Consider the following 57,302-nt stretch of genomic DNA (forward strand, 5'->3'; position numbering starts at 1 on the left):
GCGACTTCACGGGTCACGGCTTGTACTACTGGGACGCCCGCAAGCACGTGAAGTGGGACGCATCCGGCAACCGGGTGACTCTGATCAACGTGGGCGACTTCGAGGGGAACGCGGGCCCGTGAGCGGGGAGCCGGGTCCGGTGACGGGCCGAGGAGGCCGCTCTCCTTCGCGGCCGGGATCTGAAGGCCCTCCTCGACCGGCACGTCCCCCTCGGCCCGGACCAAGCCGCCCGGCAAACTGCACGGCAAGGACTCCGCCACGCCGGACCAGCAGGCCCGGGCGCTCGGTGCGGTGCGCCGTCCGGTCGTCGACGAGGCCGGCGTGGCCCGGGTCCGGAAGCGCGTCGGGGCCCTCTCGGGCGCGTACCAGATGGCGCCGTAACGGCGGTCCGCCGGGCCGGGGCCGGGGAACTTCCCGGGCCCGGCCCCGCGTGCGTGCGGGCACCCGGTCAGGCGGCGGGCTTGCCGGGCTGGTCGTACACAAGGAGAAGGCCGAAAGTGTCGGTGACGATGTTCCGCTTCCTGCCGACGACCTTCTTCCCTGCGTCGATGCCCTGGCCGGCGGCGGGGACGCTGGGGGAGGTCTTGACGCTCTGCGCGTCGATCACGCAGGCCGACGGCCCGCCGTCCCGTCCTTCCTTCTTCCGCAGCAATTTTCGGAGAAGGCCGTTGAGCTGGGCAAACATCGGGTACGGACGTCGATGCGCCATGCCTCCGGCCTACCGCCACGAACCGAATGCGCCCAGGCGCACGACAACGACGACGAAAGCACACGACCACAAACGCCCGACATCCTGGGATGAGACAGAAAGGCGTCGCCTTCCGCACCATCCGCAACCCGTATGCCCCGTAGGCATCAACCGTCTCCACAGCATCGCCTACACCACAGTCCCGCACCCCCGAGAACCGGCTTACACAAGGTCATTCCAGAGGAAAGCGACCTCTAAGTGGACGCGAACGCACCCGCTTCTGTAGCGGGAAGGGAATCCGCTGGGGCGGGCGTGCATGCGTGAGCTTCGAAATCGGTATGTGGACCTACCAAGACCGATCGTGCAGCTTAGGAGGATGGTCGGGTACAAACCGCACCATCTTCGTAGCCGGGTCCTCCAACGGCTCCGAGAATCGTGCCGGCCAGAGCTCCACCGGCCCGAGGTACTTACCCAACTTCCGTACCGCCCGCGCCCGGTCAAGTGCCACTGTTTCGGCGCTCCCCCGGCACGTCACGGAGAACACTTCCCCCGTGGCCGGCTCACAGGTATCCACGACCAGTGCCATGCGCGGATCTTCGGCGATGTCCCGCTCCAGCCGGGAGTAAGCGCCAGTAAGCCACCAGAATGCCCCCTCCTCCCAGATGAACCACACCGGACGGACGGCGGGGCCCGCGGTGGCCACACGGGCGACCAGGGGGCGGTCCAAGAATTCGTTGATGTCCATCCCGGTAATGTAGCGGCGCACCGCCGGCCGTGGTCGGGGCCTGCGGCCTCTGCAGATGCCCCCGCCGGGGTAAATCCGGTCCTCGCGTTCGTGTACGCGGTGCGCACTGTCCATCTCCAACTGCCGGTGAAAATCGAGTACGTGACAAGTTCTTCGGCATATCGCCATCCTCCGGCCACGGGTCGGTGGTCGGGCCGGGCGATGTGCGATTGGGGTGCGATTCATGGCGCGTTCGGTGCGTGAGGTCTACGACGAGTACGCGGCTGCGGGCCGGTTGCGGGTGCCGTTGGCGGCCTGGCGGTGGGCTACCGGCTGCGGTCTGGTCCCGTCGGCGGACGCCGGCCGCGGCTTGTGGTCGCGGGAGGTGGTGGAGGCCGCCGACGCAGAGCAGGTGCGGGCGGCGCTGCGGGGCCCGATGGGTGTAGGGGTGGCGACGGAGAAGCTGACGAGGCGTTGGGGGTGCCGCTGCCGATTCTGTGGCCGACGGCCTCGGCGGTCGACCGCCTCGTGAAGGCCGGTCTCCCGGTCTACCTCGGTGGCGACGTCGAGTTCCCCGACGCCGACCCGGACCATGTGGCCGCCCTGGTGCGCCGCCGCGACCTGCCGGCTCTCCTGGCGGCACGTGCCGCGCGGCCCGGACCCGGCCGCGGTACACCTCGGCATCCGTCGGGTCGACTTCGACCAGGTGGTGCGCCTGGATTGGGTGTCCCCGGTCGCCTCGGTGGACGTCGACTACAAACGGCAGAGCGGCGTGACCAGCATCCCCCTTTATCACGCTCGGGAGATCTCGCTCTTGGAGGTGGTGCGGCCCTCGGTGGACCGGCGGGCGGTGCGCACCGTGGCACCGAGCCGGCGTTCCCCGCTCGCCGCCCTTGAGCCGGTCTCCCCGGCCGGTGATCGGGTGCTCTTGGCGCAGGTGGCGCGGATCGACCGGGTAGGCCGGGCGGCGGTGGTGAACTGGCGCCGCCGGCACCCGGTTTCCCCGCACCGACCGGCGGCACGGACGTGCACCCGCAGTTCGACCGCCACGCCGTGGTCGCCTGGCTCCTCGCCCAGGACAAGATCGAAATCCCCACGGGGCCCACGGTCGCCTTACTGGTACTGGCCGGTGCCGAGGGCGCCGCGCACCGTTTCCGGTCGCCGCCTTCTCATGGCATCCAAGCATTTGCGGGCCAGACCAGGCTCAGGCCGCCATGAAGCGGCCCAGCTCGCGTGACTTGTACTGAAGGGCGGCTACCCGAGCCTCCTCAGAGGAAACCGGGGCCGCCGGCACCTGAACGTCCTCAAGGCCGCCGTCCTCGGCGAAGCCGCCTGACTGCCAGTCCACCTCGATGCCTGCCCTCTCCGCCAGGACCAGCGTCGTGGCAACGAAGCCCTCGGACAGTGCAGCCATGACTGCGTGACCCGTTCTGCGGTGCCACGCGAGCAGGGCGTCGACGAACTCTTTGAACACGATGGGGTCGATCTGGCACTCGTCAGCCTGCATGGGTCCGATGCCGGACGGCAGCCCCAGTTCGGCTTGGTAGACGCTCATCTGGCTCATGAACAGCCGGGAGGCCCCGTTGGACGGGTTCCACAGAGTCTCGTCGCCCATGTCGTAGTACTGGCTCATCGCAGCCCCTCCCTGCTGGTCATACCGGCCAGCCTCGCGAGCACATGACATTACGTTCAGTTAGCCCTCCACGGAAAGTGAGCCAGAACCCGGTCTCGTGGGCATCACCCCCGGACCGATCCGGACGCCTCCCGAGACGGTGAACAACTGCCTTCACTACTCGGTTCTGGCACAGGTCTCGGGGCGGCATCATGAAAAGTGATCGCGATGTTCGAAGACACGGGAGGCTTTGAGCCTCGGCTCCGTGCCCAGTGTTCTGTCCCGCCGAGCACTGACAGTGATCAGGCGTTGGTGGTATACCGTGCGTGCACCCGTGTTGGGTCAAGGTGGAGTTCGTACGCGGTGTTGCACTCGCTGATCTCTGTTCCGACCGGAGCGCCACACGGGCACAGTCGATTCAGCCCACCCCGGCCATGCAACCCGCAGCAGCCTACGTGGTCCCCTTCAAGGTGGGGCAGCAAGTCTGGCGCGTCCTTGGGATGGAGAACAATCGTGTCTCGGGGACCTGCGGAAGTGAGGAACCCGTCTCCGTCAGGATCGCCGACAGCCGGCCCGCCGGGAAACACTGCGACGCATTCGTCCGTGGGAAGAAAAGGGGCGCCCCATGGCTCAGGCTCCAGGGCATAGAACCCCTCATTCATGCTTGCCGGGGCCCGGCGATACCCGTCGGGTCCGATCCGCCCGTCGAGCTCGGGCCTGACCAGTGTCTCGGAGATCTGCACAGACCTGGTCAGAGGTTGGGCACAGGCGGCACACACAAAAATGATCACAAGACGTTCTAGGCCGTCGAACCCGTATCAGCAAACGACTATTGCGGCCTACTGCAGCAGGATCGTCTTGCGGAGCAGGTGAAGGCGAGCTCCGCCGTAGAGCTGCCGTTTGATCTTCCTGATGCGGTTCACGGCGCCTTCGATGCTGCCGGAGCTCCAGTCCGGGGTGAGCCCGGCTGTCACGGCCTCGCGGTCCCTGAGCAGGTGATGTGCGAAGCCGGTGAGCCCGGGCAGCCGACTGGCATCGACCGCGTCGATCCGGGCAGGGAGCATGGCACCGAGGCGGCCCGTGAGCATCTCACCGAAGGCGCGGACATGCCTGGCGGCCGTGTCCAGTTCGGGACAACGGGCCGGGACATCCTTGAGACAGTCGCGGTGGGCGGCGACGCAGGTCTCCACGGTCCGGCCGAGGCCCTGCCACAGATGGAACCGGTCGGCGACGTGTAGAGCGTCGGGGGCACCGCGGCGGGCACCCTCGGCGCAGGCGCCCGCCCAGTCCCGGCAGGCAGCTGGCCCACAGCACCGGCGAACAGATCTGGGGTCTCCTGGTGCCGTGACCGGATAGGTTCACCGAGGTCGCGTGGCCTGCGGGTGCGTGAGGAACCACCGCTCCCAGGTTCCGACTGGTCGCAGGGCTGAACGACCTTGTTTGCGTAGTTTTAATCAACTTGCTGCCCGCCCCGTCGGGCGGGCAGGGTCTGAATCATGCTTGAACTACGCACCTTGGAAGCAGACGACTGGCCCCTTTGGCGGGAGTTGCGACTGGCCGCGCTTGCTGAGGCGCCCTACGCGTTCGGATCCACGCTGGCCCAGTGGCAAGGCTCTGGCGACCGAGAGGAACGCTGGCGCGCCCGTCTGTCGATTCCTGGCGCGCACGATCTCATCGCGCTCCTCGACGGCCTCCCAGTGGGCCTGGCCAGCGGGGTGCCGGGCGAGGGAGCACCGAACGTGGAGTTGATCTCGATGTGGGTCAATCCCATGGCTCGAGGCAAGGGCGTGGGTGACTACCTGATCCAGGCGGTCGCGCGGTGGGCGGCGGAGCGCGGTGCCACGGGGTTGAGGTTGTCCGTCATGCCGGACAACCTCAAGGCGACCGCGCTCTATGAGCGGCACGGTTTCACGGACACGGGTAAGCCCGGCGATCTTCTGCCCGATGGCGTGGGCAGGGAGCGGGTCATGGCGAAGAGCCTGGCCGCTGTCTGATCTCCACATCCGGGCACGGCGGGATCCCCCATGTGCTCAGGCTGCGGCGGCAAGGGAGCGTCCGCCCCAGGGAATGCCCTTCTCGCTGCGGACGTGAGCGCGTCCCCGGCGTTGTGCGGCGAGTACGTCGGGGTGGCGGGCGTTGGCATTGCGTCAGCGCGGGTAGGTGCAGCGCCCGGAAGGAACCTGTGGTCGGCCTGATGCCCAGGGGCCCGAACTCGTCGAATGCGAAGACCCGGTCCGGGAGGTGCTCCAGCACGTGCTCGATGCGGTCGAGCTTGGCGTCGCGCTCGGGGTCGGTGCGAGTACAGCTCAATGGGCGTATGTGGCCTATCCGACAACGCGGCGAGGTGCCGTAGTCGGCGCCGCGCGCCCGCCGGGGGATACGGGGCAGCCCTTACGTCGGGGTCCCACGGGCGTGCCGGAGGGCTCGCTGGGCATGGTCGGTGCCGGGCCACGACGTGCGCGCAGCTTTCATGGTGAGCGGCGTTGGCGCGTGCCCCTGCTACAAGGGGCCGGCGTCCATGACGCCGGCCCCTTGTCTTGCACGCCGCGGACCACCAGTTGCCGCCTGCGGCCGTTGATCTTTATGCCCGAACTGGGCTTCACCGTCGAAGCATCGGGAACTATTCGTCCACGGGAACGAGGTGCGGGCCGTGGTCGATCACCGTGCCATGGCTCTTGGCCTGCTGTCGTTGTGCCGGTGTGACGCACAGGGTGTCGCCATCGAAGCTGTCACGCCAGACGTAGCCGGGCTTGCACGTGCTCGGCCCGTAGGCTCCGCCACCGGGCTGCCGGTGGGGATTCTGGTCGTGCACCTGCTGTCGTTGTGCCGGTGTGACGCACAGGGTGTCGCCATCAAAACTGTCACGCCAGACGTAGCCGGGCATGCACGTGTCCGGCCCGTAGGCTCCGCCACCGGGCTGCCGGTGGGGGTTACTGCCGTCGGATGGGAGACTCTTGACAGAGGCCTGGGTCTGGGGCGCGATCGCCGCTGTGGCCGGCAGCGCGATGCCTCCGCTGATGAAAGCGGCCGAGGCGAAGACCATCATGGAGCGCGAGATCCGGCGCTTTGACTGTGCGGTGGTCGGGCTGGGGCGGTCGTACGACATGAGTGCTCCTTGCGGATAGAGGCCGCCGGAAAACGGCCGGGCAAGCTGCGCCCGAGCGACCGGCGGCTGGTTGATACGGGGCCACTGGAAGGCCGCCGTACTCCTGGCTGGTCTCGCTGTCTTTGCGGCGTGACCACACTTCAAGTAGGCGCGCTGGTGGTAGCCACCGTCATGCCCCTGAAGACCGTGTCTTGACGGGAGGGTGTAGATCTGAGCGGCTCGGTGCCGGCCCCGTACATCCGGGCGTCACGTTCGCCGCGACACGGAGGCAGAGAGACGTCCTGGACGTGGGCCTGGTCCGTCCCGGCGTCTACAAGTCGGGTTCGGCGTGGAGCTGGAGCAGGCGGGCGAGTGCGAACTCGACCTGTGCCACATCAGTCTTGACCAGGTGGTCGCCGGGGTCGCCGATCACGTATTGGGCGTCGATGTCGATGGTGCGGATCTGATCGGTGAGCGTGAAGGTTTCGCGACGGGCGATGTGCAGGCGGGGGGGGCGGGGTGGAAGATCGCTTCCTGCACCCGGGTGGAGGTCCACCACGTGCGCACGGCCGCGCACCGGCGTTCGCGTGCGGGTGGCGGACGCCGGGCTTTAGGGTGCTGCGGGTTCGACGGCGACGTCGACACCGCAAACAGGGCGCACGCCGGCCTCCGTCGCGGCCTTCGCGAAGCGGACGGCGCCGGTGACGGTGCCGCGATCGGTCAGCGCGAGCGTGTCGACGTCGCGCTCGGCCGCACGTCGTACCAGGTCGTGGAGGTGGGAGGCACCGTAGGGGCGGAGTAGCCGGAGGTGACATGGAGGTGGATCGCACAGCCCATGGCACACCTCCACTATCCGGGTGATTTCAGCCGGTATAGCTGGTTTGCCCCTCCCAAGGTATCGAACGAAAATCGAACAAAGTGAATCCGTTACTGCACCGTAGGGATGCGATCCCCTGGTGGCTGAGCGCTTCCCTTGGCGGATGAGCGCGCTATTTGGCGGGGCTGAGTAGCGTAGATGGCAAACGACTCGGCGCAGGCCAGCGCCGCTACGGAGCACGCAGGGGGAGCCGGCCCTCGGTCGCGGGCCGTTCCCCTAGCCAGAGGCCCGGGTTGTCGGTGTCGAGCCAGGTGACGTGCTTGTGCACTCGTTGTGCTGGTCGTCGTCGATCACGCACTCGACTTAGGGTCTGGTCCTTGAAGCGGCTCTCCAGGGCGCTGTGCGTGGACGCGGCGCACGTGCTTCACCGTCACCGCCGCCGGGAGACCGGCCAGGAAGAGGGACAGCCCCACCGGGAGCACCCCCGCCCACACCGATGGTGAGACGTACGCGGTGCCGGACGTACCGTCCACCAGCCACGCACGGACCGGTTGCGAATCGATGTCGCCCTCGACGGGGACGTCGAACGACGAGCCGCCGTTGTCCGGGGCGAAGGCGCCCGAGCAGGACGTCGACGTTCCCGCATTGGCCACGGTGTTGTCGTACGTCCGGCAGCCGGCTTCGGTCACGGTCCCGGGCTCGCCCCACAGCGCCGCCCGCAGCTCTGCGGTGAAGTTCGTCAGCACGACGTAGGCCAGAAGCAGCCCGGCCAGACAGGCCAGTGCCAGCCACGGCGCGGGTCCGACCTGCTCCGGTTGCCCGTCCAGAACGTCCCCACCCTCGCTCATCCCCACCTCGGATCGCCGACGGACCTCCATGGTGACTGATCCGAAGCACCCTCGGAAGCCCTTCATGGCGTGCTGGTGGGCTCGCACGAGCGTCGAGTCGACCGACACCAGCCAGTCGACGTCGCCGGCAGCGTCCTTTCCCGCCCGGACCGCCCACGGCATCCGCGAGAACGTGGCCGTCGGGACGATTTTGGCAACGCGGCGAGGTGCCGCGCCAGACGCCGCGGCCCCGGCCATGATCCGCCGGACAAGTCCCAGGTGCGAACTCGCATCACCACTGGTCACAGATCCGCTTGTGGTGAGCGCCGTGCGTGGCGGTCCCGCCAGCTGAAGCGCCCAGTCACACCCTGCGGCCAAGGGGCCTTGCCGGACCCCCTTGACCAGCGCCCCACTCGGCCCTGGCTCCCCGCGCGGTCCCCCTTGACCAAGTCGACCGCACGGCCGCGAACGCTGCATCGCCCCTTGACCTGCCCTGCGCACCGCGCAAAGGCTGCTAGCCGGAGCACGCCGGCACGCTCATCACACGATCCCTTCTGGTACCGGCGCTGGTGGACGACATCGGCCCGCGCAGTCGGCGGCCGGGCGCCAGGCCGGCGGACGACGGCTTGCTCCGGCGCATTCCGACCCCCCCCCGGCACGCCGTAGCGCCGAATGTGTCGCCGGACTTGAACGGGCTGTCGTGGCCGGGCACGATCAGGTCGGCCTCGGCCGGCACCCTCATCAAGCCGGATTCTGCAAGAAGCGACTGGGGCTCGCTGCGCGCACCCTGAGGCATCTGGATGAGGGGCGCGGAGAAAGCAGGAGGCTACGGGGCAGGCGCCATGGTCGTGATCAACCGCTACGGGATCGCGCCCTCTGTCTTCGCAAGGGTGCAGTTCACTGGCGTCGCCCGAGCGAGCGGCCGCCACCAGCGCGGGGGCGGCAGCCGTTTCGTGTGGTGTGGGTGCGGTCGGTTCTGTCCCGTAGTGGGCTACGCGCTGGCCGACGGCACCCGGCCAGGGGCGACACGAGCTCACCTGAGTGCGGTGCCGTAAGCAGCGGCTGAAGGCACCCTCGCCCGACGCGGCCGGACTCGGACAGGCGAGTCGGCGGGGAAACCTTTCGTCATATGCCGAAGCGATGAGGCATCCTTGGAGGCATGACCGAATTGCATGCCGACACGCTGAACCCTGGAACGCCGAGTCCCGGATCCACGGGCGACGGGACACCTGCGGAAGGCGTCGCCCCGGCCGCACGCCTCGCGGCTTTGGCCGCGGCCCTGGCCGACGAGACCCGGGCCGCCATCTGCATGACGCTTCTGGAGGGGCGGGCCTGGACCGCGGGGGAGCTGGCCCGTATCGCCTCGGTCGCGCCGTCCACCGTGAGCGGGCACCTGGCCCGGCTGACCGAGGCGGGCCTCTGCGTAACCGAGCGGCAAGGGCGGCACAGCTACGTGCGCGTCGCCGACGCCGCGACGGCCCGCCTGCTCGACGAACTCGCCTCGTATGCGATTCCGGACCGGGACGCGGCGCACGCCGTGCCCGTTGTCGCGGCGCCCGACCCGCTGGCTCGTGCCCGGACCTGCTACGACCACTTCGCGGGTCGCCTGGGGATGGCGGTGACGGACGCGATGGAGCGTCGCGGGCTGCTTCGCACGGAGGGCGTCTTCGAGTTGACGGAGGCCGGTCGGCGATGGTGCGCCGACGCGGGTGTGGATCTCCTCGCCGCGGGCCGCCGCCCCACGGCGAGTTCCTGCCTGGACTGGACGGAGCGCCGCCGGCACCTGGGCGGCGTCGCCGGGGCTCGACTGTGTGCGCGGGCGTTGGACCGCGGATGGGTGGTGCGACCGGCCGGTGGCGGACGGGCCCTGGAGGTGACTGCCGTCGGCGAGCGCGCGCTGCGCGACCTACTCGGAATCGCTCCTGACGACTGGAGCTGAACGCACGGTGAGCGGGAGGGTGGGCAGCCAGTTCATTATTTCGGTGAATACCGAAGTGTTCTGCTGTAGGGTGAACTCATGACCACGACCTTCCCGCGTCCGAGCCGGATATCGCCCAGCGTCCTCACGGCGGGCGCCGTCACCTTCACGGTCTTCGCCTGGGCGTCCGCCTTCGTCTCCATCCGCAGCGCGGGCGCCGCCTACTCGCCTGGTGCCCTGGCCCTCGGCCGTCTGCTCGCCGGTTCGGGGGTGCTCGCAGTCCTGTTGTTGATCCGCCGCCAGGGCTTGCCGCCGCGCGGGGCGTGGCGGGGCGTGCTGATCTCCGGGGTGGTGTGGTTCTGCGGCTACACGGTCGCCCTCAACTGGGGGGAACGACTGGTCGACGCCGGTACGGCCGCCCTGCTCGTGAACACCGGTCCAATCCTGATGGCCCTGCTCGCCGCCCGTCTCCTGGGGGAGGCGCTGCCGCCGCGCCTGTTGTCCGGCATGGCCGTCTCGTTCATCGGAGCGGTCGTCGTGGGCCTGTCCATGTCCTCCGGCGGCGGTGCGTCGACCTCGGTGCTCGGCGTGGTCCTGTGCCTGCTGGCAGCCGTGGCCTACGCGACCGGCGTCGTCTCGCAGAAGCCTGCACTGTCCTTCGGTACGCCCCTGCAGATCACCGCCTACAGCTGCATGACGGGAGCGGTGGCCTGCCTGCCCTTCGCCGGGCAGCTGGCCACGGAACTGCCGAAAGCACCGATCTCCGCGACGCTGAACATGGTCTACCTGGGTGTGGTTCCGACCGCCCTCGCGTTCATCACCTGGACCTACGCCTTGGCGCGCACCCCCGCCGGCAAGCTGGGAGCGACGACCTACGCCGTGCCCGCCATCGTGGTCCTGCTGAGCTGGGCCCTGCTGGGCGAGGTGCCCGGCTGGCTGACCTTGCTCGGCGGGGTGCTCTGCCTGGCCGGGGTCGCGGTCTCCCGCTACCGGCCCCGCAAGACCACCCTGTCGGAACCGGCCGCCCCCGCACCGTCCGGGCCCGACACGGGCGCCAGTACCACCGGCAGTCCCTGCACCCGTTCCTGACCACTCCCCGGCACTCCGGGCCGGACGCAGGTGACGGCAATCGGGAGGCGCGGCCCGCGTTTCCGCACCCATGGGCGAAACCGACCAGGTCGCGCCTGTGCGTCGTTCACGTTGAGCACCGATGCCTCGGAGGCCAGACGGCCGTCCCGGGAACAGCCGGTACGGCCGCACCATTGCATCGTCCGAGGGGCGGGCGCCCGCACGGGGAACACGGAGACCATAGGGTCCCTCGGTCACGGTCTGGCAGTGCTCCATCCGGCCGCCGCAACGTTTCGCAGGCCGGCCGCATGGTTCACGGAGCACCCTGGATGGCCGCCCGGTTGGGTCGTAACGCTCCGCAGTGCACACCGGCCATGCTTCGTCTCCGGGCCACAGCGGAGGCCCCAGACAGAGCGGTCCCCATGCGACGCAGATCCGGGTCGCGGGAGAAGACCGACGCACTCACGGCGGATGGGAAGCGGCCTCCACGGGGCGAGCCGGATGCGAGCGGCTTTGCAAGGTGAAGTAGTAACGGTCTTCGCCCAGTTGAGGTGGATCGGCGCCCTCAGCGATTTCTGCTGTGCGTGCGACACGTCTTGACGCCGCGTCAGTGCGTGGCGATAGTGAGTGCCACTTGGCGTGGGCAGCCGCGCACCTCCCTAGAAATTCAGGTCTGCCATCGCTCGCAACCAAAATTGTTAGCGCTAACAAAGCCCTCCTCCCACCCGACGTGCAGGAGCTCTTTATGGCCTTCCATCAGTTGATCAGCCGTGCGCGGCGCACCCTTCTCGCTGCCGGAGCGACGGTCGCACTCACCGCCGGTGTCATAACCGGTACAGCTGCCACCTCGCAGGCGGCCACGCAAGGGCCGTGCGACATCTACGCTGCGGGCGGTACCCCGTGTGTGGCGGCGCACAGCACCACGCGATCGCTGTACGGTTCGTACGGTGGCGCGCTCTACCAGGTCAAGCGCGCTACGGACGGCGCCCTCAAGGACATCGGCGTGCTCAGCCCCGGTGGCTACGCCAACGCCGCCGCACAGGACGCCTTCTGCGCCGGCACCAGCTGCGTCATCACCGTCCTCTACGACCAGTCCGGCAAGGGCAACCACCTCACCCAGGCACCCGCAGGCGGGGCGGCCGGTGGGCCGGACAACCTGGCCAACGCGGCCGAGGCTCCGGTCACGGTGGGCGGCCACAGGGCGTACGGCGTCTACGTCGCACCCGGAACCGGCTACCGCAACAACCACACCAACGGCATCGCCGTCGGCGACCAGCCCGAAGGCATGTACGCGGTCCTGGACGGAACCCACTACAACGGCGGGTGCTGCTTCGACTACGGCAACGCCGAGACCAGCAACAATGACACAGGCAACGGCCACATGGAGGCGATCTACTTCGGCAACATCAAGGTCTGGGGGTACGGCTCCGGCGCCGGGCCGTGGGTGATGGCGGACCTGGAGAACGGCCTGTTCTCCGGGGTCAACACCCGGTACAACGAGAATGACCCGAGCGTCAGCCACCGCTTCCTTACGGCGATCGTCAAGGGCGCGCCGAATCAGTGGGCGATCCGAGCGGGCAACGCCCAGGCGGGCGGCCTGTCCACGTACTACAGCGGGCCGCGCCCCAATGCCGCGGGCTACAACCCGATGCACAAGGAGGGCGCGATCATCCTCGGCATCGGCGGCGACAACAGCAAGGGCTCGGCGGGCACCTTCTACGAGGGCGTCATGACCTCCGGCTACCCCTCGGACACTACCGAGAATGCCGTCCAGGCCAACATCGCCGCCACCGGATACAGCAGCGCCGCCACCGAAACCGGCACCCTTTCACCCGGTTCACGCGTGTCGCTGCGAGCCACGACGACGTGCTGCAACCGCGACTTCCTCACCCATGCCGACGCGGACGACAAAGTCACGATCTCGCCCGTGGATTCCGCAAGCCCGCCCGCCCTCAAGGCTGATGCGACATGGATCGTCCGCGCCGGCCTGGCCAACAGCTCCTGCCTCACCTTCGAGTCGCTCGACAAGCCCGGCCGGTTCCTCCGGCACTACAACTTCGAGCTCCGCCTCGGCGCGGACGACGGCGGAACTCCTTTCGCCCAGGACGCCACCTTCTGCCCCACCGCCGGCAACAGCGGGACGGGCTATTCCTTCCAGTCGGTGAACTACCCAACGAAGTACCTGCGCCACTACAACTACTCGGTCTTCGTCGCCGGCAACGGAGGATCGAACAGCTGGGACAGCACCACCAACTGGGGCGCGGATACCAGCTGGATGGTCGCCCAGCCCTGGAGCTGAGCCGCCCTGCTCGGCGGCCGGGGGCGGGGGGCGGGAACCGGCCGGTTCCCGCCCCCCGCCATCGCACCCATAGGGCGTGCGCCTGCTCTGCCCCGGACTTCGCAGGTCGCCCGGTCGTGAAGACCGACAGAAGCTCAGAGCACCTTGAGGCACAACGTCACGGTGCCGTGGAGGGCTTGGATCGAGCTCGAGTTGCACTGGTCGCGCTTGTTGGGGCCGAGGATCTGCGAGATCTGCACGAGGTAGTCGGCGCCGGAGGGGATGTGGGAGTCGGCGCAGTTCCAGCCGTCCAGCAAGTGGATGGTGTCCAGCTTGCCGTTGCCGTTGCCGAGGACGCAGTCGCCGACGCGGAATTGGCGGTCGATGCACACGGTGATGTCGGGGGAGCCGCCGTGGTGGACCCATTCTGCACTGCCTCCGTTGGGAGGACCTGGGCACTCAGTGCCGGTGGGCACCACCTTGGTGACTCGGTAGTACGCGTTCCACGCGTCGCAGGGCACCATGTCCGGCTTGAAGGTGTCGTTCGGCTGGCTGATGGAGAAGTCACCCGGCGCTCCGTCTCCTACGTGGAAGCAGTCGCCCTCCCGTACCGCCGCGAAGGCCCGGCTGACGGCGTCCAGGGTGGGGCTGGGCTTGGGCGTCGCGCTGGGGCTGGGGCTCGGGCTCGGGGTGGGGCTGGGGCTCGGGGTGGGAGTGGCGGTGGGGCTGAGGGTGGGTGTCGAGCCTGACGTGGCGGCGGCGTGCCGGTGGGAGAAAAAGGAGGGCAGGCCGGCGAAGGCGACGGCGATGAGCAGGCCGAGGACGAGGACAGCGCACGCGACGCCGATCCACGGGAAGTGGGGGCCGAACCGCCTCCGTTGTGGAGACGATTCGTCGGGACGACCGTCGCCGGCACCGCTCGGCGTCCTCCGCTCGCGGGGACCGGCATCAGAAGGAAGGGACGGTAACGGGGCCGACAGAGTCTGCACTTGGCGTTCGGCGATCATCGTCGCGACCGGCGCGGGGAGCCATTCGAAGGGCGCCTGGGGGGCGTTGGTGAGTTCCCTGAGTATGTCGGCCACCCCGGGGCGGTCCCCGGGGCCCTTGGCCAGGCAGCGGTGCACCAGGTCCGCCAGGTAGGCGGGCAGGCCGGTCAGGTCGGGTACGTCGTGGACGATGCGGTAGACGATCGCTTCGGCCGAGCCGGTACCGAACGGGCTGCGGCCGGTGGCGGCGAACGCCAGCACGAGTCCGAGGGAGAACACGTCGCTGGGTGGGCCTATCTCGTGGCCACGTGCCTGTTCCGGGGACATGAACGACGGGGTGCCGACCACGGCGTGGGGGAGGGTGGGGGACGTGGCGTCCAGTGCGCGGGTGATGCCGAAGTCGATGACGCGGGGTCCGTCGGCCGCGAGGATCACGTTGGAGGGTTTGAGGTCGCGGTGCACCAGGTTGCAAGCGTGGATCGCACGGAGCCCCTCGGCCAGTCCCGCTCCCAGTATGGCGATCCCCTCCGCGGGCAGCGGGCCGTGCATCTCGACGGCCTGGTGCAGGGACGGGCCGGGTATGTAGGCGGTGACCAGCCACGGCGGGTCGGCTTCGGGGTCAGCCTCGACCACCTGGGCGGTGTAGAACCCGCCGACCCGGCGGGCTGCCTCGACCTCTATGGCGAACCGGCGTCGAAACCCGGGATCGCCGGCCAATTCCGGCCGCACCAGCTTGACCGCGACCGGGCGGCCGCCAGGGGAGCGCCCCAGGAACACCTGCCCCATCCCGCCACCGCCCAGCCGCCCCTCCAGCCGAAAATCGCCTACCGCGTGCGGATCACCCTGGCGTAACGGCTTCGGCCAGACCGGGGAGTTCATCGCACCCCGGCATTCATGTCCGGGGCGCGTTCCGGCATGCGGTGCACCGTCGCCCGGCTGGAGTAGATGCGGCCCTTGGAGCCGAGGCCGAGAAGGATGCTGCGCTGGCCGGTGCGGTTTTGGGTGTCGGGCGAACACTTGGCGTAGCCGATGGATTCGTTCACGCCGCGAGTGTACGAATAGCCCCCGTTCACCGTACAGATGGCGGCACTTGACACGGGCGGCCGATCTGATGCGACCCACCTGGAGGCCCTTGTCCTCCGCGCTGGAGCCCCGGCCAGGAGGCCCCCCCGGGGTGCGGATGGACGATTCGTATGGTGTGACCGGTCCGGGCGAGTGCTGGGCCGGCCATGTGGCGTTGGGCGGTGTATGTCGATGACTCCCCGGTCTCCGCGACCTCGCTCTCAGCGTCAGCGCCCTGATGTGCTGGTGACGTCCGTGGTGGAGAAGCGTCTGTGCGCTCTGACTGTCGCTGCCGAGTTTCTGCGCCGGATCGTGCCGATCACAGCCGAGATGATCCGTCATGTCCAAGTACCCGGTGCTCAAGCCGAAGAACGCCGTCAGCGGGGGGACCCGTCCGCTGGCACCGGCCGACGACACATCGCGGGACCTGCTGCGTTCGTACGGGTGCCGCTGAGGGCAGCGTCTGCGATCGTCACAGGAAGAGAACCGCGCGACCTGCGGTGTCAGTGGCGGCTGCCAGGATGACGCTTATGACGATCAAGGACGTAGCCCGGCACGAAGTGAGTGATCCGCTGATCGAACAGGCGCTGGGGAACATCTGGCTGCGGGCCCGCCACCGCTGGTACACGATGCAATACGACTGCTACGCCGATGAGGAGTTGCAGGGAATGCGCGACGAGCTCCTTGACCACATGGCCGCCCGCACGGTGGCCGGCACCGAGCCTGGCAGCGTCCCGTCACACGTCGTCCTGCGGACCGCGGCCGAGTGCGCCCTGGGACTCCTGAGCTTGGGCTGCTGCCCCAACGGTGACCAAGAGATCTCCTTCACCCTCATTGACGAGAAGCTCAGCAGCGAAGACAAAGACTTCGAGGCTGTGGTGGAGCTGGCGGCCACCGCGAGGACCTGGCTGGACGCCTTTGCTTTGTCCGTGATCAGCGGCATGGTCTGGGAACGGGACCTGGTCATCGGGCTATTGCTGCGCGGCGACTACGCGCCTGCCATCCATAACGGTCTGCCCCACTCGAAGCTCGAATCGAAGTCCGACCCGGGCGAGCTGGCGGAGATGGACGCTTTGTGCGGCTACCTCACCCAGGCCGAGGGGTATCTGCCCCGGCACTGGCCGTCGGTAACGCTGTGCAAGCCGAATGCCGGCGAGCGCACCGATGCAATGCGGCAGCTGGATACCCTCGATGCGCTGACGCCAGACCAGCGCCTCCTGCGCGTACTTCTGGAGGATGACCAGTTGGCCTTCGAACAGGCCCTGGAGCACCGTCTTGTCGAGCACCGGGAGAGCGCACCCTCCGATGCGGCGCCCCGCAGCCTCCTGCCGCACAAGACCATCGCCCTGGCCTCCCTGGCCGTCCAAACCCACGGCTGGGACTTGCGTGTGCAATCCGCCTACCTGCCGCAGGCCATGCTGAGTGCCCCTGAACGAACCGCCGCCCTCGGGGCACCTGTCACGAGAGGATGACCTGCGCTGCAGTCGAGAGCCATGGCCCACGGCCCGCGCTGAGGTCGTCCCCCCCCGCATTCATCGCGCGGGTCGTGTTACCGGCCGCGCGGCCCCACAGGCCGCGTCGGCGGCCACCGTGCTCGGTCTCGGCCGCCTGCAGTGCGGCCACGATCCCGGCGGCCGGCGGCGGCTCCCCGGCGTCCTTGTCCAACCAGGGGCGTACCGCCTCGGCGACGGCTTCCACGCACGGGGCGGCCCCGGGAACATCAGGCCGCGAGGGTGAGCCAGCGCCCAAGCTGCTTGCTGATCTTGTCGGCACCGGCGACCGCGTGCCGAGCCCGGCGTTCCTGGTCTCCACGGCGACGGACGTAGGAATGGGTCGTCGCTGGATCGTCGTGTCCGGCGAATTCTTGGATTTCCTCCAGGGGAGTCTTGTCGTCGTGCATGTGGGCCAGGCGGCTGACCCACAGCACGTGGGGAGTCAGGTCACGGCTGGTGAGGACTCCGGCCCGCTTCCCGAGCCGAGTCAGGATGCGGTCGACGTCGTGGCGGTCGAGCCGTCGGCCCTGGGAGTCCAGCAGCAGCGCCCCGTCGGTGCGGCCGTCGATGAGGCGGACCAGGAGCTCGGCGAGCATGTGCGGAACCTCCCACTGCCTGCCCTTGCCCCCTTGCGGGTCAGGTTGATCGGCGTGTGCCGGTCGGGCCCTCCTCGCTGTTCGGGTGTCGGCTTGCGCAGGTCCGGTCCGTCAGACGGTCACCGGGATGCCGAGCATCACGGAAGCCTGTTGGAGCGGGCTGAGGACACGCGTCGGCGTGGCGGCCCGGGGAAGGCTGCGGCAGGTGAACCCGAGTTGGGTCATGGCCCGGAGGACTTCGCCGGCGCTGAAGTCGCGGCGGTCCTGGCGGGTGATGACCTGACCGACCTGCTTGACGGGGTAGGTACGGCGGCCGATGATCACGGACTCGCCGATGACCTGCTCGGGCTTGATGCCCTTCATCGATTCGAGGACGCCGCTTTTGGTCAGGTCGAACGGGAACCGGGCGATGACGCAGCGCATGTTGCCTCACAGGAAGTAGAAGGGGGACGGTCGTGCTGCCGTGAAGCGGTTCAGCGGGCAAGGGCGAGGACGCCCAGAGCGCTGCCCTGCTCGTCGACGACCGGCAGGGCATCGAGCCGGCGGCAGCGCATCGCGTGTTCGGCTTCGACCATAGTGGTCACGGGCGAGGTGAGCGGCCCGCGGTCACCGAGGACGTCGCGGAGACGAACCTGGTCCGAGTACGCGGCACTGTTCCGGATGGCGGCGAGCCCGGCCTGGGTGACCAGCCCGGTGCACAGGCCGTCCTCGTCGCAGACGAGCAGATGACCCGTGCGGGCGCTGGCCATGACGGCCAGGGCCACCTCGACCGTCATGTCGTCACAGACCTGGGGACCGGCCGCCTCCATCGCGTCGCCCACCGTCCGGTGCACGGGGTTGGCGTTCGCCGGGCGGGGCTGCATCTGGACCAGCGTCAAAAGGTGCCTCCTGCAGAGATGGGTCAGTTTCCTGATCACGTGGATCTCAGGCGGCCGCATCGAATGCGGACTGCCGCACGCTCACGCGCCGGGCCGTCGAAGCGGGCCGCCGCCTGCCGCGGGAGGCCGCGATGCGCTTGCCGCGTTCGACGGCCGGCGCGGTGACGGTGACGGGGATGCCGGAGGGTGCCTGGGCGCCGGTGATCCGGTTCAGGGCCTCTTCGCCCGGGCGGACCTGGGTGGCCTGCGGGGTGATGCCGGCGGCCTGCATGAGGCGGGTCATGTCGCGGCGCTGGTTGGGGGTGACGAGGGTGACGACGCTGCCGGACTCGCCGGCCCGGGCGGTGCGTCCGCCGCGGTGGAGGTAGTCCTTGGGGTCGGTCGGCGGGTCGACGTTGACGACGAGGTCGAGGTTGTCGACGTGGATGCCGCGCGCTGCCACGTTGGTGGCGACCAGGACGGTGACGTGCCCGGTCTTGAACTGCGCGAGGGTGCGGGTGCGCTGCGGCTGCGACTTCCCGCCGTGCAGGGCGGCGGCCCTGACACCACTGTTCAGCAGGTCCTGGGTCAGCCGGTCGACGGCGTGCTTGGTGTCCAGGAACATCATCACCCGGCCCTCGCGCGCCGCGATCTCCGTGGTTGTCCGGTGCTTGTCGCTGCCGTGGACGTGCAGCACGTGGTGCTCCATCGTCGTGACCGCGCCGGCCGAGGGATCCACCGAGTGCACGACCGGGTCGGTCAGGTAGCGGCGGACCAGCAGGTCGACGTTGCGGTCCAGGGTGGCGGAGAACAGCATCCGCTGACCCTCGGGGCGCACCTGGTCCAGGAGCGCGGTGACCTGCGGCATGAAGCCCATGTCGGCCATCTGGTCGGCCTCGTCGAGGACGGTGATCGCGACCTGGTTCAGCCGGCAGTCACCTCGGTCGATGAGGTCCTTCAATCGGCCGGGCGTGGCTACGACGATCTCCGTGCCTCCGCGCAGCGCTGCGGCCTGCTTGCCGATCGACATGCCGCCGACGACGGTGGTCAGGCGCAGCTTCACGGCGCGGGCGTAGGGAGTGAGGGCGTCGGTCACCTGCTGGGCCAGCTCGCGGGTAGGAACGAGGACCAGAGCCAGCGGCTGGCGCGGCTCGGCGCGCAGTCCTGCGGTACGGGCCAGCAGCGCGAGGCCGAACGCGAGGGTCTTGCCGGAGCCGGTGCGCCCGCGGCCGAGCACGTCACGGCCCGCAAGGGTGTTGGGCAGGGTGGCGCCCTGGATCGGGAAGGGCACGGCCACACCCTGCGCGCCGAGAGCGGCCAACAGCGCGGCCGGCATGGCCAGGTCGGCGAAGACCTCGACGGCGGGCAGCGCCGCAGTGATGGTCTTCGGCAGGGCGAACTCGCCCTGTACCGCGGCGGGCCGGCGGCCGTAGCCGCCGGAGCGGATCGGACTCCCCGAACGGCTCGGGGTCGACGATCCGAAGCGGCTGCCCCGTTCCGAACCGGCGGCAGCGCCGAAAGCGGGGCCGCCGGTTCGGCTGCGGGTGCGGGAGGAACGGTCGTTCGTACGTGTGCGGTTCATTCAGAACCTTCCTTGATACGGCACGTATCAAGGAATTCCCGCAGCGGAAACGCGGCGCAGGGAATCACAAGAACGGGCCGAATGGAATGCGAAAGCGACTCTGGACTGCAGGGATTCTGTGCGGTCGCAGGCGCTGAGACGGGGTGACGTCATGTGGACGCGAAACCAAGAAAAATCGAGGGGTGAAGCGCAGAGCAGGCTGTCACCCTGAATACTGCGTCACGTAGGTGACACCACTGCGGGAAATGCGTGCAGCTGGGGCCCGCACCCCGAGGGATGCGGGCCCCAGCTACGAAATGCGCGTCAGCGTCAGGAGGGAACGATGTTCTCGGCCGTCGGGCCCTTCTGGCCCTGCGCGATGTCGAAGGTGACCTTCTGGCCTTCCAGCAGCTCGCGGAAGCCCTGGGCGGCGATGTTCGAGAAGTGGGCGAAGATGTCGTCGCCGCCACCGTCCTGCTCGATGAAGCCGAAGCCCTTGGCTGCGTTGAACCACTTCACGGTGCCAGATGCCATGTCATATCTCCTTTGGGGCAGTACACCAGCATCCGCACTGTACGGACACCGTGTCGCCGCGATGATGCCCCGCCGGAAAATGACCCGGAAATGTAAAGCACTCGAATGAGACGCGGAGGTCGACTGGAGCGCTTGAAGTTTTTGGGTACCAAAACTGCAACCGAGATCGACAGTAGCACGCTGCAGCGGTTTGTGTGCGTTACATATCTCCATCGTGTGCGGCGTGGAAAAATCCTCCCGGCGGGGTCCATTAAACTCTCCGACCGCGGGGATAGATATTGATTCCCCCCGAGTGCAGCGGTTCGTGCGCAAGGGCGTCCGCTTGCTGCGACGTGCGGTCCATGAGAGATGAGCCTGCGGGGTGTGGCCTGCAGCGCCCTCCGAAGGGATCAGCAGCTCGCTAGTGCTTCATGGCGGTCTCGGGGGCGTCCAGGGGCAAGGCGGCGCGGCCAGCCCCGCCCCTCGCTATACGTCGGTTCCGCAGCGCCTGACCGTCACTGCGGTCAGGCGCGAGGCTGCTCTCGCAGGTGGAGCAGAACCTCGGTGTCGGCGACGTCCACCAAGGCTTGCCAACAGGATCCGGATGCGAACGTCATCGCCATGGTGCACAGCCCGCACGATGGCCTCGACGGTGGCGGCCGCCTCAGCGGGAAGACCGACGAAGGGCGGCACTGTCACCGCTGATAGCGGCCCGGCCCTACCCGCAGCCGGACCTGGGAGACGAGGGATCATGACCGACCGTCGACCGCTCTCGCTGCCCGCCTCCTCAGATTCCGCTTCCGACGCTCCCGTACCCGCCCAGGCGGGTGGGCGCCGACTTCCGCCGGCCGCTGGGCGAGCCCGAGCCCGAGCCCGAGCCCGCACCCACCCCGGCCCGGCCCGATGTCCGCTCGCCGCCGGCGGCCTCACCCTCTCAGACCCGGACCGCCATGTCTGAGCGCGACCACCACGGGTTGCGCCATGTCCAGGACCAGCTCACCACCTCGCCCCACCGCCCGGTGTGCCAGCGCCTCCACCTGGACAGTGGTCGTAGCCGGCCCGGCTCCCGCCTCGGATACCGTGTTCCTCTACGGGGCGCCATAACGGATGTGACGCCCCCCAGCGGAGGTAGTCAGCGTATGAGTTCAAAGCGCAGCAAGAATCCAGCCCTGCCCGTACTTGACGACGCATTCCGACTCGCGTCGGTCAAGGACGCTGAAGAGTCCACCCGTGACTTGGCCGCGCGGCTGGCCACCACCGAGCTGCGCCGCGTTTCCCACCCGGGCCGGGTCACCTGGGAGCCCACCGATCAGGCCGAGCCCGTACCGATCCCGCCGACTGTGGTCGACGGCGACGGGGACCTGTGGCTGCGGGACCGGGGCACTGGCACCTGGACCATGCCCGAGTTCAACCCGAAGGAGTTCCCGGCCCGCTGTGGCGAGGTTCTGACGTGGAACGAGCTTGCCCGCGAGTTCGGCCCGCTGACCGCACTGGCCGACGACCGCCGCATCGGCGGCGGCCGTCGCTGACGGCGCAGCCTTCTGGGACGACCGCGCCCCTGAATCGCCCCTTACGGGTAGCTGCGAGCTCCAGCTCGCCGCCGAGCTCGACGATGGCGGCGAGCAGGTGAGCGCGGTGGTGGCGTCCGACGGCCGCGAGCAGCGTGGTGCGGGCCTGGCGCCACCCGATGTCCTCGGTGCGGCCGGCGTCGGTGGACCAGCCGGGTAGCGGTCGGCCTTCAGTTGCCGTGGTGAGCGCGCGGCCCTGCTCGCCGATCGGCTGCTGCCGGTCGGCCGACTGCCTGAGCAGGCCGCGCACCAGCTCGTCGACGGCGCCGCCGGGCCGGCGCCGAAGGCCCGCGCGTCGGCGGCGGCCTCGGCGAGGAGGCCTTCGTCCAGGCCTTCGAGGGCCTCGCTTGCTGATGTTCTGGCGCTGGGTGGCGAGCCAGCGGCCGACGTCCTCGCCGTGCAGGGTTGACCCCGGGCACGACGTCGGCGAGCAGGGCGCCGCCCGCGAGGAGCTGGGCGATGTCGGCGTAGTGCCGCTGCCAGTCGACCGTCCAGCCGCTCTCGCGCGGGTTCCCGTCCGGATCGACGGCCGTGGGCTTCTCCGCCCGCCGCCCGGCGCGGTCGGGGTCCTTCCCGAGGCCGCCGGGGCGCCGGGTGTTCGTCAGCCACTGTCCCACGGACTTGTCCGGGGTGGTCGCGTGCCGTGGGCGGCCATGGTCCCGTGCAGCTCGAAGTAGGCCCGGGCGGCGGCGAGGTTGTCGGTGAACCCCTGGTGTGAATGGGTGTGGTGGTGGCACTGGCTGGGCGTCAGCAAGGACGGGAGGGCCGTCCCTGCTCATGCTGCACAGCGGTAGTGATCATGGCGGTCATGAGGTGACCGAGCTGCTGTCGTCAGGCACCGATCGGGAGGATGGCCGGCTGTCATGGGCGTGCCTGTTCACACCTGCCGTTGGATCGCGGTACGCCATGCCACCGACCGCATCCACATCTTCGCCACGTTGGCCCGGCAGGACGGCCGCCACTCCCGGCCGCGCGGAGACATCCTCGCCAGCACACCGCCGCCCGCGCCTTCGAGGCCAGCTGGGGCCTCACCTCGATGTCACCCCTGGACCGCACCGCACGACGCCGCCCCTTCACCGGCGAAGCGGAGAAGGCCGCCCGCCGCGACTTGGCCGAGACCGCCCGCGACTCCCTGCAGCGCACCGTCCGGACCGCGGCCGCGCGCGTCGACGGTGACACGGATTTCCTGGAGCGGCTTCGTGACGCCGGACTGCGCGTACGCGAGCGCCGCGGTGATGACGGCGCCCTGGTCGGGTACGCGGTCGCACTGCCCGGCGACCGCACCGCGCGGACGGCGGCTCCCGCCCGGTGTGGTTCACCGGTTCGGCCCTCGCCCTCTGTGGACGGTCCAGCCCAGCCAGGGGCGGGGGTACAAGATCGCCAAGCTCCTCAAGCCCATCTACACCGCGCCGGCCGAAGAGCCAGCCCTGGAACGGTTCGCCGAGTTCGCCGAGGCCCGGGCCCGAAAGTATCCGGCGATCGTGAGGCTGGGGGAGCACCACCAACGCGATCGAGTCCGTGAACGCCAGGATCCGGCGGGCGGTCAAGGCACGCGGGCACTTCCCGAACGGCCGCCCTGAGGCGCGTCTACATGGCGATCATGTCGCTCGACCCCAGGGGCAAGGGCCAGGCCCGCTGGACCATGCGCTGGAAGACCGCGCTGAACGCCTTCGACAGCACCTTCGACATCACCTTCGACGGCCGGCTCTCCGCAGCCCGTCAGTAGCCCCAACCACCCCCGATAGACCGTTCGATTGACAAACCTCCGAAAGCAGTCCGGCTCGTGGGGGAGTTTCGTCACGCCGGTGGCGGGTTTCGTGACGGTTGGGTGGTGTCGGCCTGCTGGAGTGCCTCGCGCGGGGATTTTCGTGTGCGGTAGGCGCGGGAGCGGCATTTGGGTGAGCAGTAGCGGGCCGGTCGTCCGGTGGCTCGTCCTGAGGCCCGTGTGGGCAGGGCCGCGCCGCAGGCCGTGCACGAGGGTGCCGGGTCGGGTCGGACGGTATCCGGGGCGGCTTCCATTGCGGGTACGGGCGGGGGCGGGGATGCCGGATGGCGGGTGAGCCCTTGTCGTTCGGCGATGACCCCTGCTTCGAAGCGGCTGTGGGCGCCGAGGGTGTCGAGGAGTTCGGAGACGTGCCGGCGGCAGGTGCGCAGCGAGATGCCGAGGCGGCGGGCGATGGTGTCGTCCTTGATGCCTTTGGCGAGCATGGCCAGGATCGTCTGTTTCATCGTCTGGGAGACGGCTTGGGTTGCGTGGGGGCCGGTGGCGTAGGGGGTGGCGTGGGCCCAGTCGCGTTCGTAGACGTCCAGGAGATAGGTGAGGAGGTCGGGTTCGCGGATGATCAGGGCGCCGCCGGGGCGGGCCGGGAGCAGGGCCAGGGCCTGGTCCACGATGATCATCTGGGGCAGCACCTCGGGCAGGGTGCGGATCTCGGCGCCTGCGGCGACGAGGTGTTCGGCGTGGGTTCGGGTGGGCTGGTCGAAGCGGGTGGCGTGCTGGTAGAGGCTGCGCATGCGGATGCCGCGTTCGAGCAGGGCCAGGTCACGAGGGAGGGCTTCGCGCAGGGCGGCGACTGGGAAGGAGCCGCCGTGTTTGGAGACCAGGACTTCGCTGTGGCAGGAGTCGATGACCTCGGTGAGCAGCGTGCGGACCGCGAACTTGTCGGGCAGGTGGTCGATGGTGCCCTGCGGGAAGGCGTGCTGGCGGGCCTGGAGGTAGACGGGCATGAGGGCCGCGAGTCCGTCGTGCTGCTCCTGTATCTGCCGGCGCTGGGTGCGCAGGGCTTCTTCTTGGGCGCGGAGGGCGGCGTCGCGGTCGGAGAGCAGTTGGCTCGCGGCGGCCTGGGGGCTCACCGGCTGCCAGCGCACGCCGGGCTCCCCGGTGGTGGCGGGGACTTCTTGGAGGAGGCAGGCATCGAGGAGGGAGTCCAGCGCCTGGTGGCTCTCCTGCTCGCTGATTCCGGTTTCGGCGGCGGCCCGGGACAGGGCGGCGGGGGTGAGGCTCTCGTGGACAACGGTCCAGCGGTAGAGCAGGACCGCGGCGCTGCCCAGTTCGGGTATGCCCGTTGGCCCGCTGTCACCTGGCGCATTGCCCATGGAACCCCTCCTAAAAGTGCATGGCACACAGATGATGCCCCGTGGGACTGCCGCGGGCGGCGCCGGGTCGGCACAGTGGTGATCACAGCCGGCACAAGCGGCTGGCGACCAGAGCACGACACCGGCGGACTGACCGCTGCCGGGCGACACAGCAGGAGTTGACGCACATGCGGGGAAACACGGCCCGGGCACTGGTGGCCCTCGTACTGGCCGCGGGCATCGGATGGGGCGGCGCCGCCGTCTCCGCCGCTTCGGACGGGCCCGGCGCCGGGCACCGCGTCAGTGCCGACGCGGAATTTCCCGGGTGGCTCGACCCGGGCAAGGACTGCCCCGTGACGACCGCGTGGGGCGACGAGCGCTGCCCGCCGAGGCAGTACTAACGCGGTGCGGTCCGCCTCGTTAGCGGACCGTCAGCGGCCCCAGACAGAGCTCCCATCTCATCTCCTGCCTAAGAAAGGCGCCGACCTTGTCACGCTCCGAAGTTCTTCACCCACGCACCAGGACGCTCGCCACGCTGATGGCGATGGCCGCGCTCACCGGCTTGCTGATCGGCCTGCCGGCATCGCCGGCCGCAGCCGACACGCCCAACGCCCACACCATCGCGACCTACAACTCGCAAGGTGCCCGCTGGTCGGACGTCCGGCAGCTCAGCAACGAGAACGACCTCGTCGCCGTCCAGGAGGCGGGGTCGGAACCGGGTTTGTACGGCATGGTGCTCCAGCAGTCCTACAACCGGAGCGGCTACACCGTCCACCTGTATCGCTGGGGCAGCCGCTACGTGTACTGGATGAGTCCGCTGGGAGACACCCGGGTCAACCTCGCCATGGTCACCCACACCATGGCCCACGAGGTCTACGTCGCCCCGCCCGGCCGGGCCGGCGCCCGCCCAGCGCTGGGTCTGCGCATGGACGACGACATCTACTACAACGTGCACGCGCTGGCTTCGGGAGCGCACAACGAAGCAGAGGAGCTGGTACGCCAGGTCCGCAACCAAGCGACCGCGGCGGGCCGCGCGTGGACCGTCATGGGCGACTTCAACCGTGACCCGGACCAGGGCATGCACAACCTCGCCGCGGGTCTGGGCGCCCAGGTTTACCACACTGGCCTTGCGACCCAACAGAGCAGCGGCGAACTCGACTACATGATCTCGTCGCGTGCGCTGGGGAACTACCGCGGGGTACGCATGGGCGGGCGCGGCTCCGACCACTACCCGGTCTACTTCCGCACGCAGTTGGTGGCGAACGGGTCCGTGGTCGAGCTGACCAGCGACAGCGACCACGACAAGTACCTCACGTTCGAACGCGGGAGCAACGCCAACGGCTCGCACCTGGTCTCCGACACCTGGAACCCCATGAAGTCCCAGTGGAAGCTGCGCAGCATTCCCGGCGGCGGCAAGTATGACTTCAACTTCGTCAACAGGTCGACCGGCAAGTGCATCGACGTCGACAACGGCCGCTGGGCGAAGAGCGGCGATGCCCTCAACGAATGGGACTGCGAGGGCCAAAGCTCCCAGGTCTTTTCCATCTACTACTGGGGCGAGGAGCCGGGGACCTGGATGATCAAGCAGAACAACACCGAGTTGTGCGTGAACACCACGGCCACCAAAACCAAGGTGCTCAGCCTGTTGCCGTGTGCTCACGCCACCCCCAACCAGCGCTTCGTGCCACACTTCTACGGCTAGCATCACCCACTTGCAGGATGATCGGCCGTCGCCAGGTCAGGCCGACTCCCGGACGACCGGCCGCGGCTCGAACAGCACCGGCGTGGCGGCTTCCACCGCGGTCCCGACCGCCACGGGAGCCGCCACGGCGGCGAGCAGGAGCCGGGGATGCCCGGGTGGGGAGAACGGGCTTGTCGCTGGTCGGCGTGGACTCCGCGACAGGCCGTGCCCACCATGACGCCGCAGGGATGCGGGGCAGCAAGCGCCTCGTGCAGGCCCTGGGACGAGTCGCCCCCCCGCACGACGCCCGGCGCGGTCGCCGCGGTCAAGCGGAGACCCGCAGGTTGAACAGGGTCGCACCGCAGCCGAGGTGCAGGGCGCGGTGGTCGGGGTCGGTGCGGGCATGACGCGTTCCGGGTCGCCGCGCACTTCGGTGACACCGCTGGTGGGGCGGAAGACGAACCGCCAGGGCTGACCGTCTGGTCCGCGACGCTGCGGTGTCTCATGACGGGCGTCGCCTCAGGCGGTCATGGCCACGGTGAACTCTGCCTTGACGTCCACGACTGCGGGCACGGTGCGGGCTGCCCTCACGAGCGCGTCTTCGGGGCCCGGGTCCGGCAGGACGCCGTGGAGATCCACGATGCCGCTCGCGACGTGGACGTAGACCTCGGCCGGACCGCTTCGTGGCCGTGCGGGATGAGCCGATACGTGATCAGTTCGCGTAGTTCGGCACCGATGTCGGAGTCCGGCGGGAGGCGGACCTTCAGTAGGTCGCGGCCGCTGGGAGGCGGCCGAGCACCATGCCGACCAGGCAGCCGTCGGGGCCGGCGACCGGCAGGCGCATGAGGTGGCTCCGGGCTGATCAGGCGGGCTGCGCCGGCAATCTGGCGTCCTTCGACACCGTGACGGCTGGGCGCGTCATCAACTGCCCGGCCGTGACATCGCGGGGTGTTCCGGCCGTAGGAGCGGTCCGTTCCGCGGCCCGGCGGCCCATCCAACGCTGAATGACCGGCTGTTCGCCGTACTTGAGGAAGAGTTGGCCAAGGGCCCGGTTGCCCACGGCTGGCCGGACCAACGATGGACGCTCCTCCGGATCAGACCCTGATCGGGCGGCGGTTCCACAAGTCCATGACGCTGTCGGGAACCTCGCAGATGCTGCGGAGACACGGCCGGAGTCACCAGATTCCGGCCCGTCGTGCAGTCGAGCGGGATGAGGCAGCCGTGGCCGGGCTCGCCCCGCAGCGCGAAGTCAGGTGTTTTGAAGTGATCCACCACCCCGGGGCTCCCGGCGGCGGCCGCCCGGGCCCCGGGGTCCCACCGAACTACGGGGTCCAGTTGCCCAGCCAGTCGGAGACCTCCTGGGATGCGGCCTGCGCGTCGGTCAGGTGCGGCCGGTCTGGGCTCTTCGGGCCGGCGCCCGGACCGGTGTTCATGTACTCGGCGAACCGGTCTTCCTTCCAGGAGAACCCACCCATGTCGGTCCAAGGGGTGCGTCTGATCGCGGCGCTGAGGGTGGAGTCGCGGACGGTGGCCTGGGGGTCGACCGCTTTGTCACCGCCGGGATGCCAGTTTCGGCCGAGTTGGAAGGAGGACGAGGCCACGTCACCGTTGACCGTGGAGCGGTTGATGAGTATCCCGTTGCGGCCCGCCGGGGTGCTCGGGGCGATGATGTAGCCGGCCGAGGTACCGTCCCAGCGCTTCTTGAGGGTGATGACGGACTGGTCGATGACCGCGGTGGCACGACCGAAGATGAAGTCGACGTTGCCCACGACGTAGGAATTGGTGACGTAGACGCGGCCGGGCTTGTCCGGCGCCGCGGTTTCCATCTCCAAGGTGTCCTGGTCGCCGGTGACGACGACGCCGTCCAGCACGATCTTGTCCGCGGCCGTCAGCAGAGCGACTGCCTGATGACCGTTCAAGGACTGGTTCGCGGCCTCGTCGAAGTCGTTGGAGACGGTGAGGTTGCGGAGCCGGGAGTCGTCTGACCGGACGGCGACCGTGGCACTGCCCGGAGTGCCGTAGGTGCCCGAGCTGTCCGGCTTCCGCATGCCTGCCGCGTTGCCGTACACGATGACCGTGTCCTTCCGGCTCGCGCCCGAGCCCTGGATGGTGATGTGTGGCTTGTTCGCCGGGATGTTCACCGTCTCGCGGTACGTGCCCGGCTTGACCGAGATGACCACGCGGGAGGGATTGCCGACGGGAATGGCGTCTACTGCGGCCTGGACCGTCTTGTACCTGCCGGAGCCGTCCTTGGCCACGGTGAGGGTGGTCGCCGCCGCGGTCGTCACCCTGCCGATGTCGGCTCGGGGGCCGGCGCCGGACTTCACCTTCGAGGGGACGTCGGCTGCCGCGTCGAGGGTGTAGCGGTAGTACGTCTTGGGGTCGAAGGCCGCGCCGCCGCTCTCGTTGCGGCCCTTGGTGTCCACGAATACGTTGCCGCGCTGCACGAGGGCAGCCGTACCGTCCTTGATGACGGGGTTGGTCAGCCCCTCGAAGTAGCTGTTCTCCACCACCATCCTCGTCCCACCACGTGCGTAGTTGCCGTAGGAGGAGGTGATCGTCGAGTCCGGGTCGTCCTGGAGGAAGTTGTTGTAAAGGTGTGCGTGTGCCACGTTGTCCGTCGACGGGTTGCGCTGCTCGGTCTCGTGGAACCAGTTGTGGTGGATCGTGATGTCGGCGGTCACGCGGTCGGTCCAGCCGATGCCGAAGGCCTTGTTGTCGTTCTTCAGCTGGTTCCAGGACACCGTCAGATACGTCGTGTTCTTGCGGCTGTCGATCAGCCCGTCGGCCATGTTCCGCAGGTTGTTGTGGTCGATCCACACGTGGTGGGCACCATCCATCTGGATGGCGTCCCAGTCGTGGTCCTTGTCGTTCCACGTGCCGGCATAGGAGTCACGGATCGTCAGATTCCGGAGAATCACGTTGTGGACGCCCTGGCCCAGGAAAAACCCCCCGCCGACGATCTGCCCTGCAGTACCCGCTCCCACGATGGTCTTGTTCGAGGCGACTTTGATCTCATTGCCCTTGGGGGACATGTTGATCGTCCCCGCGACGACGATGACGTACGGCTTCGAGGCGGTCGCATACTTCTCCAGGTCGGCAAGGGTCTTGACGGTGACGATCGCGCCGCCGCGCCCGCCGTAGGTGCCGTTCTGTCCCAGCGCGTTGACGGAGGCGAAACCGTCGGCGGTCTCACCGACCCACGCCGGGTCCGCTGTGGCAGCCCCTGCGTCGGGGCGGGCGTCGTCGCCGAACATTCCGAAGGCCCCGCCATACGACATGCCCATGGCGGTGGCCGCAGCCAACGGGATGCCGACGCTCAGGCCAACTCTGCGCCGGCGGTGCCGTGCCCTGTGCCGAGTGGTGTCCATTTTCACTGTCCTTGAAGGATGGCTGCCCGTCCGGTTTACATCAGCCAGTTGCCGCTGCGGGCGAAAAAGTTGCCGCGTAGCGTCTACGACGGCCGGGACCTCCGCCGGCCCGCAGCGGGCCCACCATGTGCAGCGAGCTCAGGACGGCCGGGATGTGGCCGGACGCCTCGATGGGAGTGCCTGGACGTCCGGGTGCCGAACCTCAGCGCGGGGATGGCGCAACCGTCCGCTCGGGCCGAGCGCGAACTCCGCGGCGCCCTGGACCAGGCAGCCGCACGGGGCGCGGTGGTGATGGCGCCCCGGGCAATCAGGGGACGCTGGGCACGCTGGGCACGAGCGCCATCACCCGTAACCCGTGCCCACCCGCCGTGGACGAGGCCGAGCGCCAGGTCCTGATCGCTCTGGCCGAGGGCTGCCGCACCACCGGTGCGTATGGTTCAGGGGGGCTCGTCCAGATTCTCGGGGTCCTGCCGGGAGCGGCGCCTCCCGACGCGAGCCTTCCTCTCCACGCTTCACTCGCCCGCTTCGAGCCCACTTGGAATGGATGTGCTCAGTGACAGGCATGGCGGCGTAGGCGGCGAAGCCACCTCACGCGCGAGGGAGTCGCGGTGGCCGTGAGGAGCGTGAGCGCTGATGCCGCCCCAGCCAAGACCCGGTACACCTCGAACCTGCCCGCGGTCCGGCAAGAGGAGCCGCAGCGGGAGCGCTGCCGCGAGGAAGACCCGCTCGAGCGGGACTCGCGCAAAGAGTTCCGACACGCCTGTCATCGCTGCGGACGTGGTGCGGCAGGCGGACGTGTGCGGCGTGGTGCCGGCTCGCCGCTGATTCGCGTCTTCATCAAGGGCGGCGTGAGCCGCGCCGCGGCTTTCGCGGCGAGTTTGCTGCCTCGATGGCCCGGCCGCGCGGGTGGAACGGTTACGCGCCGAGGAAGTGGGAGGCGAGGCCGCTGAGCATGCCGGCGAAGGATGAACGGGAGCCGCAGTCCTCGGCCCGCGCAGGCGTGCACAACCGTGATGGCTTCCCCGCCCTCGTTCCTGGGTCACACTCGGTGTTGTCGGCCGTGGTCCCGACGTCATGCGTCGGCGCGATCACGGCATTGGCAATGCGGAACGATGAGAGGATTCGAGGGTGACGGCAAGTACCAATGACATCGAGAAGGCGGCCGGGGTGCTGCGCGCCGGCGGCCTGGTGGCCCTCCCGACCGAAACTGTCTACGGTCTGGGCGCCAACGCCGAGGACCGCGCCGCCGTCTCACGGATCTTCCAAGTCAAGGGGCGCCCGCCCTCCCACCCGTTGATCGTCCACATCGGCAGGGCGGAGCTGCTGGACGACTGGGTCGAGGATGTACCGGCGCCGGCCCGCCTGCTGGCCGAACACTTCTGGCCAGGGCCCCTCACACTGGTCCTGCGGCGCGGTCCCCGCGTGCCCCTCGAAGCGACCGGTGGCCTTCAGACGGTCGCCGTGCGCGTGCCCGACCATCCCGTCGCACTCGCACTGCTCTCCGCCTTCGGCGGCGGTATCACTGCCCCCTCCGCGAACCGCTTTGGCTCCGTCAGCCCCACCACCGCGAACGACGTCCGTGCCGAGCTCGGCGACGCCGTCGACTTCGTGCTGGACGGCGGCTCCTGCGCGGTCGGCGTCGAGTCCACCATCGTCGACGCCACCGGCGAGATCCCGGCCATCCTGCGCCCCGGCGGGGTGACGCGGGAGGACCTCGAAGCGGTGCTGGGATACACGCTGGCGGTTCCCTCGACCAGTCACGTCCGGGTGCCGGGCCAGCATCCCTCCCACTACGCACCGCGTGCGCGGGTCGTCCTCGTCGAGCCCGAGAAGGTCATCGCCGAGGCAGAACTCGCTTCCGACCTCGGGCACCAGGTGGGCGTCTTCCTCCCCACCTTCTTCACCGGGGCGCCAGTGAAGGCGCACGCCGTGGTGGAGGTCCCCGCCTCGATGGCCGCCTACGCGCGCGGCCTGTACGGGTTCCTTCGCGAACTCGACCAGAAGGGATGCGACCTCATCGTCGCGTCCTTGCCGGCGGAAGAGGGGCTCGGGCTGGCGATCGCCAACCGGCTCCGCCGCGCCGCAGGGCCCCGGCCCACCGTGTGACCAGCACCGACGCCCTCCCGGCTCCCGGCCCCGGCAGCCGGGCGCATTGCCGCCCCTCGTCGGCCACGACCGTCCCCCACCGCCGGCCCACTTCACAGCCCAAGGCCAGCGGGCCCGCCCGGGCCGCCGGGGCTGGGCGGTCGGCTCGGTGCGCGGGGGCGGTCAGGACGCGAAAGGAACCTCGGCCTCAAGGCCGCGGGCGGCGACGAGCTGTGCACTGCCGTCGGCCAGCCGGTAAGACAGCCCCACCACTCCGAGGCGGCCGTCGGCAACCCGCTCGGCCAGGACGCGGGAGCGTTCCAGCAGCAGGTCCACGGTGTGCGGCGACCGCCGCGGTCTGTAGCCACCGCTACGGGGAACGTTCACCGGGCGAGTGCCGCGATCCGCTGCCGGACACCGGCACCTCACAGCGAGCCGCCTTCTGACCGATCGTATAACCGGGCAGAGGGCGGGGGCGCAACGCCGGATGGCGGATCCCGGTAGGGCGGGAGGGGCCGTCAGTCCTTGGCGATGGCCATGCCGAGGAAGATCCCCACCAGCAGCGCGACACTGTCGGCGGCCATCACCGCCCATGTGCCGGTGTGCGTCGCGGTGAACGTTGAGGTCATCCCCACCTGCGTCGCGACCTGCGTGGACTCCGCCCGGCCATGGTCGCCTCCTGGACGGCCAGGGCCGTATCCGGCCTCCGCACCCCGGTCTCCAACTCGGACTGCTCCATTGCGCGGTTCCCCCCGTACCTCGTGCAGCTGCGGTGGGCGGCCACCGGAGGGGGGGGCTACGCGGGGGTCGTGTCCTGACTGCGGGTGTGCGCGACGAGGGCGTGGGCCGCGGTGGGGTGGGCGGGCAGCACGGCGCTCAGGCCGGTGAGGTCCAGCATCCGCTCAAGGCGGTCGGGAACGGCAGCAAGGACCAGGGTGCCGTTGACGGTTTTGGCGCAGCGGAAGATGCCGACGAGGGCGTTGAAGCCGGATGAGTCGCAGAAGGTGACGGCCCCGAGGTCCAGGATCAGGTGCCGGTGGCCTTGTTCGATCAGCGCCAGCGCCTGGGCGCGTAGGCGAGGGGCGGTGGCTATGTCGAGTTCCCCGGCGACGTGGGCCAGGGCGAGGTCGCCTTCGGTGTGCTGTGCGGTGAGGCTGAAATCGGTCACGGTCGGCTCTCCGACGTCTCGCCGGCGGGGGCGATGGAGTGGGCGGTAGCGGTCGCGGTGAGGCCATCTGCGGCGTCGGCGAGGGGGACGGACAGGGCCAGCAGGGCGACGTCGTCGCCGGCACCATGGGGCATGGCGTCAATGAGGTCGACGGTATCCTCTATGACCTCCGCCGCACTGACGGGCCCGGTGCGCGCGGCGAGGAAACGAGTCAGGCCCTCTTCTCCGATCATGTCTCCGCCCAGGGTGCGGGCCTCTGTCAGCCCGTCGGTGTAGAGGAGCAGTCCTTCGCCCGGGCCGAGGTGAATGGTGAGGGAGGCGAAGTGCGCGCCGGCGAGCGCGCCGATGAGCATGCCTCCCTTGGGCTGCACCGCTTCTACCGATCCGGAGGCGCGCAGGTGGTAGGCCGGGGGGTGCCCGCCGGTGGCCACCGTGACGGTGAACCCTTCCCTCTCGTGCGGTTCGAGGACGCCGAAGACGGCGGTGCAAAACCGGGTACCGATAGCCGGGTCGAGGAGCAGCGCCGTGTTCAGCGAGGTGAGGACGACGTCGGGGTCGGGGTCGATCAGGGCTGCGGCGCGCAGGGTGTAGCGGGTCAGGGAGGTCAGGGCGGCGGCTTCTGGGCCCTTGCCGCACACGTCTCCGAGGAAGAACGCCCACCTCTTCCCGCCGAGGGGGAAGACGTCGTAGAAGTCGCCGCCCACGTTCTGCGGGGAGGCGGTGGCGTAGTGGCAGGCCAGTTCCAGGCCCGGTACCACCGGCAGTGCCGGCGGCAGCAGGGTGCGCTGGAGGGTGGAGGCGAACGCCTGGATGGCGTTCTTGTCCTGGTCCGCGCGCTGCCGGGCCTCCTCCTGCTCGATGCGCCGCTCCTGCTCGGTACGCAGGGCGTTCAAGGCGGCCAGGCGCATCTCCATCTCGTCGAGCACGATCGCGGCCAGGTCCGCGAGGGTGGCGGTGTCGTCCTTGGTGATCAGACGCGGCTGGGTGTCGAGGATGTTGACGGTGCCCAGCCGGTGCCCGTCGCCGGTGATGATCGGGGCTGCGGCGTAGAAACGGACGCCCATCGGCCCGGTGACCAGGCCGTTATTGACGGCGACGGGGTCGGTGAGTGTGTCCGGGATCACCAGTGTTTCGTCGGCGAGGATCGCCGAGCCGCACAGCCCCGGTTCCCGGCTGATCTCGCTCACGCCCTCCAGACCGTGTGCGGCCTTGAACCAGATCCGGTCCTCGTCCACGATCGTCACGCTCGCCACCGGCACCTTGAACAGCCGGGCCGCCATCGCCGCGACGCGGTCGAACGCGCCGTCGGGCGGGGTGTCAAGGATGTCGTAGCGGCGCACGGCGTCCATCCGGGCCGCTTCTGCCGCACTGAGCGTTCGCCGGCCCGGTGTGCCCGCCGGGCCGGTCGCGTGTTCCGCTTGCGGCATCGTTTGCCTTTCCTCGCCACGCCGACCTCGGCGGCCAGCGACTGTCGCAGCCTAGACCGGTCTCCCGCCGTCCAAACACCATGGCACCCTCAAGTGATCAACGCACCACCCACGGATGATCATGTGATCGTGGAGGCGGGTCAACGCGCTCGCCCCGACAACACCTTGATCGTTCTTGCCGACACCACGGTTCCGCTGATCCCGGGGCCGGTGAAGGACCTCGTGAAGACCTGGTACCAACAACTCCCGGAGGAAGTGCGCCGCGGCTGGTCGAACCACGTGGCTCCGTCCGCGAGAACGGGTTCTGGCTCACTTTCCGTGGAGGGCTGACTGAGTGTGATGTCAGTGGCGTGTGGTGGGATGGCCGGACTCTGCTGTCCTGACCTGCTGGGAGACCGCGTTGATGCCTGTGCACTCGTCTCTGACCCACGCCTTGGCCGAGGCCTTGGTCGATGTCCTGTGGTTCATCGAGGGCAGTGAAGACGAGCAGATGGACCCGGACGACGCCGTCAAGGTCCTGGAGGGCGTCGCCCACCTGGTCAGCCAGCTGTCGAACGACCAACGGAGCGAACTGATCGGTTTGCTCGGGACGATGGCCGAAGCCGAGTCCGACCCCGCGCGGCGGGAGTTCCTGGAAGGGTTTCCGGAAGGCTTCGGCCTCGTTGATGCGGCGGTCTGACCTGTGCTTCACGAGTAGAGCAGGACACGCTTGCGGAAAAGATGAAAGCCGGCCCGGCCGAACATCTGGCGTTTGAGCATCTTGATCCGGTTCACGTGGCCTTCGACGACCCCAGAGTTCCGGGGCAGGGTGAGGCCGGCGATGACTGCATCGCGGTCACGGTCGATGCCTGCGGCTAGGGTATGGAGGCCGGGGAGGTCATCTTGCCGGACGGCATCGAGCCACTGCGGCAGCCATTCGCCCTGGCGCTCGGTGAGCATCTGCCCGAAGGAGCGGACGTGGCCGGTGAGGGCGTCCAGTTCAGGGCAGTGGACCAGAACGGCCTTGAGCCGAAGGTGCTCCGTCTCGTTGAGGGTCTCTGGCCGGCGGAGGATCCATCCGGCGACGACCCGGGGTGAGGGTGGCCGAGCCGTGAGGGGGTTTGGCGAGAGCCGCTTCTCCCGGAAATTGGCGCGAACCCGCTGGTAGCTGCCCTGATAGCCGAGCGGCACGATCTCCTCCCACACCCTCCAGGCGTTCGTGCAGCCTTGGTTCCAGCGGTCATCCAGGTAGGGCTTGGAGGCGTCGAGTTTGGATGGCCGGCCCTGCCACTGCCCCTGGAACAGGTCCTCCGGGGTTGCTGCGTCGGCCAAGAGCTTGACGGTGAGGGAGGTCATCCGGAGTTGGCGGCCGACCGCCCTCCGGCTCAGCCCGGCGGCCAGCAGTTCCTGGACGGTCGCGTGGTTGGCACGGGTGCGGTCGGCGAAGCGATGTCCCCTCGGCCAGGGCGAGCCGGAGGGGTCCTCGAACTTCTCCGGATCGGGGCAGGCTGGGCTGGATCGGGCGCCAGGACCTGCAAGCATCCGCGGTGGTCTGCGACGCACCGCTCTGCAGCCTCGCTCAGGTTGTGTCAAAGATGCCACCTGTCCGCGACCTGCACCGCCTGCGGTGCCCCGGCCGTGGCACCTTCGGCGAAGAACGGTGCCCGATCCCGGCAGACCACCTCCACCCCGGGCCGTTTCGCGAGCCAAGCCGCCAGCCTGGACGCCTCCCTGTCAGGCAACAGGTCCACTGGACGCCGGCTTTCGACGTCGACCAGGACAGTCCCGTAGTGACGCCCCTTGCGGGTCGCGTACTCATCGACGCCGACCATCCTCGGGGCTGGAAGTTCGGGGTCGGGCAACGCTTCGACCAGCTTGAGCACCGTGCTGCGGCTCACGGACACACCGAAGACGCGCGCCAGGCGGGCACCGGCCCGACCGGCGAGCGCGAGGCCGACTGCGGCCAGTGTCGACCGCAGGCGCTCGGTCCGTCGGCCGTACCGACGGGTCAAGCCCGGCAGCTGTTCGGCGAATGTCCGCCGCCCGCACGAGATGACGGGGCAGAGGAACCTGCGGACGCGCAAACAGAGAGCGACCCGTCTGCCTCCGCTGGGCACATCAGCAGGAAATCGCAGGTAGGGGCTGTGAATCCGCCGTGACCAGATCCCGCATCCGGGACAGACGGCCCCGGACACCCCGGCATGAGAGTGCCGACGCCGCCTGACACGGGCCGCACGCCTCGCATGCCCGTGACCTGCCGCCTGAGTCGGGCGGGCGGTGTCGTGGCGCCGGTTCAGGCGTAGCGGTGTTCGGGGAAGTCCTCGATGAACGCGGCGCCCGCCGCGAGCAGGCGTGCGTCGCCCGGTACGAGCAGCACGGCCGCCTGCACACCGAGCCGGAACCGTGCGGCCGCCGCGCCCGCAGGGCCGCCGCGAGAGGCGGCGCGCACCTCCTGCGCCAGGCAGTCGAAAAAGTACGTGGACAGCCGGTCCTTCTCCCGGGCGAGCGCCGCAGCGGCCGGACCGACGGGCAGCAACCGGCGGTCGTGCAGGACGCGGCAGGCTTCGACGGCTTCACGGTCCTTGCGCAGGACGGACCTGACCGGCGCCCAGCAGGCCTCGTCGGGAGGACCGACCGCGAGGGCGCGACACAGTCGGGACACCAGGCGGCCGTCCCCCCAACGGTCCGCCGCACGACGCTGGTCGGCCGAGCCCCACCGCGCCACGCAGCACCGCAACAGTTCCCCGAGTTGTTCCGCGTCGGGCACGCGGCCTCCGGCCACGGCCGCCTCGTACCGCGTCCACCAGGCGGCATCGACAGCCGCGAGGTTGCGCACCAGGTCCACGAGGCGGTCGTCCACCGGCGTGGGCCGACTGATGCGGTCGACCATCCGCCGGCGGCTGTCCGCGTGCGTCTCGGGGAGGATCAGCACCCGCCGGCTCCCGCTCCCCGGAAGTGCGATCTCCACCTCGCGGGCCGCACCGTACGCCCCCAGCGGATCCCGTGGTGGCGCACCGTACGTCCCGAGCGGGGCCTCCCATGCAGCCGCAGGCCGGGACTGGGCATTGTCGGGCCCCGTGGCCACGGCGCCCGCGGCCGCCGTACGGTCGGGGCCGCCCAACAGCTCACGGATCTGGTCGGGACGCGCGCTGCGACCCCGGCGCAGTGCCACGTACTCGGGGGCTGCGTCCTCCATCTCCCGCCACAGTGCCTCCAGGCGCCGCCACGCCTCGTGGTATTCGTGGCGGGACATACCGCCGGCGGACTCGTGTACCCGGACGCGCCGCACCAGTTCGTGCTCCGCTTCCACCACGTGCGCGGGTACGCCCGTGGGTGCGTCGACACCGCCGAGGCCCATCAATTCGCCGAGCGTGCGCGACTTGATGCGTTCCACCCAGGTCAGGGCCTCGGTGCGGTACGCCGGGTCCTGAAAGGTGTCGGCCAGGATCAGGCAGAGCCGCACCGCCTGTTGGTACAGCTCGGAGCGGTCCGTGACGAAGGCCACCCGCGATTGGGCGTCGCCCACGGTGGCTCGGCTGTCCTCGATGAGGCTCAGCGCCGCGAGGCAGGTTCGGTGGGCGGGCTCGTAGGCGCACCTCATCATGTGGACGGAGGCCAGCTGGGCGAGGGCCTGCGTCTGCTCGGGACGGAGCCGGTCACCGCCGGAGAGTTCCACGGCCCGGACCGCGTCCGTCAATGCCTCGTCCAGGTCGCACGACAGCATGCCCACCTGGCTGAGCAGCACCAGGTCCCTGACCAGTTCGCTCGTGCCGAGGTCGGCGAGGCGTGCGCGCAGTCGGGGAGCCAGTAGCGCCGCTCCCGCGAGGTCTTGGCGCCGCAGTCGCAAGGTGATCCGGCCCGCGAGGGAGGCCGCCTCGGCTCCCCGGCGTTCCGGGGCGTGCTCCGCAAACCCTCCGGCCGATGCCAGTTCGGCGAGGCGCAGGTACTCCTCCTCGGCCCTGGCGAGTTCCCCGCTGTTCGCGAACCGCACTGCCGACGCCGTCACCAGGTAGAGCACGAGGTCCGGTCGGCGGGCGCGTTCCGCGCGGGCCCGGGCGGCGTTCACGATCTCGTCCGCCTCGCGGGGCGCATTCCGCCAGACGGCGAGCGCCGCCAATCGGTTGGCGGTCTGGACCAGCCCCTCGACGTCGTCGGCTTCGGTCGCCAGGGCCAGCGCCTTGCGGAACGCGGTTTCCGCCTCGGCCGCGTTTCCCAGTTCCATCCAGGCCATGCCGCTGTGGAAGACGGCACGGCACCGGTTCCCGGGGGAGTCCGCCAGCTCCAGCGCGCGCGAGAACCTGGGGATCGAGTCCCCCGGAAGTCCGGCGTGAAGGAGGTACAGACCGTGCTCCAGTTCCGCTTGCGCGCGGGCGGCACGAGTGCCGGTGGCGGTGGCGGCGGTGTCCAGGAGGGCGAGCAGCGTGCCCACGCCGTTGCGGTCCTCGTGGTCATGGGCGTGTCGTGCGAGGTCGGCCAGCTGGCCGGTCAGCTCCTCGGCCAGTGCCGGGGGTGCTTCCCGGAGCAGGGCCCGGAGCTCGACGACGGCGTCCCCCGCGTCGAGGTCCCCACCGAAGACGGCCGCCAGCCACTCGCCGACGTGCGCCCCGCCCGGATCAGCGTGCGTCGCCATGATCCAGCTCCCTCATCCGCCGGCGCAGTCGGGCGGCGTCCTCTGCGTCACCGAGCCGCTCCGTGATGCTCACCAGGTGCCCCATGGTGATGCGGGCGTGGTCGTGGGCCTCGGCACGCAGGTGCACCCCGAGGGCCCAACGCTGGTAGCGGGCCGCGGTGTCGAGGTTCCCAAGACGCGCTTCGGTCACGGCGAGGTTGCCCAGGGCCGCGGCCTGGGCCGATTGGTCTCCCCGGCTGCCACCCAGCGCGAGGGCCCACCGGAACGCGGCGCGGGCGCACCCGGTCAGTTCGCCGGGCTCCCCGTCGGTCAGGGCTCGGGCGATATCGGCGAACGTACTCATCAGGCTCCGCCCGGTGTCGGCGGTGCCCCCTTCCCTGATGCGTGCGGTCAACTCGGTGATCGCCCGGCCCGCGGTCCGCTCCGCCAGCGTCTCGTAGGCGGCGCCCATTCCGGTCAGGCACCTCGTCGTTTCCCCCGGGTCCTCTCGTTGCAGGCAGACGGCCAGCGCCGGGTAGTAGCAGGCCAGGGCGTCGGCGGGGCGCCCTTGCGGGCCGCGAAGCCGCTCCGCGTGGTCGAGGAGTTCCTCCAGGTCCTCGCTGCTGCTCCCCACCGGGACGGCCCTGCCGGGAGCGCGGGCGAGCAAGGTCCGCCGGCACACCAGGACCACCGCGTCCACGTCGCCGTCGAGCCCCAGCGCGAGGTCGCCCGCCGCGCGGCGGGCGTGGCCCAGCCGGTTGTCGTACGCGCTCGCCTCCTCGGGGCGCCCCAGCCGTTTCGCCAGTTCGGCGCACCCGTGCAGGGCCTCGACCTCGGTCCGCCAGTCCTCCGCCTCACGGGCGGGCTCCAGTACGGACCGGTACCACGCCGCTGCCGCGTGCGGACGTCCGGCGGCCCGCGCGGCGCGACCCAACAGGGCCCGCAGTCGTGCCTCCGCAGACCGGTCCGCCGTCCGCGACGCGGCCGTCAGCGCCGCGTGCAGGTCCTCCGTACGGGCCTTCCCGGAGTGGTCCGACGCGCAGTCGGCCCTTCCCTCCAGGCAGCGCGCCCGGAGGTCGTCGCATGAGCCCTCGGGCAGTAACGCCAAGGCGGCCGAGTACTGGTCGCGGGCCAAGGCGCGCCGGCCGAGTCCCGCGAGGGCGACCGCATGCCGTTCATGGAGCCTGGCCCGCTGCCCCGGGGTCGGCGCGGGACGCTGCGCCATGCGGATCAGCAGCCGCAGTGCCATGTCGTGGTGGCCCCGCGCGGACAGACGGGTCAGCTGGGCGAGGGCCGCTTCGACGTCCTCGTGGCTCCAGGGTTCGAGGGCGACGGGTCGGCCGGCCAGCGCCCGCAGGAGGTCCGACAGATCGGGGAGGTCGGGCGGCATGCTGGTGCCACGCCGCCGGCGTTCACGGGCGTCGGCCCGGGCGTCGGCGGCCCGGGCCTCCTCGATGCGCCACAGGGCCCTGAGGGACCGGGCGCGCAGGGTCCAGGTTTCCGCGTCCGGCTTCTTCACCTGCCGCAGTACCGTCAAGGCCCGCTCGTGGTCTCCGGCCATCTGGTGGGCCTTGGCCAGGTGGTGCCGGGCCCGCTTGTGTTTCGGGTCCTTGACCAGCGCCGCCTCGAAGGCGCGGACCGCCTCGGCGTACCGGCCGATCCGGCCGTTGGCGACGCCGTAGCAGTTCAGTTCCGCCGCGTCAGCTTTCCCCGGCGGTGGTGGCGGGGGAGTGAAGGGGGCCTCGTCCCAGCTCGGCTCGCTCCCGACCTCGGTCGGGAGCGACGGGCGGTCGTAGGTGCGCAGTCGCACGCGCAGCCCGTGTTCGGCGGCCACCAGTCCGACGGGTAGCGGGCTGGTGTCCGCCAGGCGAAGCAGAGTCCGCACTAGTCGGTCGGCGTACCGGGCGGGCGGGTGGCCCGGGTCCCGCCGCAGCGCCTCGGCGGCATCCGCGCGGGCCTCGCCCTCCTCGCCGAGTTCCAGGGCACAGAGCGCACGGTTGACGAGCGCGGGCACGAAGGCGGGGTCGGCGCCGATTGCGGCGGAGAAGTGCGCGGTGGCCGCACGGAACCGTTCGTGCTCGGCCAGCACGCAACCGCGGTAGTTGAGGAGCTGCACGGGGGTGCCGAACGGGCCGGCTCCCGCCAGCTCCACCTCGTGGGCGATCACGAGGAGTCCCGGCGCCGCGTCGGGATCCCTTTTGGCGAGCGCCAGGAGGAGGTTGCGCAGTCGGGCGAGCGGCCACGTAGCCTCCACCGACACGTCGTTGATCAGCTGGAGCCCGGCCTCCCGCATGGCCAGGATCTCGGCTGCGCCGACGGGAGGCAGTCGGCGCAGCCCGCGCCTGAGCGCCCGTGTGTCTGGCCCCGGGGCGGTGAGCAGGGCGCGCAGGCTCTGTTCGAAGTCGCGCCGGCGTGTCATGGGCCCGCCCCTCCGGGGACGGGCGGGGCGGCGGCGGGCCCGGGATGCGGGTCCGGTTCGGGCGGGTTGGTGGGCTGGGGCAGGTGGGCGGGTGCGGGCAGGTCGACCGGGTTGCCGGTTGCGGGAAGGGGGAGTGGTCTGGTGGCCACGGCTGTCGTGTTGCGGGCCGATCGCATCAGATCCGATGCCAGTGAGGGTTCGACGGCCACCACAAGGGTGTCCGGGCTGCCGGCGTCCGGCGCGGAGCTGGCGGTTCCCGGCACGTATCGGAGGACGAGGACGTCTGGGTACACCGAGGTGACGCCGTGGTCCGCGGCGAAGAGGGAGAGGTCGACACGGTCGCCCGGAAGCAAGGTACCCCCGAGGCCGTCCGAGCTCGTGACGCTGACACCCACCGCGGTCAACGGGCCCGCAGATGGGGGTCGCCCCGAACCGCCCTCCGCGCGCGGTCCCCCCGCGTCCCCGGCTCCGTGCGGACCGAGCAGCAGGCGTACGGGGACCGGGCGGCCGGCTTCCAGGGCCTGGAGCGGGATCCGGCCCACGATGTCCTCGGCGGCGCCCGCGCACGGTTCGTCCGGCAGGTCCTGCCGGAGACAGCGCGGCTGGACGTCGCCCGGACCCACGGGGTGGAACGCGGGAAGGGGCCGGACAGGTACGGGGTACTGCCGCGGGCTCCCGGACCCGGTGTCGGACGCCTCCGCGTCCCCGAAGCCGACCAGGGCCGCGTCCGGCGCGTAGCCGCGGTGGAGAAAACCGGTCACCTCGCCCCAGACGAGACGCTCCTGCTCGGGATCGGCCGGACGCCTCACGTTCAACTCGTCCAGCAGACGGCACCGGTACAGGTCCACAGCCGCCTTCAACTGCTCGCCCCAGGTGACGGCGCTCTCCACCGCGGCCCGGTACGTGGCCGTGGCCAGCAGCACGACCACCGCGAGGCCCGTCAGACCCGTGTGGAACCCCGCGCCGACCGGGCCGCTGGACCAGTCGTGGAACCAGCCGTCCGGCAGCCCCGGCGCCGCGGGGACGAAGGCCGCCGCAGAGAGCAGGACGGCCGGCCAGGACCGGATGGCCACGGCGCAGAACAGCGGAACGAGCGGTACCCACCACGGCAACGGGATCACACCACCGCACGCGACGGCCACCGAGAGCGGCAGCCCGAACAGCACGACGGACAGGCACACGTTCAGCAACAGGTCCAGGACGGTGCGGGCCTGGGCCTCGGCCTTCACCACCACATCCGGCAGCAGCGGGCACAACCGGGGCCACGCCAGCACCGTGTCCATCCCGTACCGCTCGGCTCCGTAGCCCTCCGAGGCGCGTACGACGTTGCCCAGGGCGGTGGGCATCACCTCGGACCGGTCAGCGGGATAGGTGCTGAGTCGGGCGAGCAGTTCGGCGCGCTCCGTCTCGACCGCCCGCTCCGCCCTGGCGATGCGTTCGGCAAGGACGCGCACGACCGGGTCCAGCCGACGTCGGAGCTCCGCCCGGTCCGTGCCGCCGGGGACGGCGGGCCGGGCGACCGACCAGTTCCACCAGGCTTGCAACCGGCCCGGCAGGTCCCGGAGGTCCTCGTCGCTCAGGTCACCGGCCGACTCACACCGCCTCAGCAGCCGTTCCATTTCCTCGGCGGTTCCGGGCTCCTGGTCGGTTCCGTGTGCCTGCTGTGTTCCGGCAGGACCGCCGGCAGGCGGGGCGTCCACGCCGTCCTGCGCCGTGCTCTGCGGCATCAGGACCAGGCCCGCTTCACGCAGAACCCTCTGCCGGGCCTCCAAGCCGGTGTCCGCGTCTACCAGCACGTTCACGGCGTCCACGTGCCGTGCGCGCAGTCGGCCACGGACCGCGGCAGCCAAGCCCCGCCGTGGACCGTAGCCTTCCAGGAAGCGGATGGACCGGTTACTCATGGCGGCGGTCAGGAAGGCCCACAGGCCGGACCAGACGAAGAAGGCGGCCAGGGCCAGCCCTTGGGCGACCGTGCCCGCCGCCTGCCAGCCGTGCAACACGGTCCGCGGGCCCGCGACGGTGCCGAGCGCCACGGCAGTGGTCAGGCCCCAGAAGACAACGGCCGGCAGGAACGCGGACAGGAGCGTTCTGCGGTCGAACACCGAAGCCCCCTGGGCCAGGACGGTCGTCAGCACCAGGTGACCTCCCGCTCCATCGGACCGTGCCGCAGGTCCTCCGGGCACACCGGAGATTCCCGCCCCGACCGCGGCAGTCGGCGCACTGGCGGATCACAGTGCCGGCAGACGTAGCAGCGCGCAGGCGTCATCGGGATCCCACCGCCGGGCCGTTCCGACTCGTCGGTCCGCAGCGGGAGCGCGTCCGCGAGGTCGTCCCAGGGCAGCAGGCCCACCGGCCGGCCGTCCTGCACGATCACCAGCCCGTCCGTACCGTCCGCCGCCAGCAGGGCCAGTGCCTCCGCCTCACCGATGGTGAGGTCGTCCAGGTCCGACATGTGGTCGACGTGGAGGCGGGGAGCGTCGTGCGCGCGGTCAGCGGCCGGGCTGACGGGGGCACAGGCGGGCCGGCCACGGCCCGGCGTCTCCGGGTCTGTTGCGAGCACGGCCAGCGGCCGGACTCTGTCGGTCAGTCGGATCATGGGATACCTCAACAGCGGGGGGCGGGAGTCAGGACCAGTCGCCGTGCAGGACGAAGGGTGCCCAGGCGTAGGGGTGGGCGAACGGCCGCCGGTCGTAGTCCGGCGAGGCGGGAACGCGAGCCTTGAAGCGCAGCAGCGCGGCCCGTTCCGAGAGCCGGGCAGCCAGGGACGCGGGCGCCGGCCGCCGCAGGGCCGGCAGGACGTCGAGCGCCGCTCTGTAGCCGGCGGCCGCCTGCCCGGGGTCGAGTGCCGCCACCTGCAACTGGGCCCGTGCGAGCAGTGAGGTCAGTCGTTGCTCCGGATCGTCCACGGCCGACGCGGACTCCGCCGGCAAGCCGTCGATGGCCTTCTGAACGGTCAACGACTTGAGGTGCAGCTGCGCCGCTCGCAGTGCTTCGACCGGGGGCCGGGCGGGGCCGGAGCGCCCCGGCCGGCCGGGGGCCCCCGTCAGGTGGGCGCTCGTTCCCAGCTCCGCGTAGAACCGCTCCATGAGCAGCCGGGTGGAGAGGTCCGCCACGTTCCACAGGCTGAGTACGGCAGCGCGGGCACCGGCATGGAGCAGGGCCCGTGAAAGCCCCAGCAGTTCGTCGCCGGGCGCCCGCACGTGCAGGCCCGTACGGCAGGCGCTGAGCGTGACGAGGTCGGGGCGCAGCCGCACGCCCAGCAGGTCCCGGACCGTCAGCCGGTCGTCCGCGCCGGGACCGAGATCGATCCCCGAGGACATCGGATCGGCCGGTTCGAAGGACCCGTGGCAGGCGAAGTGCACGAGCGCCGGCTGCTCCTGTTCCAGCCGGTCCAGTATGTGTGCTCGGGTCGCCCGGGTGCCGATCAGGGGGTCGCAGGCCAGCACGCCGCCGACGGTCAGGGCCTCCGCCCTGGCGTGCCCGAGGTCCTCGCCAGGGTCCCCCACGACGAGGGCGCCCCGGCCGCCGCTACGAACCTTGCGGCGGCAGTGCCGCATCACCGTCGCGCTGGGGGCGTAGCAGACGGGGTTGCGGTCCAGCAGCCATCCCCAGTCGGTCAACGGAGTTGCGTGCAGGGGCAGGAGGTGGAGGACGTCGTGAGCGACGAACCAGAGAACCTCGCCGGGGTGGCTGAGGCGCAGGGCGGGCTCGACGAGTGCGCGGGCGGTCCGCGCCCATTCCCCGGCGTCCCCGAGGGGCCTGCCGTCGGGTCCCGGTGCGACGACCGAATCCCTTACCAGAGCTGTGACCTGCCCGAGTCCGACCGGTAGTTCGACCACTTCCGGGTGGTCGGATTCGGGCCGCATGACGAACACCACGAGCCGGTCGCCGATGGCGAAGTACTCGGCGAGGACCGCCGTCTCGACCGGAGTCCGCTCGGGGCGCGGCGACGCACCCCGTGCCGCGGCGCGTGCCGCAGCAGCCTCCGCCATGTTCCCCACCCCCGGCACCATGCACCCACCGACAGTACGCGGCTATGCAGAGCGCCGACACTAACCCAAACCCGTCGGGTGGCGAGGGGGTTCGCCCCGTTTGCTTGAACCGGCCGGCAGGACCGGCCCGGCCGCCCGGCCCCGTCGACCGGCGGGACAACGCCCGGGGCACTGCGGGCCGCCGAGTCGTCGGATGGTCACACTGGTCGAGTGGTCACCGTACGGGACCGGGGTGCGTCGTGGAGCAGCAATTCGACCCGATGTTGTCGTCCGGCCGGTTCTCCATGGCGCGGGGGAGCAGACTGGGCAGCAGCAGGGCCAGTTGACTGTGCCCGACATGCGCCGCGAGCCCCGGGAAACTACCGGCCGGTCAGAGGCGTTGATCACGACATGACCCAAGGACCTGTACCTCGCCCCCTGTCCGACGAAGCCCTCTCCGACCTATTGGGCAAGCAGCAGTTCGGCACTCTCGACGGGCATGTGCAGCGCAATCCGCTGGTGGCCCTGCACGTACGGGGCGATGACGTGTGGTCGTTCGCCGTCGCCGAAGGCCAGGCCGAGGTCTCCGACAGCACGACCGTTCCCGGCGACGCCGTCGGGCAGGAAGTGCTTGGGATGATCCCGCAGGCCGCGAAACCAGAAGATGAAAGCGCCTTCTTGAAGCAGCTGGTTGCCGAGCGACGGGTGGTCATCCGGTTGCGGGTGGACCGCCTGTACGGCACAGTGCTCGGCATCGACGACTAGGAGATGTCGTGTCCGTGCTGGTCATGGCAACACGTTGAGGGCAGCGACCAGCACGGTCACCTCGTCAGCGGGGGGCGTCGCCGCAGCTCGGCCACTCGGTCAGGACTGGCGCCGTACGAGCCCCCGCTCGAAGTCCGGGCTTGCGGGCGGGTCGGCGGGCGTCGGTACGTGCTGTGGAGTCGGTCCCGCCCGCATGAGATCGACCTCGCGCGCTCCGTTCCTCCGTCAGCGCCCCCTGATGCACCCCCGCGCGCCCCTTCACCGCTCTTGATCGCCCCCGCATCAGCACGGTGAAGTGGCGCTCGGACGGGGCCGACCGGGCCTCCGATGGCTCGACGGACGGGGACCGGCATGACGGACGCTGACATGGACGCCACGGCACCGGAGACGATCGCCGACACGAACGCGAGTACGTCCACGGCAATGGCCCCGGGCGGCTCCGGCTGGGCGCGCGCCGTGGTGATCGGCGGCGGCTACGCGGGCCTGCTGGCGGCGCGAGTCTTGGCCGACCACTTCGCCGAGGTCTTGGTGCTGGAGCGCGACGTGGTCGACCGCACGACCGGTGCGCACCCCACCGCACCGCAGTCCTACCACGCGCACGCGATGCTGGCCAAGGGCGCCCAGACGCTGGAGCTGCTCTTCCCGGGGCTGCGCGCGGAGTTGGAGCAGCTCGGCGCGCCCGTCTACGACTACGGCGAGCGGATCAGCTTCCTGCTGCCTACCGGCTACGCCGTGCGCACCAGCACCGGAGTACGCATCCAGTCCTTCACCCGCGACGAGCTGGAACTTCGGATCCGGTCCCGGGTGCTCGACCTGGCTCGGGTTCAGGTGCTCTGTCGCACCCGGGTCGTGGGTCTGGGCCGGGGCCCGGACGGCAGGATCGAGGGGATCCGCTACCGGAGCGAGGAGGGCGGGGAGCGGGCGGTCGCCGCGGACCTGGTGGTGGACGCCTCCGGGCGCACCACCTCGATCGACGACTGGCTGGGCGAGGCTCGGCTGCCGGTGTCGGCGAGGAAGACGGTGAAGGCGAAGATCACCTACACCACGATGGTCTTCGACCGTGCCCCCGGGGATAAGGACTACGACCTCGCCTACCAAATGACCTTCGCCCCGTCGGTGCGTCGTGGCGGCGCCATGCTCGCGGTGGAGCGCGGCCGCTGGGTCTGCTCGCTGTTCGGCTTCGAGCAGCACCCACCGGCTGACCCGGACGGATTCCTGGAGTACGCGCGCAGCCTGGACAACCCCCGGCTGGCCGAGCAGATCGCCCGCCGCAGTCGACACGACGGATTGCACCGTTACACCAATCCCGGCAGCACCTGGCGTCTGCACCACCGCAACCCCGGCTGGCCGGAGGGACTGATCGCGATCGGGGACGCGCTCTGCGTCTTCAACCCCGTCTACGGCCAAGGGCTGACCGTGGCCGCCATCGAGGCCGACGCACTCGGCTCGCTGCTCCGCCGCCGCTGCTCGGCGGGTACGGGCCTGGCCGGCCTCAGCCAGGAGTACCTGCGCACGGCGGCCGGGATCATCAAGGTGCCGTGGTCGCTGTCCACCACCTCGGACCTGATGTGGAGCCCGGCCGGCCAACCACTGGCCGCCCGCTTCGCCCACTGGTACAACCAGCAGGTCTTCGCACTGGCCCGGCACGACGCCGACGTCTGGACCCGCTTCGTCAAGGTGGCCAACATGACCGCCCCATCCTCGCTGCTGATGCACCCCTCCGTTGTCGCCAAGATCGTCCGACAGGTCCTCACCCCCCGACGGTGACTGACAGCCCGTCGCCTCCATGCGCATCTCGCCAACGTGGTTCGGCAATCGGTTCGCAATCTGACTGACCGAGCTGTCCGCGCTCGCCTTGCCCCCGGCGGCGAGGGCGTCCCCGGTGGCGGGAGCGGCCCGGCCCGGCCGTACGCTGCCCGGGGGCCTTCGCGGGCCGCCGCAGATCAGGACAGGGACCGGAACCGGGGGATCACGTGGAGCTGCGCCAGTTGCGGTGCTTCGTCGCCGTCGCGCAGGAGTTGCACTTCGGACGGGCCGCCGACCGGTTGATGCTCGGCCAGCCGGCGGTGAGCCAGCAGGTGCGCCGGCTGGAGCGAGAGTTGAAGGTGGAGCTGTTCGACCGCTCGCCGCGGTACGTGCGGCTCACCGCGGCCGGCGAACGGTTCCTGCCGGCCGCCCGGGAGGTGCTGGCCGCCGAGCGGGCCGCCGCGGCGCTGGCCGCCGAACTGGCGGTCCCCGGCGCCCGGACGTTCGGGCTCGGTACCATCACCGGGCTCGGCGAGCGGCTCGACCGGATCCTCGACGCCTACCAACGGCACGCGCCCGAGGTCCGCGTGGAACTGCACTCGGCCCCGGTGCAGGAGCGGCTCGCCAGACTCGCGGACGGCCGCCTCGAGGCGGCCTTCGTCCGCGGCGAGACTCCCGCGGACACCGACGACGTGCGCTTCCTGCCGCTGCGGGCCGACGAGTTGATGGTCGCGCTGCCCGCCCGCCACCCGCTCGCTGAGCGTTCCGAGCTCGACCTGGCGGACCTCGCCGAACTGCCGCTGCGGCTCACCGAGCGCCGCAACCATCCGGCGCTGGTCGACTTGGTGCTCACCGCCTGCCACAGGGCCGGCTTCCAGCCCGTCCCCGGCCCGGCGTCCAGCACCCTGCAGGACACGCTCGCCGCGATCGGCACCGGCACCCCGACGTGTACGCGGCCAACGCCCGCCTGACCAGCCATCCGCGGATCGCCTTCCGGCCGCTGCGGGAGCGGGTGCCGGCCTTGCCGCTGGCGCTCGGGGTGCGCCGCACCGTGCCGCACCCGCAGCTGCTGGTCGCGGCCTGCCGGGGGCGGCCCGCGCACGATTACGAAGCGTGATCGCTGCCAGAGCGAAGCGCGTCTGGTTCGCCGCCGGGCTCTGCGGTGGACTGTTCCCAGAGCGCAGACCGGACATCAGGAGCCGGATAGCGCAACCGTTTTGAGGAGCAGTCCATGCCGATCGTCACCGTCCAGCAGGGCCCCCGCAGCATCGAGCTCAAGCGCGAGCTGGTCGCGCGGATCACCGACGCCTTCGTTGACACCCTGCAGCTGCCCGCCGAGACCGTCCAGGTCTGGATCCACGAGGTCCCCGCCGACAGCTGGGCCTCCGCGGGCAAGCTCACCGCCGACCGGTAGCGGCCGCACGGACACCCCCACAACGGGCGGCGGATGGAGGTTGACGCTGGAAGTGTTCCAGCGGGGAGGCTCCGCCGCGTGCGGTGAGCGGGCGCGCGGACCCCTGGCAACGGGCGCCTGAGGGGAGCGGACGAGGAAAGGGGCTGGTCGGATTCCGGAGGACGCACTCCGGGTGGGGATCTCCCCGTGCATGCCCCCGGGGCACCGCGGGTAGTGGGGGCTGCCCCCACCGCCTACGGACCGGGCAGCGGGATGGCGCGGTGGATTCCGGGTCGGCGATGGTGGGTCGGTACCCGTTCACGGCCACCGCCGTCACCCTGGCCCTCGTCGGCGCAGCCGCGCCGGCCGCCACCGCCCACCAGCCGACCACCGACGGAACCTGGCGCACCGACGGCTACAGCACCGTGCTGTTCATCCGCCACGGAACGCCGTCTTCATTACGGAGGAGTTCGACCAGAACCAAGGACTCGGCCTTCGACCGGGCCGTGAAGGTCCTGAACGACTAACCAGGGCGCCCCGCCCGTGCCGGGCCGGCAGGAGCACAGCCGTGCTCCTGCCCCGCCCCCGCCTCACCTCGCCGCGGCGGGAGTCAGGCGCAGACCGTCGCTTGAGCCACCTGACGAACTTCGCCGCGCGGTTGGACGGGCTTGCGCCGCACCTGGCGGACGCCGCGCCCTGGCACCCGTGGGAGGGGACATCCCGGCACGGGCCGGCAAAGACGCTGCGCCTCGGCCGGACCGTCTCCGCTGCGCCCTGATGCGAGCTCGCCGAGCGCCTCACGCGGGCCGGCCCCAGCCCCTCGGCGCGGGCTCGACCTTCTGCGCTTGTGGGGTGATCGGGTGTCGTGGCGGTCTAGGCGATCACCACGGTAGCCGTCACGGGAACCCCTGCCCACGCCTCGCATGCGCCGCACCCCACAGGCGTACACGGACCCGAACGGGTGGGCCACGCCCCCGGGCGCCCATTGGTGCGCCGGCGCCCGGGGGCCAGAGCGTCGGGGGTGCAGATCAGGCGGCGGGGCGGCTGGCACGGATCAGGAGGGGGACGACGATGGTCTTGCCGCCGGGGTGGAAGCGGATGCGTCTGGCCGAATGCGGCCCACCCCCTACCCTCGCCAGGGTGCGAGCCCCCACCGCAGGGTGTGCCGGGCCCCCGGTTCGAGGCGCACCTGGGCCGGGTCGCGGCGGAAGGCGTCGGGTCCGCAGCTCATCGGCTCCACGGCTACGCTCCGGCGCCGGTAGGGCTCGGCCAACGTGTCCCCGGTGTACACCTGTACGAAGTCGGCACCCTGGCCGAGCCACAGATCGGTACCGTACGCACCGGACGGCTCGGACAGACGTACGACGGCGCGCCCGTCGGCGGACCGTCGCAGGTCGGTGAAGGCCGTGTCCAGCCGCAGCGGGCCGATGGGCCGGGGCGCACCGAAGTCGTTGGAGGCCTGCGAGACCGCCTCGGTCGCGACGGGAAGGCCGCGATCGTCGGTGCGCAGCCAGGTCCGGGCGGGAACGGTCAGCAGGGTGTCGTCGACCGTGCCGGGTCCCACGGCGAGATACGGATGCTGGCCCACTCCGTACGGGGCGGGGGCGTCGCCGACGTTCCGCGCGGTCAGCGTGACCGTCAGGCCCTGGCGGTCGAGGGCGTACTCCGCCCGGGCCACCAGGTGGAACGGGTACCCCGGTTGCGGCCAGAGCGTGGTCGTCAGCACCACGCGGCCGTCCGTCTGTTCCACAGGCTGCCACGACGTCCAGCGCAGCAGGCCGTGGATGGCGTTGGCGTGCTCGACCTCGTTCACGGGCAATTGGAGTTCCCGCCCCCTCCAGCGGTACCGGCCGTCCCCGATCCGGTTGGGCCACGGCATGAGGAGTTGTCCGCGTCCGCCCTCGATCGGGTCGTCGGCGTCGAAGCCGTCGACGATTGGGCGCTCGGCGACCGCGTAATGGCGCAGGGCGCCGCCCAACTCCACGACCACGACGGTCTGTGGACCACAGGTCAGCCGGAACTGGGCACCCGTCCGATGCATCTTCGCCGTCCTCGCCGGTGGCGGTCGGGATGCGGGGCAACAGCACTGGAGCCCGCACACCGGGTAGTTCCATTGCAGCACCGGCCGGATCGCGGCGCACCTCGGCCGGGGCGGCCCCGCCGTGGGCGCGTTCGCCGGCGGGGCTCCCGAGCCGCCGCTGAGCCGTTCGGCCGGGGGGAGCACTCCATAGGGGCAGCCGCAGTCGTGCCACCGGGCCGGGGCAGGGTCGCGATGCTCTGGTGGTGGCGCGCATCGTGTGTCCCCGTCGGCGCTCAGGGAGAGATGTCAGTGGAAGCCAGCCTCAGTGACGGTCCAACGCTTCTCGTTCCCCAGATCCTCAAGGGACAGAAGGCGCTGGTGACGGGAGCGAACTCCGGCATCGGCAAGGCCACCGCGATCGGCCTCGGGCGGGCGGGCGCCGACGTGGTCGTGAACTACGTCGCCGGGCAGGACGCCGCCGAGAAGGTGGTCCGGGAGATCGAGGGCTTCGGGGTCCGCGCCTACGCGCACGAGGCCGACGTGTCGCAGGAGGGCCAGGTCGTCGACATGGTCGCCCGGATGGTGGAGGAGTTCGGGACCATCGACGTGATGGTGGCCAACGCCGGTCTCCAGAGGGACGCCGCGTTCACCGACATGACCATGGACCAGTGGCGCAAGGTGCTGGAGGTCAATCTCACCGGTCAGTTCCTGTGCGCCCGCGAGGCGACCAAGGAGTTCCTGCGCCGCGGCGTCGTCCCAGAAGTGTCCCGCTCCGCCGGGAAGATCATTTGCATGAGTTCGGTGCACCAGGTCATCCCCTGGGCCGGGCACGTGAACTACGCCTCGTCCAAGGGCGGCGTGCAGATGCTCATGGAGACGCTCGCGCAGGAACTCGCCCCGCAACGGATCCGCGTGAACGCCGTCGCTCCGGGCGCGATCCGCACCCCCATCAACCGCAACGCCTGGGACACCCCCGAAGCCGAGGCGGACCTGCTGCGGCTCATCCCGTACCGCCGCGTGGGCGACCCCGAGGACATCGCGAACGCGGTGACCCTCCTCGCCTCCGACCTGCTCGACTACGTCGTGGGGACGACGATCTTCGTGGACGGGGGAATGACGCTGTTCCCCGGCTTCGCCACCGGCGGCTGAGCCCGCAGTCCGCCCGCCGTCCGACACGAAACCGCCAAGGCCCGCATGAACAGCGCGATCGCGATCATGGCGGACACCCCGCCGCAGCTGCTCCCCGCCCGTGAGCTCATGGCCTTCACCCTGGCCTCCCACATCCTGCTCGTGCCCTTCGGGGTGGCCCTGCCGGCCATCACCCTCCTGATGCACTACCGCGGGCTGCGCAAGGGCGACGCGGTCGCCCTGCTGCTCGCCCGCCGCTGGTCGGCGGTCATGGCCGTGCAGTTCGCCATCGGCGTCGTCACCGGTACCGTGCTCTCCTTCGAGTTCGGCCTGCTATGGCCGGGACTGATGGGCCGCTGGGGTGATGTCTTCGGCCTCGGATTCGGGGTCGAGGCGTGGGCCTTCTTCCTGGAAGCCGTCCTCATCGCGATCTACCTCTACGGCTGGCGCAGGCTCAAGCCGTGGACGCACTTCTGGCTGGGTCTGCCCCTGCCGCTGACCGCGCTGATGGGGGCGTTCGGCATCATCGCCGCGAACTCCTGGATGAACACGCCGCGGGGCTTCACGCTGGACGCGGGCGGCAACCCCGTGGACGTCGACGTGCGCAGGGCGATCTTTACGCCGATGTTCGGGCCCGAGTACTGGCACTTCGTGGCGGGGGTCGTCCTCACGGCCGGGTACGTGGTCGCGGGGGTGTACGCGGTCGGCTGGCTGCGCGGCCGGCGCGACCGTTACCACCGGCTCGGCTTCACCGTGCCGTTCACCGTCGCCGCGATCCTCACCCCCGTTCAGTTCGTGCTCGGGGACTCCATCGCCCGCTCTGTCTTCCACAAGCAGCCGGTGAAGTTCGCGGCCACCGAGATCGTCTGGAAGACCGGTACCCACGTACCGGAGTACATGTTCGGTCGCCTGCATTCGGACGGGTCGATCTCCGGCGGGATCAAGATCCCGCAACTGGACTCGATCCTCGCCGGTTTCAGCCCCGACACCCGGGTGACGGGACTGACGGCGGTGCCCGCGAGCGACCGCCCGACGGCGACCCAGGCCACGATCGCCCACTGGGCGTTCGACATCATGGTGACGATCGGGAGCCTCCTCGTCCTGCTCGCGCTCTGGTACGGCTGGTGCTGGTTGCGCCGACGTGAACTGCCGCGCTCACCCTGGTTCTTCCGGTGTGCCGCGGTGGCCGGAGCGGCCTGCCTGGTGACGGTGGAATGCGGCTGGATCACCACCGAAGTGGGCCGCCAGCCCTGGATCGTCTACCAGAACATGCGGGTGTCCGAAGCCGTCACGGACACCCGGGCCACGTCGTTGTGGGCGATGCTCGCGATCGTCGTCGTGGTCTACACACTGGTCCTCGGCACCTTCCTGGCCGTCCTGCTCACGATGCGCACCCGGTGGCGGGCCGCCGACGAACAAACGGTCGGCTCCCATCCCGACGGCTCCCCGGAGGGCGACACGCCCTACGGTCCGCGCCGGTCGGCCGCCGCCGCGGCACCGGACCACGGCACCGCGCACGATGACGGAGGAGGGCCATGATCGAGGACGTCGTCGCATGGGTGCTGCTGGCGGCGGTGGCCGCCTACGCCTGCGCCGGCGGGACCGACTACGGCGCGGGCTTCTGGGACCTGTTCGCGGGCGGCCCCGAACGGGGCAAGCGTCCCCGGTGGTTGATCGACCACGCCATGGAGCCGGTCTGGGAGACGAACAACGTCTGGCTCATCTTCGTCCTGGTGATCATGTGGACGGGGTTTCCGGTCCTGTTCCAGACCGTCTTCACGGCGATGTGGCTGCCCCTGGCGCTCGCGGCCGTCGGGCTCGTCCTGCGCGGTGCGGGCTTCGCCCTGCGCAAGCCCATGACACGCCTCTCGCGGCGCAGGGTCTACGGCGCCGCCTTCGCCGTCTCCTCACTGCTCACGCCCTTCTTCCTCGGAGCAGTGGTCGGCGGCCTGGCCACGGGCCGGGTCGCTCCGGGAACGAAGGCCTCCGCCGACGCGTGGTCCAACGGGACCTCCGTGCTCGCCGGGCTGCTCGCCGTCGCGGCGACGGCCTTCCTGGGCGCGGTGTTCCTGACCGCCGACGCCCGCCGCTTCGACGCCCCCGACCTCGTCCGCTACTTCCGGCTGAGGGCATGGTGCAGCCTCGCGGTCATCGCCGTTCTCGCCGTGGTCGGCCTCGCCGTCACCCGGCACGACGCGCGCTACGTCCACGACGGCCTCACCAGCGGCATCGGTCTGGCCCTGGTGGTCGCGGCCGCGGTCAGCGCGGTGGCCACCGCCGGACTGCTGTACCGCGCCGTGACCGGCTGGGCGAGGCTGACGGCGGTCGGCAGTGTCGCCCTCGTCGTGGTCGCTTGGGGGCTGGCCCAACGGCCGTATCTCATCCCCACCTCGCTGACCGTGGACCAGGCGGCCGGAGCGTCGACGACATTGCGCTGGCTGCTCCTCGTCACGGCCATCGCGGTGGTGCTCGTCGGACCGCCCCTGGTCCTGCTCTACCGGCTGGACACCGGGGGAGCCCTGCAACCCCTCGCCGAGAACGACCTGCGGCGCACGGCCGCCGACCGGGGTGGGTCCGGCACCCCACCGTCGTGACCAGGCCTCGGCGGACGGCCGTCGGGGCCGATGCGGACAGAGCGGGTGACGCGTGACGGGGCCCGGGCGCGAACCGGTGATCGTGGTGGTGCTGGGCGTCTCCGGCGCCGGGAAGAGCACCGTGGGCAAAGCCCTGGCAGAGGCCCTCGGGGTGCCGTTCCTGGAGGGTGACGACCTACATCCCGGCGCGAACATCGCCAAGATGGCCTCCGGCCGCTCCCTGGACGACACGGACCGCGCCCCCTGGCTCGGCGTGCTCAGGGAGCGTATGCGGCAGTCCTCCCGGGCGGGCCGGGGGCTGGTGGTCTCCTGCTCGGCGCTCAAGCGGGCGTATCGCGACGAACTCCGCGGGGCCGCCCCGAACGTCTGGTTCCTCTACCTGGTGCTGGACCGCGAGACCGCCCGGGGGCGGGTCTCCCGGCGTCCAGGCCATTTCATGCCCGCCCTGCTGGTCGACTCCCAGTTCGAGGCGCTCGACCCGCTGGAACCGGACGAGCCCGGCGCGACCGTCGACGCCACGGCGGCCCTGGAGGACACCGTGGCCCGGGCGCGCGGCGCCGTCGCCCGCCTCGGTGGGGGGCCGCAGCGGTGAGGAACCGGTTCTTCCCGGCCGGGGTCAGCCGCCCAGGAGTACGGCGATGTCGCCCGAGCGCGGCGTCGGAGCTGCGGAGCGGGTTACGGGCAGCAGTGTGCCGTCCGGGCGCACCAGGGCGGGCCGATTGTCGACGCCTCGCCGCCCGCTGACGGTGCGCCTGGCGGACCCGGCCGGGTTCCAGCGACCGCCCGCACCCCCACCGAGGTCCGTACGAGGCGCGAGCATACGTGACGCAGGGCCAGCGGAAGCCATCGTGCTCTGTTGTATGCGCCCGCCGGAATGCAGCTGATGCCGGAAGGCGCCAGGTCACGAGCTGCGGCTGGCGAGGGGGCGACGGATCCGTGTGCCCTGCTCGGCGGAGATCAGCCGTGCGGCGTATTCTCCCGCCCCGAACGGGCGACGGACAGGGCAAACCCTCCCCGGGGAGGGTTTGCCGCCAGTACCCATGAGGCCATGACTTCTCGTGGAGGACGGCTTCTGGCCGTTGTAAGCAGTGCTGCGCTGGTCGGCCTTGTGGCCCTGGCGAGCGGCATCGTCCCGGCTCAGGCCGCGCCCGGTGCCCGTGCGTCGGTCGAAGGGTGCAGCAACAAGACCGACAACCGCAGTCCGAACAACTGGACCGCGGCCGATTGGAAGATCTGTGTCGGCAACTATGGGGGACCTCACGGTGAGGTCGACACCAAGTGCTACGCCGGACAGACCATCGGCTGGAATGCCAATCCGTGCACGGTCTCGGGGTCCTTTGAGATCCGCAAGGGACAGGAAGTCGTCAAGTCCGGCAGGTTCGCCGTCGGTTCCCCGATGAACGGGATCGTCACCGCGGTCCCCTTCCGCTTCAGCTGCCAGGGACACGGCGTGTACACCTTCAAGACCACAGGCGTCCATGCCACGCTCCGCGACGGCAACGGCAACCCCAGGCAGGGCTACGAGTCCGCGGCCGTCGCAGACGCGACAGCCGCTGTCACCATGTGCTGAACTGAGCGACTTCCACGCAGCGCGGAGCCCCGGCCGGAGCGTGGCCGGGGCTCTGCGCTGCGCACGGCAGCTCACTGCCTGCGAACCGGCATGAGGGACGCTCAGGATATCGGGCGCCATCCGGTTCTCCCGTAAGGAGGGCGACCGGGTGCGCCCGGCCGAAGTCAGGTTTTCCCCACCCTGTTCCAGGGGGCTTGTCGGAGTGCCTGAGTCCGGCATCGCATGATCGGCTGTCCGCACGGGATTCACGTGACGGAAGGTGGACAAGTGAGGGTCCGGATCGGGTACTCGGCATGGATCGCGGGTGTGGTGCAGTTCTTTGTCATCCACGGGATTGCCCAGTCGGCTTGGGCCAGACCGTATAGCTGGGCGCGGAACAACATCAGCGACTTGGGCAACGCCCACTGCGCCCTGCAACCAGAGCCGGAGGCGCGATACATCTGTTCCCCCGAGCACGCTCTGATGAATGCTTCTTTCGTCGCCCTGGGAGTGCTGCTCGTTGTTGGCGTGGTCCTGACCGGTGGTGTTTTGTGGCGCAGAGGCCGGCCCGCCGCCGCGGCCCGTGTGCTGCTCGCCGGTGCCGGCGTGGGATTCGTGCTGGCCGGGTTGGCTCCGGCAGACGTCAACGAGAACCAGCATGTCGTGGGC

The 57,302-nt window shown here is 70.4% G+C and carries 48 protein-coding genes and 7 pseudogenes (2 of these 55 only partly in view); 26 read left to right on the forward strand and 29 right to left on the reverse strand.

What is annotated here, in order from left to right; genetic code table 11:
• On the forward strand, positions 1–122 hold the 3' portion of the coding sequence (locus IE207_RS21145) for a hypothetical protein (protein ID WP_190185827.1). Its footprint begins 415 nt before the window's first position; the window shows 122 of its 537 coding nt (coding positions 416–537); its start codon lies beyond the left edge, outside the window; it ends in the stop codon at positions 120–122.
• 356 nt (positions 123–478) lie between these two features.
• Here the strand turns inward: IE207_RS21145 and IE207_RS33305 are convergent.
• The 4 genes and pseudogenes from IE207_RS33305 to IE207_RS21165 form a co-directional block, all read right to left on the reverse strand.
• Positions 479–685 (reverse strand): annotated as a pseudogene (locus tag IE207_RS33305) (transposase); the annotation flags it as partial.
• Positions 686–1,034: 349 nt separating this feature from the next.
• Complete coding sequence (locus IE207_RS21155) at positions 1,035–1,433, reverse strand: pyridoxamine 5'-phosphate oxidase family protein (protein ID WP_190185828.1); 399 nt, start codon at positions 1,431–1,433, stop codon at positions 1,035–1,037.
• Positions 1,434–2,616: 1,183 nt separating this feature from the next.
• Positions 2,617–3,045, reverse strand: a complete 429-nt coding sequence (locus IE207_RS21160; RefSeq protein WP_190185829.1) for a DUF6086 family protein — start codon at positions 3,043–3,045, stop codon at positions 2,617–2,619.
• Positions 3,046–3,863: 818 nt separating this feature from the next.
• A complete protein-coding gene (locus tag IE207_RS21165) occupies positions 3,864–4,214 on the reverse strand; it encodes a transposase (RefSeq protein WP_229873863.1) in 351 nt (116 codons plus the stop codon).
• Between the two features lie 306 nt (positions 4,215–4,520).
• On the opposite strand from IE207_RS21165, the gene IE207_RS21170 reads away from it, so the two are divergent.
• Positions 4,521–5,018 carry a GNAT family N-acetyltransferase gene (locus tag IE207_RS21170; protein WP_190185830.1) on the forward strand — a complete coding sequence of 166 codons (498 nt, stop codon included), beginning with the start codon at positions 4,521–4,523 and terminating at the stop codon, positions 5,016–5,018.
• Between the two features lie 181 nt (positions 5,019–5,199).
• Here IE207_RS21170 and IE207_RS34140 read toward each other — a convergent pair.
• From IE207_RS34140 to IE207_RS33315, 5 genes and pseudogenes are all read right to left on the reverse strand, one after another.
• Positions 5,200–5,316, reverse strand: a pseudogene (locus tag IE207_RS34140) (IS630 family transposase); the annotation flags it as partial.
• 328 nt (positions 5,317–5,644) lie between these two features.
• Positions 5,645–6,130 carry a hypothetical protein gene (locus IE207_RS21175; protein ID WP_190185831.1) on the reverse strand — a complete coding sequence of 162 codons (486 nt, stop codon included), beginning with the start codon at positions 6,128–6,130 and terminating at the stop codon, positions 5,645–5,647.
• Positions 6,131–6,440: 310 nt separating this feature from the next.
• Positions 6,441–6,668 (reverse strand): hypothetical protein, encoded by a 228-nt coding sequence (locus IE207_RS34145; RefSeq protein WP_190185832.1) that lies wholly within the window; start codon positions 6,666–6,668, stop codon positions 6,441–6,443.
• A 51-nt stretch (positions 6,669–6,719) separates the two neighbouring features.
• Complete coding sequence (locus tag IE207_RS34150) at positions 6,720–7,166, reverse strand: PHP domain-containing protein (RefSeq protein WP_373304738.1); 447 nt, start codon at positions 7,164–7,166, stop codon at positions 6,720–6,722.
• 674 nt (positions 7,167–7,840) lie between these two features.
• A pseudogene (locus IE207_RS33315) lies at positions 7,841–7,933 on the reverse strand (transposase); the annotation flags it as partial.
• A gap of 979 nt (positions 7,934–8,912) precedes the next feature.
• On the opposite strand from IE207_RS33315, the gene IE207_RS21195 reads away from it, so the two are divergent.
• The 3 genes from IE207_RS21195 (at position 8,913) to IE207_RS21205 (ending at position 13,038) form a co-directional block, all read left to right on the forward strand.
• The gene (locus tag IE207_RS21195; protein ID WP_190185834.1) at positions 8,913–9,692 is read left to right on the forward strand and encodes an ArsR/SmtB family transcription factor; all 780 of its coding nucleotides are present in this window, start codon (positions 8,913–8,915) and stop codon (positions 9,690–9,692) included.
• Positions 9,693–9,770: 78 nt separating this feature from the next.
• Entirely contained in the window at positions 9,771–10,760 is a 990-nt protein-coding gene (locus IE207_RS21200; protein ID WP_190185835.1) for a DMT family transporter, read from the forward strand.
• Between the two features lie 724 nt (positions 10,761–11,484).
• Positions 11,485–13,038, forward strand: a complete 1,554-nt coding sequence (locus tag IE207_RS21205; RefSeq protein ID WP_190185836.1) for an alpha-L-arabinofuranosidase B — start codon at positions 11,485–11,487, stop codon at positions 13,036–13,038.
• Between the two features lie 134 nt (positions 13,039–13,172).
• Here the strand turns inward: IE207_RS21205 and IE207_RS33820 are convergent, their stop codons facing one another.
• Both IE207_RS33820 and IE207_RS21215 read right to left on the reverse strand, forming a co-directional pair.
• A complete protein-coding gene (locus tag IE207_RS33820; RefSeq protein WP_268250198.1) occupies positions 13,173–14,882 on the reverse strand; it encodes a serine/threonine-protein kinase in 1,710 nt (569 codons plus the stop codon).
• Positions 14,879–15,046, reverse strand: a complete 168-nt coding sequence (locus tag IE207_RS21215; RefSeq protein ID WP_190185837.1) for a hypothetical protein — start codon at positions 15,044–15,046, stop codon at positions 14,879–14,881. The genes IE207_RS33820 and IE207_RS21215 overlap by 4 nt, the downstream gene beginning before the upstream one ends.
• 549 nt (positions 15,047–15,595) lie before the next feature.
• On the opposite strand from IE207_RS21215, the gene IE207_RS21220 reads away from it, so the two are divergent.
• Complete coding sequence (locus IE207_RS21220; RefSeq protein ID WP_308433640.1) at positions 15,596–16,537, forward strand: immunity 49 family protein; 942 nt, start codon at positions 15,596–15,598, stop codon at positions 16,535–16,537.
• Positions 16,538–16,785: 248 nt separating this feature from the next.
• Here IE207_RS21220 and IE207_RS21225 read toward each other — a convergent pair.
• The 5 genes and pseudogenes from IE207_RS21225 to IE207_RS21245 all read right to left on the reverse strand — a co-directional run.
• Positions 16,786–17,166 (reverse strand): annotated as a pseudogene (locus IE207_RS21225) (tyrosine-type recombinase/integrase); the annotation flags it as partial.
• Between the two features lie 99 nt (positions 17,167–17,265).
• Positions 17,266–17,577 carry an SCO5918 family protein gene (locus tag IE207_RS21230; protein WP_190185839.1) on the reverse strand — a complete coding sequence of 104 codons (312 nt, stop codon included), beginning with the start codon at positions 17,575–17,577 and terminating at the stop codon, positions 17,266–17,268.
• Between the two features lie 50 nt (positions 17,578–17,627).
• Complete coding sequence (locus tag IE207_RS21235; RefSeq protein WP_190185840.1) at positions 17,628–18,032, reverse strand: CBS domain-containing protein; 405 nt, start codon at positions 18,030–18,032, stop codon at positions 17,628–17,630.
• Between the two features lie 46 nt (positions 18,033–18,078).
• Positions 18,079–19,593 carry a DEAD/DEAH box helicase gene (locus IE207_RS21240; RefSeq protein ID WP_190185841.1) on the reverse strand — a complete coding sequence of 505 codons (1,515 nt, stop codon included), beginning with the start codon at positions 19,591–19,593 and terminating at the stop codon, positions 18,079–18,081.
• Positions 19,594–19,902: 309 nt separating this feature from the next.
• Complete coding sequence (locus tag IE207_RS21245) at positions 19,903–20,106, reverse strand: cold-shock protein (protein ID WP_190185842.1); 204 nt, start codon at positions 20,104–20,106, stop codon at positions 19,903–19,905.
• Between the two features lie 1,118 nt (positions 20,107–21,224).
• Here IE207_RS21245 and IE207_RS21250 point away from each other — a divergent pair.
• On the forward strand, positions 21,225–21,614 hold the full coding sequence (locus IE207_RS21250) for a hypothetical protein (RefSeq protein WP_190185843.1): 390 nt from the start codon (positions 21,225–21,227) through the stop codon (positions 21,612–21,614).
• Between the two features lie 1,427 nt (positions 21,615–23,041).
• A pseudogene (locus tag IE207_RS34340) lies at positions 23,042–23,379 on the forward strand (transposase); the annotation flags it as partial.
• A gap of 71 nt (positions 23,380–23,450) precedes the next feature.
• Here IE207_RS34340 and IE207_RS21260 read toward each other — a convergent pair.
• Entirely contained in the window at positions 23,451–24,749 is a 1,299-nt protein-coding gene (locus IE207_RS21260) for a helix-turn-helix transcriptional regulator (RefSeq protein WP_190185844.1), read from the reverse strand.
• Positions 24,750–24,916: 167 nt separating this feature from the next.
• Here IE207_RS21260 and IE207_RS21265 point away from each other — a divergent pair, with 167 nt between their 5' ends.
• From IE207_RS21265 to IE207_RS21275, 3 genes and pseudogenes are all read left to right on the forward strand, one after another.
• Positions 24,917–25,129 (forward strand): hypothetical protein, encoded by a 213-nt coding sequence (locus IE207_RS21265; protein ID WP_190185845.1) that lies wholly within the window; start codon positions 24,917–24,919, stop codon positions 25,127–25,129.
• Between the two features lie 86 nt (positions 25,130–25,215).
• The gene (locus tag IE207_RS21270; protein WP_190185846.1) at positions 25,216–26,430 is read left to right on the forward strand and encodes an RICIN domain-containing protein; all 1,215 of its coding nucleotides are present in this window, start codon (positions 25,216–25,218) and stop codon (positions 26,428–26,430) included.
• A 958-nt stretch (positions 26,431–27,388) separates the two neighbouring features.
• Positions 27,389–27,639 (forward strand): annotated as a pseudogene (locus IE207_RS21275) (helix-turn-helix domain-containing protein); the annotation flags it as partial.
• A gap of 92 nt (positions 27,640–27,731) precedes the next feature.
• On the opposite strand, the gene IE207_RS21280 reads toward IE207_RS21275, so the two are convergent.
• Positions 27,732–29,780 (reverse strand): pectinesterase family protein, encoded by a 2,049-nt coding sequence (locus IE207_RS21280; protein WP_190185847.1) that lies wholly within the window; start codon positions 29,778–29,780, stop codon positions 27,732–27,734.
• Positions 29,781–30,908: 1,128 nt separating this feature from the next.
• Between IE207_RS21280 and IE207_RS21285 the strand changes: the two genes are divergently transcribed.
• Positions 30,909–31,886 (forward strand): L-threonylcarbamoyladenylate synthase, encoded by a 978-nt coding sequence (locus IE207_RS21285; RefSeq protein WP_190185848.1) that lies wholly within the window; start codon positions 30,909–30,911, stop codon positions 31,884–31,886.
• Between the two features lie 162 nt (positions 31,887–32,048).
• Here the strand turns inward: IE207_RS21285 and IE207_RS21290 are convergent.
• The 3 genes and pseudogenes from IE207_RS21290 to IE207_RS21300 form a co-directional block, all read right to left on the reverse strand.
• Positions 32,049–32,207, reverse strand: a pseudogene (locus tag IE207_RS21290) (carbonic anhydrase); the annotation flags it as partial.
• Between the two features lie 454 nt (positions 32,208–32,661).
• Positions 32,662–33,033: an STAS domain-containing protein gene (locus tag IE207_RS21295; protein WP_190185849.1), complete on the reverse strand. Its 372-nt coding sequence runs from the start codon at positions 33,031–33,033 to the stop codon at positions 32,662–32,664.
• Positions 33,030–34,382 carry a PP2C family protein-serine/threonine phosphatase gene (locus tag IE207_RS21300; protein WP_190185850.1) on the reverse strand — a complete coding sequence of 451 codons (1,353 nt, stop codon included), beginning with the start codon at positions 34,380–34,382 and terminating at the stop codon, positions 33,030–33,032. The genes IE207_RS21295 and IE207_RS21300 overlap by 4 nt, the downstream gene beginning before the upstream one ends.
• A gap of 171 nt (positions 34,383–34,553) precedes the next feature.
• Between IE207_RS21300 and IE207_RS21305 the strand changes: the two genes are divergently transcribed.
• Together IE207_RS21305 and IE207_RS21310 are read left to right on the forward strand one after the other, a co-directional pair.
• On the forward strand, positions 34,554–34,790 hold the full coding sequence (locus IE207_RS21305) for a hypothetical protein (RefSeq protein WP_190185851.1): 237 nt from the start codon (positions 34,554–34,556) through the stop codon (positions 34,788–34,790).
• A gap of 73 nt (positions 34,791–34,863) precedes the next feature.
• Positions 34,864–35,139 carry a hypothetical protein gene (locus IE207_RS21310; protein WP_190185852.1) on the forward strand — a complete coding sequence of 92 codons (276 nt, stop codon included), beginning with the start codon at positions 34,864–34,866 and terminating at the stop codon, positions 35,137–35,139.
• 8 nt (positions 35,140–35,147) lie between these two features.
• Here IE207_RS21310 and IE207_RS21315 read toward each other — a convergent pair whose 3' ends face one another.
• From IE207_RS21315 to IE207_RS21345, 7 genes are all read right to left on the reverse strand, one after another.
• Positions 35,148–35,981: a transposase gene (locus tag IE207_RS21315; protein ID WP_190185853.1), complete on the reverse strand. Its 834-nt coding sequence runs from the start codon at positions 35,979–35,981 to the stop codon at positions 35,148–35,150.
• A gap of 47 nt (positions 35,982–36,028) precedes the next feature.
• Complete coding sequence (locus IE207_RS21320; RefSeq protein ID WP_190185854.1) at positions 36,029–36,634, reverse strand: ISL3 family transposase; 606 nt, start codon at positions 36,632–36,634, stop codon at positions 36,029–36,031.
• Between the two features lie 98 nt (positions 36,635–36,732).
• Complete coding sequence (locus tag IE207_RS21325) at positions 36,733–39,069, reverse strand: hypothetical protein (RefSeq protein WP_190185855.1); 2,337 nt, start codon at positions 39,067–39,069, stop codon at positions 36,733–36,735.
• Complete coding sequence (locus tag IE207_RS21330) at positions 39,053–41,467, reverse strand: tetratricopeptide repeat protein (protein ID WP_190185856.1); 2,415 nt, start codon at positions 41,465–41,467, stop codon at positions 39,053–39,055. Before IE207_RS21330 ends, IE207_RS21325 begins: the two co-directional genes overlap by 17 nt.
• Positions 41,464–43,602 carry a CpaB family protein gene (locus IE207_RS21335; RefSeq protein ID WP_190185857.1) on the reverse strand — a complete coding sequence of 713 codons (2,139 nt, stop codon included), beginning with the start codon at positions 43,600–43,602 and terminating at the stop codon, positions 41,464–41,466. Before IE207_RS21335 ends, IE207_RS21330 begins: the two co-directional genes overlap by 4 nt.
• Positions 43,596–44,063, reverse strand: a complete 468-nt coding sequence (locus IE207_RS21340) for a hypothetical protein (protein ID WP_190185858.1) — start codon at positions 44,061–44,063, stop codon at positions 43,596–43,598. The genes IE207_RS21335 and IE207_RS21340 overlap by 7 nt, the downstream gene beginning before the upstream one ends.
• Positions 44,064–44,091: 28 nt before the next feature.
• A complete protein-coding gene (locus IE207_RS21345) occupies positions 44,092–45,459 on the reverse strand; it encodes a CHAT domain-containing protein (RefSeq protein WP_190185859.1) in 1,368 nt (455 codons plus the stop codon).
• A gap of 390 nt (positions 45,460–45,849) precedes the next feature.
• Here IE207_RS21345 and IE207_RS21350 point away from each other — a divergent pair, with 390 nt between their 5' ends.
• From IE207_RS21350 to IE207_RS21370, 6 genes are all read left to right on the forward strand, one after another.
• Positions 45,850–46,203 (forward strand): pyridoxamine 5'-phosphate oxidase family protein, encoded by a 354-nt coding sequence (locus IE207_RS21350; RefSeq protein ID WP_190185860.1) that lies wholly within the window; start codon positions 45,850–45,852, stop codon positions 46,201–46,203.
• Between the two features lie 351 nt (positions 46,204–46,554).
• Positions 46,555–47,970 carry an NAD(P)/FAD-dependent oxidoreductase gene (locus tag IE207_RS21355; RefSeq protein WP_190185861.1) on the forward strand — a complete coding sequence of 472 codons (1,416 nt, stop codon included), beginning with the start codon at positions 46,555–46,557 and terminating at the stop codon, positions 47,968–47,970.
• Positions 47,971–48,176: 206 nt separating this feature from the next.
• A complete protein-coding gene (locus IE207_RS21360; RefSeq protein ID WP_229873864.1) occupies positions 48,177–48,920 on the forward strand; it encodes a LysR family transcriptional regulator in 744 nt (247 codons plus the stop codon).
• Positions 48,896–49,066 (forward strand): hypothetical protein, encoded by a 171-nt coding sequence (locus IE207_RS33330; RefSeq protein ID WP_229873865.1) that lies wholly within the window; start codon positions 48,896–48,898, stop codon positions 49,064–49,066. Before IE207_RS21360 ends, IE207_RS33330 begins: the two co-directional genes overlap by 25 nt.
• 114 nt (positions 49,067–49,180) lie before the next feature.
• Entirely contained in the window at positions 49,181–49,363 is a 183-nt protein-coding gene (gene dmpI, locus IE207_RS21365; protein ID WP_190185862.1) for a 4-oxalocrotonate tautomerase DmpI, read from the forward strand.
• A gap of 278 nt (positions 49,364–49,641) precedes the next feature.
• On the forward strand, positions 49,642–49,869 hold the full coding sequence (locus IE207_RS21370; RefSeq protein ID WP_190185914.1) for a hypothetical protein: 228 nt from the start codon (positions 49,642–49,644) through the stop codon (positions 49,867–49,869).
• 599 nt (positions 49,870–50,468) lie between these two features.
• Here IE207_RS21370 and IE207_RS21375 read toward each other — a convergent pair.
• The gene (locus IE207_RS21375) at positions 50,469–51,383 is read right to left on the reverse strand and encodes an aldose 1-epimerase family protein (protein WP_190185863.1); all 915 of its coding nucleotides are present in this window, start codon (positions 51,381–51,383) and stop codon (positions 50,469–50,471) included.
• A 288-nt stretch (positions 51,384–51,671) separates the two neighbouring features.
• Here IE207_RS21375 and IE207_RS21380 point away from each other — a divergent pair, with 288 nt between their 5' ends.
• From IE207_RS21380 to IE207_RS21405, 6 genes are all read left to right on the forward strand, one after another.
• Entirely contained in the window at positions 51,672–52,511 is an 840-nt protein-coding gene (locus IE207_RS21380) for an SDR family oxidoreductase (RefSeq protein WP_373304740.1), read from the forward strand.
• A 45-nt stretch (positions 52,512–52,556) separates the two neighbouring features.
• A complete protein-coding gene (locus IE207_RS21385) occupies positions 52,557–54,029 on the forward strand; it encodes a cytochrome ubiquinol oxidase subunit I (protein ID WP_190185865.1) in 1,473 nt (490 codons plus the stop codon).
• A complete protein-coding gene (locus IE207_RS21390; protein WP_190185866.1) occupies positions 54,026–55,084 on the forward strand; it encodes a cytochrome d ubiquinol oxidase subunit II in 1,059 nt (352 codons plus the stop codon). The genes IE207_RS21385 and IE207_RS21390 overlap by 4 nt, the downstream gene beginning before the upstream one ends.
• A 52-nt stretch (positions 55,085–55,136) precedes the next feature.
• On the forward strand, positions 55,137–55,676 hold the full coding sequence (locus IE207_RS21395) for a gluconokinase (RefSeq protein WP_190185867.1): 540 nt from the start codon (positions 55,137–55,139) through the stop codon (positions 55,674–55,676).
• 456 nt (positions 55,677–56,132) lie between these two features.
• Positions 56,133–56,654 carry a hypothetical protein gene (locus IE207_RS21400; protein ID WP_190185868.1) on the forward strand — a complete coding sequence of 174 codons (522 nt, stop codon included), beginning with the start codon at positions 56,133–56,135 and terminating at the stop codon, positions 56,652–56,654.
• A gap of 306 nt (positions 56,655–56,960) precedes the next feature.
• Positions 56,961–57,302 carry the 5' portion of a DUF998 domain-containing protein gene (locus IE207_RS21405; protein ID WP_190185869.1) on the forward strand. The gene runs 297 nt beyond the window's last position, so the window shows 342 of its 639 coding nt (coding positions 1–342); the start codon lies at positions 56,961–56,963; the stop codon falls past the right edge of the window.

It is taken from the genome of Streptomyces cirratus, assembly GCF_014650775.1.
Taxonomy (GTDB): Bacteria; Actinomycetota; Actinomycetes; order Streptomycetales; family Streptomycetaceae; genus Streptomyces; species Streptomyces cirratus.

Excerpts from the sequence above, each read along its gene's own strand:
- IE207_RS21160 (WP_190185829.1), bottom strand. The coding sequence starts at position 3,045 with ATGAGCCAGTACTACGACATGGGCGACGAGACTCTGTGGAACCCGTCC.
- IE207_RS21400 (WP_190185868.1), top strand. The coding sequence starts at position 56,133 with ATGACTTCTCGTGGAGGACGGCTTCTGGCCGTTGTAAGCAGTGCTGCG.
- IE207_RS21170 (WP_190185830.1), top strand. The coding sequence starts at position 4,521 with ATGCTTGAACTACGCACCTTGGAAGCAGACGACTGGCCCCTTTGGCGG.
- IE207_RS21315 (WP_190185853.1), bottom strand. The coding sequence starts at position 35,981 with ATGCTTGCAGGTCCTGGCGCCCGATCCAGCCCAGCCTGCCCCGATCCG.
- IE207_RS21390 (WP_190185866.1), top strand. The coding sequence starts at position 54,026 with ATGATCGAGGACGTCGTCGCATGGGTGCTGCTGGCGGCGGTGGCCGCC.
- IE207_RS21325 (WP_190185855.1), bottom strand. The coding sequence starts at position 39,069 with ATGGCGACGCACGCTGATCCGGGCGGGGCGCACGTCGGCGAGTGGCTG.
- dmpI (WP_190185862.1), top strand. The coding sequence starts at position 49,181 with ATGCCGATCGTCACCGTCCAGCAGGGCCCCCGCAGCATCGAGCTCAAG.
- IE207_RS21260 (WP_190185844.1), bottom strand. The coding sequence starts at position 24,749 with ATGGGCAATGCGCCAGGTGACAGCGGGCCAACGGGCATACCCGAACTG.
- IE207_RS21155 (WP_190185828.1), bottom strand. The coding sequence starts at position 1,433 with ATGGACATCAACGAATTCTTGGACCGCCCCCTGGTCGCCCGTGTGGCC.
- IE207_RS21280 (WP_190185847.1), bottom strand. The coding sequence starts at position 29,780 with ATGGACACCACTCGGCACAGGGCACGGCACCGCCGGCGCAGAGTTGGC.
- IE207_RS21345 (WP_190185859.1), bottom strand. The coding sequence starts at position 45,459 with ATGGCGGAGGCTGCTGCGGCACGCGCCGCGGCACGGGGTGCGTCGCCG.
- IE207_RS21200 (WP_190185835.1), top strand. The coding sequence starts at position 9,771 with ATGACCACGACCTTCCCGCGTCCGAGCCGGATATCGCCCAGCGTCCTC.
- IE207_RS33820 (WP_268250198.1), bottom strand. The coding sequence starts at position 14,882 with ATGAACTCCCCGGTCTGGCCGAAGCCGTTACGCCAGGGTGATCCGCAC.
- IE207_RS21175 (WP_190185831.1), bottom strand. The coding sequence starts at position 6,130 with ATGTCGTACGACCGCCCCAGCCCGACCACCGCACAGTCAAAGCGCCGG.
- IE207_RS21385 (WP_190185865.1), top strand. The coding sequence starts at position 52,557 with ATGAACAGCGCGATCGCGATCATGGCGGACACCCCGCCGCAGCTGCTC.
- IE207_RS21240 (WP_190185841.1), bottom strand. The coding sequence starts at position 19,593 with ATGAACCGCACACGTACGAACGACCGTTCCTCCCGCACCCGCAGCCGA.
- IE207_RS21330 (WP_190185856.1), bottom strand. The coding sequence starts at position 41,467 with ATGACACGCCGGCGCGACTTCGAACAGAGCCTGCGCGCCCTGCTCACC.
- IE207_RS21355 (WP_190185861.1), top strand. The coding sequence starts at position 46,555 with ATGACGGACGCTGACATGGACGCCACGGCACCGGAGACGATCGCCGAC.
- IE207_RS21310 (WP_190185852.1), top strand. The coding sequence starts at position 34,864 with ATGCCTGTGCACTCGTCTCTGACCCACGCCTTGGCCGAGGCCTTGGTC.
- IE207_RS21300 (WP_190185850.1), bottom strand. The coding sequence starts at position 34,382 with ATGGACGCCGTGCGCCGCTACGACATCCTTGACACCCCGCCCGACGGC.
- IE207_RS21195 (WP_190185834.1), top strand. The coding sequence starts at position 8,913 with ATGACCGAATTGCATGCCGACACGCTGAACCCTGGAACGCCGAGTCCC.
- IE207_RS21265 (WP_190185845.1), top strand. The coding sequence starts at position 24,917 with ATGCGGGGAAACACGGCCCGGGCACTGGTGGCCCTCGTACTGGCCGCG.
- IE207_RS21375 (WP_190185863.1), bottom strand. The coding sequence starts at position 51,383 with ATGCATCGGACGGGTGCCCAGTTCCGGCTGACCTGTGGTCCACAGACC.
- IE207_RS21340 (WP_190185858.1), bottom strand. The coding sequence starts at position 44,063 with ATGATCCGACTGACCGACAGAGTCCGGCCGCTGGCCGTGCTCGCAACA.
- IE207_RS21370 (WP_190185914.1), top strand. The coding sequence starts at position 49,642 with ATGGTGGGTCGGTACCCGTTCACGGCCACCGCCGTCACCCTGGCCCTC.
- IE207_RS21230 (WP_190185839.1), bottom strand. The coding sequence starts at position 17,577 with ATGCGCTGCGTCATCGCCCGGTTCCCGTTCGACCTGACCAAAAGCGGC.
- IE207_RS21245 (WP_190185842.1), bottom strand. The coding sequence starts at position 20,106 with ATGGCATCTGGCACCGTGAAGTGGTTCAACGCAGCCAAGGGCTTCGGC.
- IE207_RS21250 (WP_190185843.1), top strand. The coding sequence starts at position 21,225 with ATGAGTTCAAAGCGCAGCAAGAATCCAGCCCTGCCCGTACTTGACGAC.
- IE207_RS21350 (WP_190185860.1), top strand. The coding sequence starts at position 45,850 with ATGACCCAAGGACCTGTACCTCGCCCCCTGTCCGACGAAGCCCTCTCC.
- IE207_RS21205 (WP_190185836.1), top strand. The coding sequence starts at position 11,485 with ATGGCCTTCCATCAGTTGATCAGCCGTGCGCGGCGCACCCTTCTCGCT.
- IE207_RS21220 (WP_308433640.1), top strand. The coding sequence starts at position 15,596 with ATGACGATCAAGGACGTAGCCCGGCACGAAGTGAGTGATCCGCTGATC.